A 57671-nucleotide genomic window follows, 5' to 3' on the forward strand; every position below is an offset into this window, starting at 1 on the left:
AACATGCCGACAGCTGCCCATACGAAAGAAATGTTGGATGAAGCCATTGCCACTTACGAAAAAGTCGGCAAAGAATTAGGCGTCATCAACTAAAACACGAAAACACGCCCGGCTTTATGCTCCCGGGCGTGTTTTTATTTCCAAATATAGGATATACAGTCCTGGTTGGGTGAAATACAGTCCAAATTGGCGAAGCACTGTCGAAATCAGCTTACTTACTGTCCAAAACAGGCACAATACTGTCCAACGCCAATTTCTGCTCCTCAAAATAAATCGCAGCGAACATTTCCGCTATCACCAGCATAGCGGTTTCATTAAAATCGAAGTTTTCATGGTGATGCGGGTAAACAGTCTGTTCATCATCCATTTTCGCGCCGACAAAGAAATAGGCGCCGGGCTTGGCCTGTGTAAAATAAGTGAAATCTTCGACCGGCATGACCGGATCGATTTCCACCACATTTTCAACTCCCACTACCCCGCGTCCGGCAATGCGGACACGATCGGTTTCAGCTGAATGGTTCCAAAGAGAATCGTAGCCATTTTCGATGATCACTTCTGCGGTGGCGCCCATGGCGATGGCGACGTTCTCGACAACGGTCCGAAGGCGCTGGCTGGCGAGCGCGCGGAGTTCGGGATCGAATACGCGAATTGTGCCTTCCAGCACTGCTTTGCTCGAAATGACGTTATCGGCATCGCCGGCATGGAATTTGCCGATTGAGACGACCAGTTCTTTCAATGGATCGGCATTGCGGCTGACGATGGACTGCAAAGCAACCATGATATGGCTCGCTGCCAAAATCGGATCGACGCCGTTGTGCGGTTCTGCCCCGTGTGTTCCGGAACCGTGGACGATAATTTTGACGGTATCTTCAGAAGCCTGAAGGAATCCGTCGCGCACATAAATCTGGCCGCTGTCCATCTTGCTTTGCAGGTGAGCACCGTAGACCGCATCGACGCCGTCCAGGCAGCCATCTTCAATCATGGCGCGTGCACCGCCTGGCGATAGTTCCTCGCCGAATTGATGGATCATGACAATTGTGCCCGGCAGTTCTTCCTGAATGGCCACTATCGCTTTGGCGAAGCCCAGCAAAGCGGCAGTATGGCCATCATGGCCGCAGGCGTGCATCACACCCGGAACAGTGGACTTATAAGAAACGTCTTTTTGGTCATCGATCGGCAAAGCATCGAAATCTGCACGGAATGCAATCGTTTTGCCAGGCTTTCCGCCGCGGATCGTCCCGACAACACCGCGTCCGCCAACGTCCCGGCGAACTTCTATACCCAATTTTTCCAAACGATCCGCAATAAAAGCGGGCGTGGCGATTTCTTGATGCGACAATTCGGGGTGCATATGCAAATATCTTCGGGTCTCCACCATTTCGCCGTAGAGCGACCGGATCTGTTCAGTTAACGTCATTTGTCAAAACTCCTTTGTGATGAAAATAAAATACCATTCATTCACGAATTTCACTATAGTAGTAAGTATACAATAAGTTAAATTTAATGGAGGCTGTCAAATGAAAATCACAAAAGCGTCATTGCATGCGGTCAGATTTCCACTCAACGAACCATTCATCATTTCCTATGCGACGTACCCGGATATGCCGGCATTGATTCTAGTACTGGAAACCGACAATGGATTGGTTGGATACGGAGAAGCCGTTCCGGATGAACATGTAACTGGAGAATATTTCACGGCTGCTTTTGAGGTGTTGAAAGAACTGTTCCTGCCGGCCATTATTGGCATGAACCCGTTCGACATCGAATCGATTCATTCAAAAATGAACGCATTGATGGCACGGAACCCTGCAGCCAAAGCCGCTGTGGATATTGCCTGCTACGACTTGATGGGCAAGGCGGCCAGCCAACCAGTATACAACCTGATCGGCGGACAGGCGACGGAACATCTTGATTACCCGAAAGTGCTCAGCATTGAAGCACCTGAAATCATGGCGGAAAAAGCCAAGAAAGCTGTTGAAATGGGCTATGCGTCTCTTAAACTGAAAGTAGGGAAAGGACAGGCACAGGAAGATGTGGACCGGATTTTGGCGGTTCGAGAAGCGGTCGGCCAGGACATGCCGATCCGCGTGGATGTCAATCAAGGATGGATGTCCTCAGGGATAGCAGTGGCAGCCATTAAACAGCTTGAAGGAGCGAACATTGCCTGGATCGAACAGCCGATCCGCATGGGCGACATTCGCGGATTGGCCGAAATCCGTTCGAAGACCGCTGTACCGATCATGGCAGACGAAAGCCTTCAGTCGATGGAAGACCTCTTGGAAATCATCCGCTTGCAGGCGGCGGACGTCATCAATATCAAGCTGATGAAATGTGCGGGCATTTTCCATGCGGCCCAAATGGCGAAAACCGCTGAAGCAGCGGGCATGAAGTGCCAAATCGGCTCCATGGTGGAATCTTCCGTCGGATCTGCCGCTGGCTATCATGTAGCCATGTCGCGCATCAATATTGAAAGCACGGAACTGACGGGACCGCTGCTGTTCAGCGAGGAAATCGGTGATTTGACTTATAAACATCCATACGTTTTCTTATCCGGCAAACCCGGATTAGGCGTAGAAGTGGATCCAGTACAATTGGAAAAACTGACGGTCAAGAAATGGACTATAGAAAAATAAACATAAAAAACTCGCGGGCCCATTGGGTCCGCGAGTTTTTAGATGACATCCGTTTTCTGGATCAAACTCAGGAAACGTTTTGTGCGTTCTTCTGTCGGATGGTTGAAAATGTCTTCGGGCTTGCCGCGTTCGATGATACGTCCTTCGTCCATGAACAGCACTTCGTCCGCGACGCCTTTGGCAAAACGCATTTCGTGAGTCACTACGACCATCGTCATGCCTTCGGCGGCCAAATCTTTCATGACCTGCAGCACTTCGCCGACCAATTCGGGGTCGAGCGCGGAGGTCGGTTCATCAAAAAGCATCACTTTTGGCTCAAGTGCCAGTGCCCGGGCGATGCCGACACGCTGTTGTTGCCCACCGCTCAGCTGGAACGGGTAGTCATTGATCTTTTCGCCGAGCCCGACTTTCGTCAGCAGCTGCTCGGCTTTTTTTCGGGCCAGCTTTTTATCCTGCTTCTGGACAGTAACGGGTCCTTCCATGACATTTTCAAGAGCGGTCATGTGAGGGAATAGGTTGTAGTGCTGGAAGACCATGGCCGACTGCTTGCGAAAAGCCATAATCTGCTTTTTCGACAAAGGTTTGGAGAAGTCGGCGGTCTGTTCGTCGATCGTTACAGAACCGGAAGTGGGTGTTTCTAATGTATTGAGGCAACGGAGAAATGTCGTTTTACCTGAACCGGATGGGCCGATAACTACAATTGCCTGGCCTTTTTGGACATCTGCATCAATGCCTTTCAATACTTCGAGGTCACCGAACTTTTTATGCAAATTTTTGATTGAAATCATATCGGACTCCTTACTGCAATCAGTGAACTGCTTGTATTATCGGGAAACGTAGCGGTCAAAGCGATGTTCAAGCCGTCCTTGGACCAGCGACAAGGCAAAGCAGATGACCCAGTAAAGCAATGCCGCCTGCCCGTACAGCAGCAGGAACTCGTAGTTGGTTGCGGCGATTTGCTGGGCGACCCTGAACATCTCGGTAACCAAAATCAGCGATGCCAGTGACGTATCTTTGATCAAGCTGATAAACGTATTGGACAAGGGCGGCAATGAAACACGTGACGCCTGAGGCAAAATAACGCGGCGCAATGATTGTGTATAGGACATGCCGATCGTGTCGGCTGCCTCCCATTGGCCTTTTGGAATCGACAGGATCGCTGCCCGGATCACTTCGGAAGCATAAGCTCCGACGTTCAGGGAGAAGCCGATCACTGCCGCAGGAAACGGATCGATGGTGATGCCGAGTGTCGGCAATCCGTAAAACAGGATGAACAATTGAACCAATAAAGGCGTACCGCGTATGATCGATACGTAAACACGGGCAATGATCTGGAAAATTTTAACCGTCGAAATCCGCGCCAAAGCAGTCAAAATCGCCAAAACCAATCCAAAAATAAAGGAAATGATCGATAAAGGCAACGTGAATTGCAGCGTGGCTTCGATTAATGGAAGAAATGAGGATTGCGCAATATCCACAAGCCGTTCCATTCTGACCGGATCTGAGAAAATACTATTCAAGTACATTTTCACCAAACCATTTTTCGGAAATTTCATCGTACGTGCCGTCTTCGATCATATCAGCCAACGCTTTATTCGCTTCATCCACAATTGCGCCACTGTCTTTTCTGAACAATAATGCACTTTGTGCAGCATCTCCGGATTCATCAACAACTTTCACTTTTGCATCCGGGCGCTGTTTCAGGAAATCCAAAACGGTTAAGTTATCATTGACGGTCGCATCAACGCGGCCGGAATTCAGTAATTCAATCGCTTGGTTAAACCCTTCGACGCCTTCAAGTTCCGCGCCGTAAGAAGTGGCTGTTTCAGCATAGTTGCTTGTCAATGATTGTGCAGACAATTTGCCATCCAAGTCTTCAAAGCTTTGGATCTCCGTATTGTCTTCAGCAACTACCAAAACCGCAGTGGAAGTGATGTATGGATCTGAAAACTCATAGCTTTCCTGGCGCTCAGGGTTGATTCCGACCTGGTTGGCGACCATATCAAAGCGTCCGGCGTCCAATCCTGCAAACATGGCATCCCATTGGGTTTCAAGAAATTCAGCCTCGACACCCAGGCGCTCGGCGACTTCGCGTGCAATTTCAACATCAAAACCAGTCAATTCTCCGGAAGCGTCGTGGAAAGTGAAAGGAGGGTAGGTCCCTTCCGTACCGATGACCAATGTTCCTTCTTCCTTGACCTTAGCCAGGACATCTTCTCCGGATCCGCCGTTGTCCGCCGCATCATCCGTCGTCGGGTCTTCTTCAGGGGATCCACCTCCACAGGCAGCTAAAACCAACATTGCTAAGACTAATAAAAACGCCAAACTGAATTTCTTCATGTAAATCTCCTCGTTTCGTTTGTATTTTGTTTCCGAGATTCCCTGCTGGCTTTCATTCCCTTTGATTTAATCCAAATAAATGAATGATCAATAAAGCCATTATAACCAACTGGATTAGTTGGTTTAAGGATTAAAAAAAGGAAAATCCGTTTTGAAATCCAACAGAAATCCTAGAGCTGATTTATTATAGCACGCCTTCGCAACAGTCTCAAATGAAGTGAACGGCAGAAAAAAATAGCTTTTCAGGCTGTCTCTAGGATGAAGGAAGGAGATTTTCACCCACACTTTCCGATAAAGTGTTTGTGTTTTTAAAGAGAACAACTTATAATAGCTAGATAATAAAGGTTTGATTAGCAAGGTTTACAAGCTATTTTTTGTTTTTTTACACAGGACAAATGTTTTTCGGAAAAGGAGTGTTGAAAATGGAACGAATTATGATTACAGGTGCTTTAGGACAGATAGGGTCGGAGCTTGTCGGGAAAATGCGTAGCATCTACGGCAATGACAATGTATTGGCGACGGATATCCGCCAGTCTTCCGATCAATCAGGACCTTTTGAAATTTTGGATGTTACCGATGCACAGAGAATGCATGACCTGGCAAAAGATTTTGGTGCCGATACAATGGTCCATATGGCGGCTTTGCTGTCAGCGACTGCTGAAGAAAAGCCTCTTCTTGCCTGGAACTTGAATATGGGCGGACTTGTCAATGCGCTTGAAGCCTCTCGTGAACTCGGCATGCAATTTTTCACACCCAGTTCCATTGGCGCTTTCGGTCCGTCAACGCCTAAGAAAAACACACCGCAAGACACGTTGCAGCGTCCGACAACTATGTACGGCGTTAACAAGGTGGCTGGTGAATTGCTTTGTGACTATTACTTTACAAAATTCGGAGTGGACACGCGCGGCGTCCGTTTCCCAGGACTGATTTCCAACGTAGCTCAGCCGGGCGGCGGAACGACCGATTACGCAGTCGATATCTATTACAAGGCGATCGAACAAGGCAGCTATACGTCTTACATTGCAGAAGGCACCTACATGGATATGATGTATATGCCGGACGCGCTGCAGGCCATTGTTGATTTGATGGAAGCAGACCCAGCCAAATTGATCCACCGAAATGCGTTCAATGTAACAGCGATGAGTTTTGAGCCGGAACAAATTGCCGCTTCCATCCGCAAGCACATTCCAGATTTCAAGATGTCTTATGCGGTCGATCCGATCAGACAGGAAATTGCAGACAGCTGGCCGGATAACATCGATGCTTCTGCTGCCCAGACCGAATGGGGCTTTAAAGCTTCTTACGATTTGGATGCCATGACTTATGACATGCTGGAAAAATTAAAAAAAAAGCTCCAGCCCGCTTGAGTGAATTTCATTAAATGAACAATAAGAAACGCCATCCGCAGTCTAATCTGCGGATGGCGTTTTTTTCGTTTTTTTATTTGATTAGAATAGTAGATGTGCGACGCCCACAACGATCGGCAATGCAATGATTGTGCGAAGCAGGAAGATGATGATCAGGTCCAGGATATTTACAGGAATCTTGGAACCTAACAGCAAGCCGCCGACTTCAGACATGTAGATCAATTGTGTAACGGACATGGTGGCGACAACAAAGCGCGTCATTTCAGATTCGATGCCTGCACCTAAAATAGCCGGCAGGAACATATCAGCAAAACCGACAACCATCAATTGCGCAGCTTCAGCCGCTTCTGGTACGCCCAGCAAACGCAAATACGGTTCGAACGGTGTACCCAGAATCGTGAACACCGAAGTGTATTCAGCCAGGATCAATGCGACAGTACCGAATGCCATAACAACCGGTGCAACACCAATCCACATATCCAATACGTTTTTAAAGCCATCTTTGAAGAATTTGCTGACTGAGCGGTTATCTTCCGCCTTCGTCAAAGCACTTTCGATGCCGTGCGAAGTGACACTATAACCAGCCGGCACGTCTTCTGACTGGGATTCCTGTGGTGAACCGTCCATGAAAGTGGTCGGCTTGTTCGTTAACGGGTAAATCCGCGGCATAATAAGTGCAAGAATGACGCCCGCTAAAATGACTGTTGCGTAATAAGGGAGGAAGTAGGTACCAAGACCAATTTCCTGAATGACGACAATCGCAAACGTGATGGAAACGACGGAGAATGTAGTTCCGATAATCGCGGCTTCACGCTGCGTGTATTTATTCGCTTCGTATTGCTTGCTTGTCAGTAGGACCCCAATGGTGCCATCTCCTACCCACGATGCCAAAGCATCAATGGATGAACGGCCAGGCAGGCGGAACAGCGGGCGCATGATTTTCACCATCATCGTGCCGAAAAATTCCAATAAGCCAAAGTTCATCAATAGAGGGAGAAGCAGGCCGGCAAAAAGGAAAATGGTGAAAAGGAAAGACAGTAAACCGTCGCCGGCAAGAAGGAGCCCTCCTGTATTTTCATTCCAAATAGGTTCTGGCCCAACTTGGAACAACACCATGACTGCAAATACTGCTCCAAGAATCCGGACAATGGTCCAAAAAAGATTGACGTTAAAAAGCTTGTCCATAAACGGAACATAATCTGTTTCGTTGACTTTTTTGGTGATGAAAACCAATGAACCCAAGGCCGCTACAATTAAAATGCCCATCATGATCCACGGTACGATGGATTCGATGGATCCCGCCATAAGGTTGGCGAGGACTGCTATGGTGACCATCCAGCCTTCGTCTGTTGGAATTGGTACCAAAAACAGTATGATTCCGAGTAGAGAAGGAATCAAAAACAGCAGCCAGGTTGAGATAGAAAACTTTTTCACAAATAAATCCCCTTTTCTGAGTGTATGAATACACATAATTATAACTGATTATACAACGCTTTTCCCCTGTGAAAGCGCTCCACAACCAATGTTTATATTATCTGAAAACATCCATAAAAAATACCCCCTCAATAAAGAAAATATTGAGGGGGTAATATTTAGAAGGATTCTTCAAAATCCTCATGCCAGCGATAATTATAAAAGCGTTCTTTCGTCAACCAGTTTTCGGTCTCTGTATCGCCTTGCTGCAGCTTGTGCTCCATCTCGGCAAGCATCCAGGCAGTTTGCGAGATGTGCGCTTTCATGGAATTCATTTTCTGCTCACGAACATCCTGAATATCGTAAACAACATCCGGTTGGCCAAGCATCTCCAATGTATTGTTCGCAAAAGCGACACAATGCAAGGTCGGGCGGTCCTTCATTCGGCGGACTGCACGGACAACCGCGCGGGCAGTTGCTTCATGATCTGGGTGGACAGCATAGTCCGGATAGAAGGTGATGATCTTCGACGGGTTCAATTCTTCGATCAGCTCTGCCATTAGGCCAACCATCTTCTCGTCGTCTTCAAATTCGATGGTTTTGTCGCGCAATCCCATCATCCGAAGGTCAGTCAATCCCATCGCCTCTGCAGAAGCCAGAAGTTCCTGCTTGCGGATGACCGGCAATGATTCTCTTGTAGCGAATGGCGGGTTGCCGAGGTTGCGGCCCATTTCGCCGAGTGTCAGACACGCGTATGTAACGGGTGTGCCCTGGTTGATATGTGTGGTGATCGTTCCGGAAACACCGAACGCTTCATCGTCCGGGTGAGGGAAGACGACCAGCACATGGCGTTCTTGTGGAATTGTCATCGTAAGTTCCTCCCTTAATAACTGAACGGTGTTTCGCTGATCTCCAGCGCCACCGCCAATTTCCCAGTGCCGTCATGCCCTGCTAGCAAAAGGCGGCCCTGTTCATCCAATTCATAATGTGTGATGCCTTGTGCATAGACCCAGCCATGCGGCAGCTTCAGTCCCACGCGGTGTGGGCTGTCGCCGACCACTTTTCCAAGCTCGTAATTGATGACCACGTTGCGGATGAACGCGCCGGCATTGAAAAAGCCTTCGTTGAAATGTGTCGCATAAGAGCCGTTTGTCGTTTCCAAATGAAGGTAGACATCTTTGCCTGCAAATGCGTCCAGCTGTACTTGCAATTTTTTTACTTCGACTAGTTCCATGATGTTCCTCCTAAAGAATCGGTATTCTTTCAGTATAGGGAAATATGCGGGATATTGCGATTAGGATGCTTTGAAGGAAGAATAACAATTTCCATAAATAAAAAAAGCTGTCCGCAGAAAGTCATTTTCATGACGTTTCGGGACAGCTAAATGGGGTGTATTCTACAATTCAGTTACTTCAACTTCAGGTTTTGCGAATTTCGAAGCGGCGCCGTGCATAACCGGGCCGACGTATTCGTTCAACTTCCAACCGTGCTGGATGGCTGTAGCAACGAAGATTTTGGCATTCAAGACTGCGTCTTTAACTGATTGGCCGTTCGCCAAGTTAGCTGTAATTGCTGCAGCGAACGTGCAGCCAGCACCGTGGTTATAAGACGTATCTGTTTTTTCGGAAGTCAGCAAATAATGTTTTTTGCCGTCGAACAGCAAATCCGCTGCTTTATCGTGCTTAAGCTGTTTGCCGCCTTTGATGACGACGAATTCAGCGCCATGCGCATGGATTTTTTCAGCTGCCGCTTGCATGTCTTCCACCGTTTGCAGTGTGCCTTCGCCTGATAATTGCCCAGCTTCGACCAAGTTTGGAGTAACGACCTTCGCGTTCGGCAACAAATACTTGATCATAGCGTCGACATTTTCAGGGAATAAAACTTCGTCTTCCCCTTTGCATGCCATAACCGGATCGATGACAACGTCTCTGATGCCGGAATCCGCAATTGCTTTGCCTGCCATTTCGATGATATCAACAGTCGGCAACATGCCGGTTTTTAATGCGTCAACGCCTGTAGAAAAGGCGGTTTTCAACTGGGCGTCTACAGTATCCAATGCGATTGGATGGATGCCATGGCTCCAGCCATTTTCAGGATCCATGGTTACGATGACAGTCAATGCATTCATGCCATACGTTCCGTGTTCCTGGAAAGTCTTAAGGTCTGCTTGTATGCCTGCTCCGCCGGAAGTGTCTGATCCAGCGATGGTTAGTGTTTTTTTGAGTGTCATGCGTAAATCTCCTTTAAGTGGATTATGTCATTGCTCTCATTTTAACAAAAATTCATACATTTACAACGGATTGCGCTTATTCGGCACGAGCAGGAGTGCTGCCGTGGCGATGCAGACAAGCAGGAATACCGTGGTGAAAACCCCCATTAGGACAAAGCCGCTTTTGAAAAGACCAATGGCAATGAGTAATGTTAGAATGGAAACAGCTGCGATAATAAGTCCAAGACAGCCTAATCCGGCCCGTTTCGCGCCTTCTGGAGCAGTCGTGCCTTTAGTTTTTGAAACACTGGAAATTTTTTCGCGCCAATCGGCCATGCTGATCGCTCCTTTAGCTAATCGTAACATGAAGATAGAGGGAATAGAATACAAGAAAGTAGGGGTTTTATTGGCGAAAGATCCGAAATTGACAGAAATCGAACGTTTATTGGAAGAAGTGAAAGGGCAAGGAGAAACAAAGGAGTCTGGCTTCTGGAAAACCACGAAATTGATGATGGGCGTCTGGCGGAACTCTTTTCTGGTATTGCTCGCCATTTTATTGCTGTTGCTGGTGGCTTTGCCGCTGGGTACGTTTTGGATGATCAAAGGCAGCACGTTTACAGAAGACAAAGGCGCATTTTTGGAACAGATCCAGGAATTGAATGAACTCTCCACCGCCGAAGCCTTTTCGAAAGTCATCATTGAGCGGCAGGACAATGCGGTATTCGGCCAGGAAATCGGCCTGGATCTGCCCGGTACGAAACGCCAATTGCTGGTGGTCATTCCGGGATCGGTTCGTGCCGGCATTGATTTCTCCAAAGTATCAGAGGAAGACATCGTACTTGACGAAGAAGCGAAAACAGCGACATTGACGTTGCCGCCGGCCGAATTTTTAGGAGGACCGGAATTGTTCATGGACCAAGTGGAAGTTTATTCGTATGAAGGGCTATTCCGCAGCGGGGCCGATATTTCAGAAGCCTACGAATTGGCTGAAGAAGCCAAAAAACTGATGTTGGCAGAAACGGAAGGGCAGGGTGTGCTGCAGACGGCAGAAGACAATGCAGCGCGTTCGGTTCAGGAAATGTTCGGCCTGGTGGACTATGACGTTACAGTAGAATTCGAGGAGTGATGGATATGGGAAAACAGATTTTTCAAAACGACTGGCAAAAGGTCGTGGGGGAAGAATTCGACAAGCCGTATTATTTGGAACTGCGCGAGTTTTTAAAAGAAGAATACGCCAATCAAACCGTCTATCCGGCAAAGGAAAATATTTGGTCGGCTTTTGAACATACGGCGTATCGGGATGTCAAAGTCGTCGTATTGGGGCAGGATCCGTATCACGGGCCCAATCAGGCGCATGGGTTGAGTTTCTCTGTCCAGCCGGGAGTGCCGCATCCGCCGAGCCTGCGCAATATGCTCAAAGAGCTGAAGGAAGACATCGGCTGCGATAAACCGAAAGACGGCACTTTGACAAAATGGGCCGACCAAGGCGTGCTGATGATGAACACGGTGCTGACGGTTAGAGGCGGAGAAGCGAATTCCCATCGCAATAAAGGATGGGAAACTTTTACGGACGAAGTGATCCGCAAATTGTCCGAGCGTGAAGAACCCGTCATTTTCGTCTTATGGGGCAAGCCTGCCCAAACGAAGAAACGGCTCATCGACCTGGATAAGCATGATGTACTCGAAGCGCCGCACCCGAGTCCGCTCAGTGCCAGCCGTGGATTTTTCGGCAGCCGCCCTTATTCAAAAGTGAACAGTCTGTTACAAAGCCGCGGGCAGGCGCCCATCGATTTCTGTTTGGACTGACCTGCAGCAGAATTGCGTGGTAAACTGGAAGTAATCAAAATCGGAGAGGGGGCTGGAACATGGCCATCGACAACATGCGCATTTTAAATGAAATCGACAGGCACACGACGCGGGCGCGAAACAGCGACCCGGCGAAAGTGCGTGATTCCGTTGCAGCGATCCGTGCATTATGCGATTTGCTGCTGGAGGACGATCAACCGATGATCAATCATCAAACACCGCGTGCCGTGCCGCTCGCTTCCCCTCAGCCGCAGACGGTATCTGCCGTCAACAAGCTGAAAGAAGAAGACGCGAACGGCGATTCGCTGTTTGAATTTTAAATGGAAAGAGGAAGTTACTTATGAAGTTTTTCTTGATTGCCGGAGCGGTTAACGCTCTTCTGTCTGTAGCATTTGGTGCGTTCGGTGCACATTTGCTGGAAGGGCGCGTTGCGGACAAGTATTTGGATACATGGCAAACGGCCGTGCAGTATCAGATGTTCCACGCAGTCGGGTTGATGGTCATCGCCATCTTGATGAGTTCATCTCTGCTTGGGCCGCTTAGTTCATTGAACTGGGCAGGTTATTTGATGCTTGCTGGAATCGTTATTTTTTCAGGGAGCTTATATGTCCTGAGTTTAACAGGCATCAGCATTCTCGGTGCCATCACGCCAATCGGCGGCGTTGCATTTATCGCTGCCTGGGTAATGGTCATCGTTGCTGCAGTAAAAGCGTTGTAATGATAGAAAGAGGGCCATCCGTTTTACGCGGATGGCCCTCTTTTATGGATGCGGAAAGTAAATAGGACGATATGGAAAGTAATTCCTCTGATTTGGAAAGTATTCATGCCGAAATAGAAAGTATTTTACTTGAAACGGAAAGTATATCCATTTAACTGGGAAAACGGCGTGTGAAACCGTTGCTTATTCCATGGCGTGGTGCGGTCGCAGCCGTTAGAGGTGCGGAAATGGGTCGGCGAGGTGCGGTTACACCCGTTTGAGGTGCGGAAATCACTCCTCGAGGTGCGGTCCCATACAAATCAAACAAAAAAAGCCGCCCAAAGAGGCGGCTTTCAGTATATATTGATTAAACTTCCAGAAACTTAACGGTTCTTTCGGCATCTAGTCTTGTACCGACATAGAATGAACCGAATTCTGCGTAACGCGCGCTGACTTCGTCAAAACGCATTTCGTAGATCAATTTCTTGAATTGAAGAACGTCGTCTGCGAACAAAGTGACGCCCCATTCGTAGTCGTCAAAGCCGACAGATCCAGAAATGATCTGTTTCACTTTGCCGGCATAGCTGCGGCCGATTTTGCCGTGTGACAGCATCAATTCTTTGCGGGTATCCATCGGAAGCATATACCAGTTGTCGTCGCCGTCGCGGCGTTTGTCCATCGGATAGAAGCAGATGTACTGTGAACGCTGAAGTTCAGGGTACAAACGCGCACGGACATGCGGGTTCTGGTATGGATCTTCGTCTGATTTGCCGGCCAGGTAATTGGAAAGCTCAACGACAGAAACATAAGAGTACGTAGGAACCGTGTAAGCGATCAACGTCAGCTTGTTGTATTCTGTTTCAAGTTCATTCAATTCGTCCATTGTTTCACGCAGCATCATCAGCATCAAGTCAGCTTTTTGGCCAACAATTGAATACAACGCATGTGCGCCGGTTTTATTTTCATCGGCTTGGTTGATTTTGTCCATAAATGCCTGGAATTCATCGATCGCGAATTGGCGTTCTTCTTCCGTCAGCATTTTCCACGTTACCCAGTCCATCGAACGGAAATCGTGCAGGACGTACCAGCCGTCTAATGTAATCGCTGCTTCATTCATTAATCAAACACTCCTTTAATGTAAATCTCTCATCATTCAGTTTATCACAACGCTTCACCAACTTCCTGCAAAACTACCGGCTGTCACCAATTTGACATGACGCGCACGGGTTTTCAGCGGGTCCGTAAAAGGGTAAACTGAAGTCAAGGAATTGCAGAAAGAGGAGAAGCAGCATGCCGTTATTTTTTGAAGAAACATCCTGGCGTTTTTGGGATCAGTCCTTGAGCGCCAAAAACCGCTCAGCGCTGGAATCATTTGCAGCAGATGACACACTTTGTGAATTGGTGGGAAGTGGGAAAAGTGAACCGGCCGTCCGCACATGGGTACATGATGACACAGTGGTTTTGGGCATCCAGGATCATCGCTTGCCCCATATCGAGGAAGGCATGGAAGTCTTGAAAACGCACGGTTTTACGCCGATTGTCCGCAACTCGGGTGGACTGGCGGTGGTATTGGACGCCGGTGTCCTGAATATTTCGCTGGTGCTGTCGGAAAAGGACAACGCCATCGACATTCCAGCAGGATACGAATTGATGCTGGAACTGGTGCAGGAATTATTTCCGGAAGCTGACATCGAAGCGTATGAAATCGTCGGCTCGTATTGCCCGGGCTCTTATGACCTGAGCATTGGCGGCCGGAAATTCGCCGGCATCTCGCAGCGCCGGATTCGCCGCGGTATTGCAGTTCAGGTTTATCTATGCGTTGAAGGCAGCGGTTCGGAACGTGCAGAAGTTATCCGCGAATTTTACGAAGCGGGGCTGCAAGGCGAAGAGACAAAATTCACCTACCCGGAAATAAAACCTGAAACGATGGCGTCGCTCAGCGAACTGCTTGGCAGACCTATCACCGTCCAGGAAGTGGTGCTCGATCTTCACGCCTTAATGGGCGCGCCGGCACCCATGCCGCTGCAGCCGGATGAGACGGAGTTGTACGGATTTTATTTGGAACGGGTGGTTGAACGCAACCGCAAAATGCTGGAACGTCCTCTTGAATAGAGAAGAGGCGCTGGTGTAGAATAGCTGTTACATGAAAAAAACGGAGGTGCGCAAGTGAGCTACGCAACGCAAAAATTAGCTGAGGAAAAAGTCTTTAAAGATCCGGTCCACCGATATGTCCACGTGCGCGACCAAGTGATTTGGGATCTGATCAATTCGCGTGAAGTTCAGCGTTTGCGCAGAATCAAGCAATTGGGCACCTCGTACTTAGTATTCCACGGCGCAGAACACAGCCGTTTCAACCACTCATTGGGCGTATACGAAATCGTCCGGCGGATTTCGGATGATATTTTCCATGGACGCCCGGAATGGGACGAAAGCGAACGCCTGGTGGTTTTGTGCGCAGCACTTCTTCATGATCTGGGCCACGGGCCGTTCTCGCATTCATTCGAAAAGGTTTTTGCGCTTGATCATGAAGCCTTCACACGAAAAATTTTGCTTGGAGACACGGAAGTCAATGAAATCCTGACCAAGGTATCCGCCGAATTTCCGGAAAAAGTGGCTGAAGTGATTGCCAAAACCTATTCGAATAAACAAGTGGTTTCGCTGATTTCCAGCCAGATTGACGCGGACCGCATGGATTACCTTCAGCGCGATGCGTACTATACAGGGGTTTCCTATGGCCATTTCGATATGGAGCGGATTCTTCGTGTCATGCGCCCGCTCGATGACCAGGTGGTCATCAAGTCGAGCGGCATGCACGCCGTCGAGGATTACATCATGAGCCGCTACCAGATGTATTGGCAAGTGTATTTCCATCCAGTTGCCCGCAGTGCAGAAGTGATTTTGCGGAAGATACTTCAGCGGGCCAAGGAATTGCATGGTCTCGGCTATAAATTCGCACAGCCGCCGACCCATTTCCTGTCGTTTTTCGACCGCAGTTTTACGCTGAAAGAGTATTTGGCTTTGGACGAAGGCGTCTTGATGACTTATTTCCAATTGTGGATGACGGAGCGCGACCCGATCTTAGCGGATCTGTGCGACCGTTTCGTCAACCGCCGCCTGTTCCAGTACGTGGATTTTGATCCAGGCAAAGATTACAAAAAACTTGGCGAACTTGCGCAGCTGTTTCATTCCGCCGGCATCGACCCGGAATATTATTTGATCGACGACTCGACGTCCGACTTGCCTTACGATTTTTATCGTCCGGGAGAGGAAGAAGAGCGGCTGCCGATCCATTTGCTGATGCCGAACGGCGACATCAAGGAATTATCGCGTTTGTCCCAAATCGTCGACGCGATTTCCGGCAAACGCAGAACCGATTACAAATTGTATTTTCCAGCTGAGCTATTGATCGACGGCAAGAAAAAAGCCATCAAGCAGCAGATTTTGGAGATGCTTCGAGAAGGAGGGGTATAGTTGCTCCAGGAACACGCAAAAATCGTGGACTTTATTGCCACAGCGGAAGGTGTAACCGGCCGCAAGAAATTGCAGAAAATGATTTACATAATGAAAAAGATGGACATTCCATTCCAGGAAAAATATGAGTTCCATATTTATGGGCCGTATTCTGAAGAATTGACTGCCCGCGTACATGAATTATGCGATATGGGGTTCTTGTCAGAGGCATTGGAGGACAAAGGCTCTTACGTTCAGTATAAATACAGCGTGACGGAAGAAGGCCAGGAGTTTCGCAAAGTATTGGGGAAATCCGTTTTGGATACCCCGCTGACGGCGGGAAAACTGAATGCCAAAAGCGGCCGCTTCTTGGAATTGACCGCGACGCTCCTGTATTTTGATAATTTGAAGCGCGAGGAACAAATCGACAAACTGCATGTCGTCAAAGGAAAGCTGAACTTTACGGCTGAAGAAATCGATGAAGCTTTTGCTTTTATAGAGGAACTTCGTCCGTAAATGGATGAGGAATGAAAAACACTCCCGTTGCGGGAGCGTTGTGCGGCCGTTTTTCACGAGATCCAGTGGCAATGGCCAACTCCTCGAGTCATAAGTCAACCCAATGTCCAGTTTCAGTGCCTAGCTCTTCGGGATGTAAGCCACTCTGGCTGTGCGGCAAAGTCCGCCGCTTCGCCAGATCGTCATACCCCTGTCAGAGCTGAACAGGCACTTCCACTTTTCACGGGATCCAGTTGCAGTGCCTAGCTCTTCGGGTCATAAGTCAACCCGGCTGTGTGGCAAAAAGCGCCACTTCGCCGGTCTGCCTTATGCCTTTCAGAGCTGAACAGGCACTTACACTTTTCACGGGATCCAGTGGCAATGGCCAACTCCTCGAGTCATAAGCCGCTCTGGCTGTGTGGCTGAAAACACGCCACTTCGCCAGCGCGTCTTATGCTTGTCGGAGCTGAACGGCCATTTCCACTTTTCCTACTGATCTGAAAAAAGTTTGCCTTTTGTGCCGTAATCGGTTTTTTTCATATCTTCGATAAAAACGGTGACGTTTTCAATCGGCGCCCCTGTTGTTTCAGAAACGGCTTCAGATACCTTTTCGACAAGTGCGCGTTTTTGGTCTTCTGTGCGCCCTTCGAGCATTTTGACAGTTACGTATGGCATAATGGATACAGCTCCTTTTCTTGAGAATACTATCATCATAGCAGAACGGAGGATTCAGACAATGGCGAACGAAGAAAAACCAAAACAAAAAGTAGGCTTTACCATTATAAAAAACGATCCGACAGACGGCCATAAAGGCTACGGCATCGGTTCCTTGTCTCTGGAGAACGTTTCTCCGCTGTTCATCGACGTGGAAGAGCAGGAAGCTTTTATTGATATCGGTGCCATGCATGCCCGCAGTGAAGTGGAGCGCGGCATCAAATTCACCACCAACCCGGAAGATTCTGCCGGCGGCAAAGATTATTGGCTGGTATGGATCACCATCGATTTCAATCCGGAAGGGCCCTATTACGCGGGAGTCGCAGCATGTGAAATGGTGGTTAACCGTGAGAAACGCAGAGGCTATAAAATTTTGGCAGACCACGTCAACCGGATGGATAAATCGATGAAACGCAAAATTCTCGTCGATCAAATGGATGAACCATCGAAAAAAGTGCTGGCGAACTACCTGGAAACCCATAACCCGGAAATGTGGCAGCGCAGCTCAGAACAGCTCCATCAGGATCTTGGCCGGAAGTAAGGAAATTTGCTTGGCCAATAAATGAAGATTTTGTCAAAGTGAGATTTACAGCAAATAACCAGCTTTTTGAACAGAATGTGACATTTCAATTTGCTTCCAAACGGTGGTTGAAGTTGTCTATAAAAGGCAGTACACTAGAACTACAGCTTTTCAATAGAAAGCTAGGACACCTGATAGCGAGCAAGTGCTGTGAGCCATTGCGATCCAAACCCAAGCCAATGCCTCATGTCTCTTTCTCCGCACCATCAGGCTTTTAAAAAGGTTTTCTGTGAAGGGAAAAATTCCCTGTGCAGAAAACCTTTTTATTTTATGTGTAACGAAGTTGAGCCCGGGTAAAGAGGAATAGGAAAAAAATATTGCACTTTTACCGAAAACACTTATACTTTTTTAGGTGGATTTTATTTAGAGTGAAAAGGAGTTTGATTATAGATGGCAGGATTTTGGTATACAGAAAAACAGACAGAGAATTTCGGAATCACAATGAAAATCAACAAGACGCTTCACACGGAGCAAACGGAATTTCAATACCTTGAAATGGCGGAAACCGCAGAATGGGGCAATATGCTGTTCTTGGACGGCATGGTCATGACTTCTGAAAAAGACGAATTCGTCTATCATGAAATGGTTGCACACGTTCCATTGTTCACGCATCCGAATCCGGAAAACGTGCTGGTTGTCGGTGGCGGCGATGGCGGCGTCATCCGTGAAATCCTGAAACACCCGTCTGTCAAAAAAGCGACGCTTGTCGATATTGACGGCAAAGTGATCGAGTACTCGAAAAAATTCCTGCCAAGCATTGCATCAGGCCTGGAAGATTCACGCGTGGAAGTGATCGTCGGGGACGGCTTCATGCACATCGCAGAATCGGAAAACGAGTTTGATGTTATTATGGTGGATTCAACTGAACCGGTCGGACCGGCAGTCAACTTATTCTCAAAAGGCTTCTATGCAGGCATTTCCAAAGCTTTGAAAGAAGACGGCATTTTTGTGGCGCAATCTGATAACCCGTGGTTCAAAGCAGATTTGATCAAGCAGGTGCAGAGCGACGTCAAGGAAATTTTCCCGATCACCAACTTGTACTTGGCGAATATCCCGACTTATCCAAGCGGTCTGTGGGCATTCACCATCGGTTCGAAAAAATACAACCCATTGGAAGTGCCGGCTGAACGTTTCCATGAAATCGATACGAAATACTATACGCCTGAGCTGCATAACGCCGCTTTCGTATTGCCGAAATTCGTGAAAGATTTGACAGGAGAGTAAACGATGAGATTTGACGAGACTTATTCAGGAAAAGTATTCATCAAAAGCCATCCGAATTACGAAGAATCTAAAGCCGTACTCTACGGCATGCCGATGGACTGGACAGTCAGCTACCGTCCGGGATCCCGTTTCGGCCCGAACAAAATCCGTGAAGTATCGATTGGGCTGGAAGAATACAGCCCCTATCTTGACCGCGAGCTTGGAGACGTGAAGTTTTTTGATGCAGGCGACATTCCTTTGCCGTTCGGCAATCCGGAAAAAAGCCTGATCGAAATCGAAACTTACGTCCATACCCTATTGGCTGATCATAAAATCCCAATGGGCATGGGCGGCGAGCATTTGGTGTCATTGCCGGTTATGAAAGCAGTTGCCAGCAAATATGACGACTTGGCGATCATCCATTTTGATGCGCACACCGATCTTCGTGAAAACTACGAAGGCGAAGAGTACTCCCATTCAACGCCGATCCGCAAAATCGCGGACCATATCGGACCGAAAAACGTCTATTCATTCGGCATCCGTTCAGGCATGAAAGAAGAATTCGAGTGGGCCAAAGAACAAGGCATGCACATCTCGAAATTCGAAGTGCTGGAGCCGTTGAAAGAAGTATTGCCGACCCTTGAAGGGCGCAATGTCTACGTGACGATCGATATGGATGTGTTGGATCCTGCACATGCACCGGGCACTGGAACCGTCGACGCAGGCGGCATCACATCCCGCGAACTGCTGGCTTCCATCCACGCAATCGCAGCATCAGGCGTCAACGTCGTTGGTTTTGATCTTGTGGAGCTTGCTCCCGTCTACGACCATTCCGACCAAACCGCGAACACAGCCAGCAAGCTGATGCGCGAAATGATTTTGGGTTGGGTAAAGTAGAGAAAAGCGTAAGCGTCCGTGTAGCTCTGACGGGCATAAGGCAGATCGGCGAAGCGGCGCTCTTTGCCGCACAGCCGGAATGACTTATGACCCCGAAGAGCTGGGCGCTGGAGTCTGGACAATAAGAAAAGCGAAGGCAGCCGTCTAGCCGCGACAAGAGCTGGAAGCCTTGCCGGTAATGGCGTTCTGTGCCATTGCTGGAAAGGCTGAAGCGACTCGAGGGGCTGGCTGCTGGAGTCTAGACAATAAGAAAAGCGGAAACGGCTAAGGAAGGTAACCTAAAACCGCGGCTTCCTGTCGCAACGGTTACCTGACCCACATCCTGTGGGCCTCCGACAGGCAAGAGCTGGCCGTTGGAGCTGGACAACAATAAAAATATAAGCACTATTTATACCAATCAATATTACTGGAGTAAGAGCCAGCTTGGAATTTTCCAAGTTGGCTTTTTCTATTGTATTTTACGTACCGGTTTCACCGACCATTTGGGACCTTCAAAGCTACCTGACTCTCCAAAATAGAATCTTTAATTTAAAACCGGTAAGATAGATGGAGACTACTTATCTGGAAGAGGTGCTGACAATGGAATTGTATAAATGGACAGGCCATCGCGATCAGGCGGTGATGCTGATGGCGAACTTGGCAAATGCACGGCTGATTTATCTGGTCAATGATGACGAAGCCGTGTTGCTCTATGAATCAGAAGGCGGTCCTGGTTTGCAGGGCGCAGAAGCATATCAGGTGTTGAATGCTGTGGGAGACATCAATGATGGCTATTACGCCGTATTCAATAACATTCCGGTGTCGGAGGAAGGCCGTGAGCTGTTCGAGTCGCGCTTCCAGAATCGAGCTGGGATGGTGGAGAAAGAACCAGGATTCGCGGCAATTCGCGTATTGCGGCCGGTGAATTCGGATACGTACGCCATTCTGACCTTATGGAAAGACGAACAATCGTTTAAAGACTGGCAGGAATCGCAAGCATATGGCCATGCTCATGCCAAGCGCGGCACAGCGGAAGGCATCGACAAACGCCCGAATATTTTCCCGCGCCCTTCTTTTGTCACAACCTATACAAGATGAGCAACGACACATTAAAATGAACAATTGATGAAAGACCACGCGCATTCAGCTGAGGCTGAAACATGTGGTCTTTTGCTTAATCTGCAGTTACCGCCAATCCTTCATTGAAAAAGACAGTCGAGTCAAGCTATAATATAAAGGTTATCAAAGGACGGGGAGGCGGAGAGCCATGCAAAAGACAGTGACGATCAAACTGACGACGACGATCCGTCAGCCGGATATGGAAGAGCAAGTGATGGTATTGGAATCTCATGGAACCTTGACGGAGAAAAACGAGCTGCGCTACCTGCAATATGCCGAACAGCAGGATGAACTCGAAATCCGGACAACGGTCAAACTTCAAAAAGACGAAGCGGTGATTATGAGAAGCGGCGGCCTGCAGATGCGGCTCCCGTTTTTATTACATAAAGAACAGACCGGCAATCTGACGAATGAACAGGGGTCATTTATGCTGACGACAAAGGCGCATGAATTGTCGGTCAGCGATACGCGGTTTAAAGTCCGATACGACCTTGCACTGGGCTCGGATCCTGTCGGTGAATACGAAATGGAAATACAGTTTATGGAGGCTAAATGATGAACGCAGTAGAAAAAGTCCAACAGGCAATTAAAACGGCATTTACGGAAGCAATTGAAAAAGCGGAATTGACAGCCGAACCGGTTGAAGTTCGCCTGGAATCACCAAAAGACAAAGCGAACGGCGATTACGCCACAAATATTGCGATGCAATTGACGCGTTTGGCGAAAAAGCCGCCCCGCGCGATTGCAGAAGCGATTGTAGCAAACCTTGATAAAGACGCAGCGAACATCCAGACAGTGGAAATCGCCGGTCCTGGATTTATCAACATCACCATCAAAAAGGATTACTTACAGGACGTCGTCAAAACCGTGCTCGACCAGAAAGCGGATTACGGCCGTTCAACTGCAGGGGCAGGCGAACGCATCCAAGTGGAATTTGTATCAGCCAACCCGACAGGCGACCTGCATTTGGGCCATGCCCGCGGATCTTCAGTCGGCGATTCGCTGTGCAATGTATTGGACTTTGCAGGATATGACGTATCACGCGAATACTACATCAACGATGCCGGCAATCAAATCAATAATTTGGCATTGTCGATTGAAGCCCGTTATTTTGAAGCACTTGGCCAAGGCGACAGCATGCCGGAAGATGGCTACCGCGGACAGGATATCAAAGACATTGCAGACGCGTTGGTACAGGAACATGGCGACAAATTTGTCAGCATGACTCATGAAGAGCGCTTTGAAGAATTCCGTCAGCACGGATTGAAAGTGGAATTGGCGAAATTGCAACAGGATCTGGCGGATTTTCGTGTGAAATTCGATGTATGGTATTCTGAATCGTCTCTTTACAAAAACGGCAAGATTGATGAAGCTTTAGCCAAATTGCGTGTTAACGGCCATGTTTTTGAAGAAGACGGTGCAACGTGGTTCCGTTCGACAACGTTCGGTGACGACAAAGACCGTGTTCTGATCAAAAACGACGGCACATACACGTATTTGATGCCCGATATCGCTTACCATGAAGATAAATTGCAGCGTGGTTTTGAAAAGCTCATCAATGTTTGGGGAGCCGATCACCACGGCTATATCCCGCGCATGAAAGCGGCGATTGAAGCACTTGGCTATGACCGCGACACGCTTGAAGTCAGCATCATCCAAATGGTGCAATTGTACAAAGACGGCGAAAAAATGAAGATGAGCAAACGTACGGGTAAAGCAGTAACGATGCGCGAGCTTGTCGAATTGGTCGGCTTGGATGCTGTGCGTTATTTCTTCGCCATGCGTTCCGGCGATACGCATATGGACTTCGATTTGGATTTAGCTGTTTCGCAATCCAATGAAAACCCGGTGTTTTATTCGCAATATGCGCATGCCCGCATCTCTTCGATTTTGCGTCAGGCAGAAGAACAGGGATTGACGGTTTCAGAAGACCAGTTGAACTTATTGACTTCTGAAAAAGAAATCGATGTTCTGAAGAAAATCGGTGATTTCCCGCAAGTCATTGCGGATGCAGCCAAGCAGCGTGCACCTCACCGAATCACAACATACATTCATGAATTGGCATCTAATTTCCACAGTTTCTACAATGCCAACAAAGTCTTGGATGCCTCTAACCCGGAATTGACCGGTGCCCGTCTGGCATTGATCATGGCTGTGAAAACAACCTTGGCCAACGCGTTGAAGACAGTCGGCGTCGCAGCTCCGGAAAAAATGTAAGAGACAGACAAACGTTTACGTGTATAATAAAGAGAAACTTCAATCAATGAATCTATCGCTTTTAGAAGCGGGATGAAATGAAGAAACAGAATATGAGAACCATTCATAAAGGTGCTTATGTCTAAGAACATGAGTTAAAAGGGAAGCCGGTTTAATTCCGGCGCGGTCCCGCCACTGTATGTGAGAGGAATCTGCAAAATGCCACTGAAGCAATGCTTTGGGAAGGTGCAGAAACCGAAGACCACAAGCCAGGAGACCTGCCTTTATGACGACACACCCAAACGCCTGCGAGGAAAGGCTGGATGCGCATGCTTTTTTATGGCGTCCTTTCCATCCCCCGCAGTTTGCTGCGGGGGATTTTGCGTTCTCAAGGAGATTTTTCAAACTTTCTGCATCTGAATCATTTGAGAAATTATTTATATCGTATATAAAAATTGCTAGATAAGTTGAACTAAAGAAACTGGCTTTTACCCAATGCTTCGGACGCTCTGGGTAGAGCGAAGACGATTGCTCCTGCGCAAGCTCGTCGCCAATGAGGTCCCAGGAATGCCGGTTCCCTCATTGGCTCCCGCAAGAAGCCAGGCAAAGGACACCTGTCTTCTTGCTTCGCCTAGCCCTTGGACGCGCCGGCGCTAAGAAATTGAATGAATTCAAAGCAAGCCTCTGTTTTTCTACTGTACTCATATAGATATGGAGTAAATCAGTGGAGACTCCAGCGGGATAGCGAAGTGCCGAACTAACTCGGGCCAAAAGCCCGAGTTAGTTCGGCGCAAGCCCTTGGCAGCTGGCACCGCGACGTCCTGTCGCGCCAGCTGCATGACCCACATCCTGCGGGCCCGAAAGCGGAGCTGGTTTACGGAATATCAGCAGGCGAAAATCATTAGTTCAACTTATAAAAATAAAGCACTACACACAACAAGGGGGATTTATTCATGAAGAAGATTTGGAAGTTTGGTGCCACTGCAGGATTTGCCGCGTTATTGATGGCGGGTTGCGGAGATGCGGCGACGCCCGTAGAAGAACAGGATACTGAAACGCCGGCGGAACCGCCGACGGAAGTTGCGGATGTAGAATTTCCGGTGACGTTGACGGATGCAGTAGGCGAAGAAGTGGTGATTGAGGAAGAACCGGGAGCCATCGTTTCGATGGTGCCATCAAATACAGAAATCGCTTATGAATTGGGGGTCGGCGACAATTTAGTCGGCGTTTCGGATTTTGATAATTATCCGGAAGAAGCGGGGCAAATTGAAAAAATCGGCGGCCAGGAATTCAATGTGGAAAAAATCATTGGCCTGCAACCGGATTTGGTGCTTGCGCATGAATCGGGCTTAGGTGTTGGCGATGCAGGGTTACAGCAGTTGCGTGACGCTGGACTCAATGTATTTGTAGTCAACAATGCCGTCAGCTTTGATGAAGTCTACGATTCCATTACAGTGATCGCGCAAGCGACAGGCACCATGGAAGAGGCGGAAAGCATCGTTTCTGAAATGGAAGTCCAAGTGGCGGAAATCGAAGAATTGGCAAGCACAATCGAAGAGCCGAAGACTGTCTTTTTGGAAGTCGGAAGTGAACCCGACATCTACACGACCGGAAAAGGCACGTTCATGGATGAAATGTTGACGCTCATCAACGCTGAAAATATAGCGGGCGATTTGGAAGGCTGGGCAAAAATGGACGCAGAAGCCGTCGTTGCAGCTGATCCAGACGTCATCATCACAACAGAAGGCGGCTATATCGAAGATGCGGTCGACCAAATCAAATCGCGCAATGGATTTGCGGAAGTGACAGCTGTCAAAGAAGATGCTGTCTATAACCTGGATTCGGACATGCTCACCCGTTCAGGCCCACGTTTATCAGAAGGGCTGATGGAAATGGCGAAAGCTGTTTACCCTGAAGTGTTCAATGAGTAAGAATGTACTGGCATACAGCGTCTCGCTGCTGATTTTAGCAGGCGCCATTTTGCTGGGGGTGACGGTCGGAACGGTTTCCATTTCGCCTACCGTGTTATGGAATCCGTCTTCGGATGAGGCAGCTGCCAATATTTTATGGAATATCCGCATGCCCCGTGTTATTTTAGCCGGGCTTGTCGGAGCGGCACTGGCGATTGCCGGGGCTGCGTTCCAAGGGCTTCTGAAGAACCCATTGGCCGATCCTTACACCCTGGGAGTGTCTTCCGGTGCCTCAGTCGGCGCTGTGATGACGCTCTTTTTTGGCATATCCATCCCATTTTTAGGACCATTCACTTTGCCGGTCATGAGCATGATCGGGGCGTTGCTGACAATGCTCGCCGTGATGAGTTTCGCAAAATTGGTGGATCGCTCCATGAAAATGGAAACCGTCATTTTAACAGGCATCATCTTCAGTTCTTTTCTGGGCTCAATTATCTCCCTGATGATTGCATTGACGGGAGAAGAGCTTCGCCAAATCATCGGCTGGCTGCTGGGCAGTGTGTCGATGCGCGGATGGCCATATGTGCGGATGGCGCTGCCGTTTGTTTTGATCGGTTCATTCGTCTTGTGGCTGAAGCGCAGAGAATTGAACGCCATGCTGTTTGGTGAAGAACGCGCACAACATTTGGGCGTCGATGTCAGAAAGAGCAAAATGATCATCTTAATCGGCGGTTCGGTACTGACAGGAGCAGCCGTTTCAGTTTCCGGAACCATCGGCTTTGTCGGTCTGGTGGTGCCGCATATGACCCGCTTATTATGGGGATCGGATCATCGCCACGTCTTGCCATTATCGTTCATCAATGGAGCCGCGTTATTGATCATTTGTGACTTGGTGTCGAGAACAATCATCTCACCGACGGAATTGCCGATCGGTGTCATTACCGCATTTATCGGAGCACCGGTATTTGCATTCATCTTTTTCCGGCAACGCAAAGGAGGGGCATGACCATGCTTGAAATAAAAGGAATAACAGGCGGCTATGGCGAGAAGAATATCGTCAACGACGTGTCTTTTACTGTCAATAAAGGCTCTATCCTCGGGATTTTGGGGCCCAATGGAAGCGGCAAATCTACCTTGATGAAATTGATCAGTGGAGTGCTTCCTGCTGCAGGTGGAGAAGTCCGGATCGACGGCAAACCCATGACTGATTTTACGGCGAAAGAACTGGCCAGGAAAATGGCGGTCTTGCCTCAATTGCATGCCCACGCTTTTGCCCATACGGTTCGTGAAACGGTGTCACTTGGCAGGTATCCGCATCAAAGCGGCTGGTTTTCTTCCTGGTCGGATGAAGACGAAGAAGCTGTTGTGGAAGCGATGGTGTTGATGGACATCAGCCAATATGAACAGACACAAATCGATCGGATGTCGGGCGGCGAACAACAGCGCGTCTTCGTGGCACAGGCTCTGGCACAAGATGCAGGGATCCTGCTTTTGGATGAGCCGACCAACCATCTGGATATCAACCACCAGAAGGAATTGCTCGATACCATCAAAAAGCAGGCCATTGAAAAAGACTTGACGATTGTCTCTATTTTTCACGATATCAACCTGGCTTCCATGTATTGCGATCAATTGCTGCTGATGGATGGAGGAGGGGTCGTCCGGATCGGCGAACCGCATGAAGTGGTTCGGGAACAAGATATTGAAACCGTCTATCATACACGCGTCAGCAATCACCCGCATCCGGAACTGCCTAAACCGCAGATCACTTTATTGCCGGGTGTCGAGCGTGAATCCACTGATGCAAGCATACGGGCAGAGGACTTCCGGATTTCCAAAGACATGGTGCTCTACCAGAGTCCGATTCCGTTAAAAACGGTATCATCCGCAGTCGTCAATGCGGGCTCCGGTTGGTTCCGCAATTTCATGAACCGCCATGTGGATGCATTTTACAACATCAACAACAGTGTCCAGGAAATGTCCGAGTATATCGAAGAAAGCGGACTGAAAACGACGGACACAGTAGGGATGATGACAGCTGTCCAAACGGAAGATGCCATCATTAAAGAGTATGAGGGCCCATTCGGCTCAGTGGTGATTGCTGTCACTGCTGGTGTTGGAAACGGCGTTGACGTCTCAAAAGCGGTAGAGCGCACCTTGCGTGTCGGGACCATCAATACCTGGATCCTGGTCAATGGCATCTTATCCGATGAAGCGTTTATCCAAGCGATGATCACTGCAACAGAAGCGAAGACCAAAGCCCTTCAGCAGGAGCAAGTCAAAGATCCACTGACCGGAACGATCGCGACCGGGACGTCCACTGACAGCTGCCTGGTAGCGGCCACGCAGCAAGGCGAGGAATTGCCTTATGCCGGTCCCATCACTGAACTTGGAAAACTGATCGGCGTCGGTGTTTTCGAATGCACCATTGAAGCGCTCAAATTGTATCAGTTGGCGAAAGCGAAAAGTCTATGATTTCACATCTGATTGCTATTGCGCTGGGCTTGGCCATTGACCGTATAATTGGTGATCCGCCCAATTGGCCACATCCTGTCCGCTGGATCGGGACTGCAATCCGCAAGTTGACCAAACACTGGAATCACGGACCGAACGCTTTCCGAAACGGTTTTTGGCTCCTGGGAACGATTGCTGTTACCGTTTTTCTGCTCGTTTATGCAGCTGTTTTTTGGGCTTATTCTTTAAATGCGTTTTTGGGAATTGCTGTAGAAGCCGTATTGATCGCTTCCGGGCTTGCACAGAGGAGCCTGAAAGACGCAGCGATGGAGGTCTACAATCCATTGACGAATAAAAACATTGTCCTGGCACGTGAAAAGTTGTCCTGGATTGTCGGCAGGGATACAGAAGGTTTAAACGAAAGTGAAATTACAAGAGGCGTCGTGGAGACGGTGTCGGAGAATACCAGCGATGGCGTCACTGCACCGCTGTTCTGGGCATTTCTGCTCGGCGCTCCGGGCTTGTGGCTGTATAAATCCGTCAATACACTTGATTCGATGGTGGGCTACCGAAATGAAGAGTTTGAGCAGTTCGGTTTTGCCTCTGCAAAAGCGGATGATGTACTGAACTTCATTCCGAGCCGCCTGACCGGATGTTTGATTTTAATCCTCACTTCTAACAAACGATCACTGACCATGCGTCAGCGTTTTACGGAATGGCTGCGGGATGCACCAAAGCATCCGAGTCCGAACAGCGGCTGGCTGGAAGCGGCGACAGCCGTGCAATTAGGTGTAGAACTGGGCGGATTGAACCGCTACCGTGGAATCGAGTCGCAGCGTGCACGCATGGGTACGCCGGTTTATCCACTGGAAGCAAGCCACATAAAAGAAGCCGTCAGCCAGATGCAGACGGCCACCACTGGTTTTTTCATCTTGTTTGCTTTAGGAGGAATTTTTCTTGGAATTGCCTAATCATGGAGCCAATCCACTTCGTTTATACAAACAGGCAGGCATCAGCCCGCCGCCACAGATTTTAGATTTCAGCGAAAATGTCCATCCTTTTGGCCCACCGGCTTTTTTGGAGGAGATTTGGCCCGATATGCTGGGTTTGACCGGTTCTTATCCAGATCCGGATGGAGAACCGTTCCGTACGTCAGCTGCCAAATTCCATGATGTGGCGGCCGGTGAAGTCGCTGCAGGCAACGGGGCAGCTGAAATTTTCACTTGGCTGGCCAGAAGATATCGGAGCCGGCAGGTTGTCTTGATCGAACCGGCATTTTCCGAATACCGCCAAACGCTGGAAGCGGAAAATGTCCAGATCAAAGCGCTGCAATTGGTGCCGGAAAACGGCTGGCAATTGACCGTTCAAGATGTCCGGAACATAATCCCGGGATGCGCAGCGCTGTACATCTGCAATCCGCATAATCCGACAGGTACGTTACTGGACACCGAGACCCTTCAGGAAATTGCGCAGATTTGCCTGGAACACGACTGTGAACTTGTGATTGATGAAGCTTTTATTGATTTTATTGGAGAAGAGGCTTCCTTTATGCCGTTCTTGCCGGCTTTTCCGAATGTTTTCATTGTCCGTTCGATGACCAAAATGTACGCCATTCCGGGGTTGCGCCTCGGCTATGTGGTCAGTGCGGCAGAAAAGATCGGCCAATTGAAGCAAGGGGCAGCGCATTGGAACGTCAATGCCTTATCGGCTGTTATCGGAGCCAAGTGTTTAGGAGAAGCAGATTACCGCCGCAACGTCATCCAAGCCGCTTCCGGGGAACGCCGAAAAATGCAGCAGTTTTTAGCAGCAAACAATTGCCGGAGCACTGCTTCCGCAGTTAATTTCCTGTCATTCCAATTGCCGGATTCAAGTTGTTCTGCAGCATTTTTTACAGATTTCTTAAAAGCTGGAATCGTCCTTCGCCATACCGAATCATTTCAAGGAATGGACGGCAACTGGTTTCGAATCGGCATGAAATCAACGGAAAACATGACGAAATTGCGGGAGGCGATTAAGGAATGGCTCAAGGCCAATTGATATTTATCAGCGGCGGAGTCCGAAGCGGCAAAAGTGCCTATGCGGAATCTGTCGTCCGCGCTGCGGGAAGCGCGCGGAAAGTATACATAGCCAGCGGGCAAGCTTATGATGAAGAAATGAAGAAACGCATTGAACGCCACCGTCTAGATCGTTTTCAAGACGGTTGGCATACCGTTGAGCAAGCTTACCGCATGGAGAGTGTTTTAGAAAAACTGCAGCCGGAAGACCTGGTGTTATGGGATTGTGTGACGACGTGGCTGGCTAATGAGCTTTACGAGGGTTGGGAAACGGGCAATATGTGCGCCGATCAACCGGGGTGCATGGAAGAGAAATGGAATCGCCTGCAGCAGACGATTCTTGCTTTGCTGGATACCGTTAATTTGCTGACAGTCGTCTCGAACGAAGTGCTGGACGATTTCGTGCGCGACGAACTTTACCAAAGCTGGCTCGGGCGCATCCACATCTGGCTCGTGCAGCAAGCCGATCAGGCCATTGAAATGGAAAACGGCCTGGCATTCAGAAGGAAGTGACAAGATGCGCGGAATTATGATTCAAGGAACCGCTTCAGATGTCGGGAAAAGCATGATCTGTACAGCTTTTTGCCGGATTTTTTCCGATCAGGGAATGAAAGTGGCTCCCTTCAAATCACAGAACATGTCGAATAATTCCTATGTGACAGTAAAAGGAGAAGAAATCGGCCGTGCCCAGGGTGTCCAAGCCGAAGCGGCACGGACACTGGCGACAGTGGACATGAATCCGATTCTGCTGAAGCCGGAAAGCGGCATGAAGTCTCAGGTCGTGCTGTTCGGCAAAAAACTGGCGACGATGGATGGCATGGATTACCGGACCCGGTTTTATGAAAAAGGGCAGGAAGCCATCGATCAGGCACTTGCCAACCTTGCCAAAGACTTTTCCCATGTGGTCATCGAAGGAGCCGGAAGCCCGGCTGAAGTCAATTTGAACGACCGGGAGCTGGTCAACATGGCGGTGGCAAAACGGGCGGATGTGCCGGTGATTTTGGTCGCCGACATCGAACGTGGCGGTGTGTTTGCCTCGATTGTCGGAACGCTCGCTTTGATGCCTGAACCGGAACGGGTCAAAGGCTTGATCATCAATAAATTCCATGGCGATGCGCAGCTCTTTAAAGACGGCGTCCAGTTTCTGGAATCGTATACAGGCATTCCGGTGCTCGGGGTCATCCCGTACATGGCCAGCCATGAAATCGAACAGGAAGATTCACTTGGTGTGCAGGCCGTACAGCGGATAGCCAGAGTGGAAAATCCTATTGAACTGGTCATCTGCAGGCATCCTTACATCTCGAATTTCACAGATGTAGAACCGTTTCTGAATGAACCGGATGTGACCATCCGCTGGGCGGAAACGGTCGAAGACATTGGACAGCCGGATATCTTGTTGCTGCCAGGCACAAAAAGCACGATTGCAGATTTGCGCTATTGGAGAAAGCAGGGGCTTGGCATAAAACTCCAGGAATTGAAGGGGAATACATGGATTGTCGGCTTATGCGGCGGATTTCAGATGTTGGCTGAAACCCTGGCGGATCCCGAAGGCCATGATGGCATCGCAATAGAAAGAGAACGGGGATTTGGCTTGGTGCCGAATATGCATGTCCAGTTCGAAAAACAGAAAGTGGTCCAACGAAAGAACGGCCTCGCTGCATTTTCAGATGCGAAAGTTTCTGTCACCGGCTATGAAATCCACCACGGCAACGTGAAGCAAACAGACTATCCGCTTATAAGCAGTGGAAATTCATCAGAAGGCTATTTCCATGAACAGGTGCTGGGCACGCATCTGCATGGATTTTTCCGGAATCGCGAGTGCCGGACTGCCTTTTTGGCACCTATCCGCAAGCGGAAAAATTTGCCAGTGCCATTACCCGAAGCTGTGGCAGACCCATTTGACCGCTGGGCACAACATGTCAAGAGCCACTTGGACTGGCAGAAAGTCGAAGAAATCATGGAGGCGAGTTTATGAGCCGGCAGTTAGGGACAGGATTACTATTGGCGCTTCAATTTTTCTCGGTGATTTCGGTAAAGAAACAGCTGCCGATGGAAAAAGCCCATATCACTGCGATGTATGCGATGTTGCCTGTACTGGGTGTGCTTTTTGGCAGTGCCTTGGCCGGAGCAGTATGGCTTTTGAGAGAAACAACGGATGTCAGTTCGCTGTTGATCGGATTTACCGTCGTAGTCATTGGCATGGTACTGACCGGGGGACTCCATATGGACGGCCTGGCGGATACCGGGGATGCTTATTTTTCCTATCAGGACCGGGATAAACGGCTAGACATCATGGGAGATCCGCGGATTGGCGCTTTTGGCACCATGATTTTGCTGTTGGCGATTGTCGGGAAAATCATTGTGGTGGCGGAATCGGTACAGGCCGTTTCGCTGGTGCTGATTTTATTCATCCCGGTGTTAGCCAGAATCGGCTTGCTGGCATTGTTCAGCACGACCTGTTCAGCAAAACCAAAAGGGCTGGCAGCATTTTTCCAACAACGGGCAGACCACAGAAAGCTGTTCATAGCCGCGCTGATTTTTATTGCCATCGGTTTCGTGTTATTGGTTTGGAGCACAACTAGTTGGATTGCACTGACGCTGCTGGTGCTAGTGGCCGGATCGCTTTGGCTGTTCCGCGCCTGGTGCCTTCGGAATTTCGGCGGCGTGACGGGTGATTTGTTCGGTGCGTATGTGGAAGGAGTGGAGATTTTATTATGGATCAGCCTTTTATTCTTCGTTTAATTCGCCATGCCCCTACAAAAGGCAATCAACAAAAGTGTTATATCGGTTGGACCGATGAAGCGATCCTTCCGTTTCAGACACAACCTGACCTGAAACTTCAAACCGTTATGGGCAGTGACCTGAAGAGGTGCCGCCAGACGGCAGCGATACTGTTTCCGAATGCAGTCTACAGAGCAAACCGGGATTTACGGGAATGCCATTTTGGCCAATGGGAAATGAAAACCTATGAAGAGCTGAAAGACATTGAACTGTACCGCAACTGGATAGATAATCCTTGGAACAGCAAGCCTCCTGGCGGTGAAAGCCTTACGGACATGGCTCAGCGGATTGAACAAGGCATCCGAAAACTGCCGGAAGGCAATACAGTTACATTGGTTCTCCACGGCGGTCCGATTCGTTACCTGATGGCTCAGGCATTGAATGAAAAATTTCAAGATCAAATTGCGCTGCACGGGGGCTGCCACATTTTAACGTGGCCAAACCGCCAAGCGTTCGAGGAGCGGGCATTATGCACATCGTTTTCGGTGGAGCCTTTAACGGCAAGCGGCAATATGTGAAAGACCGGCTGGAAGGCCAGGTAGCCCAATGGAATGAAGGGCGGTTGCCAGAACCTTCAGCTACAGAAATAAATATAGTCATTGCCGGTTTGGAGCTGTGGGTCAAACAGCAGCTTGAACAGGGTTTTACAGAAGAATATTTAATGGAGCAAGTGAAAAAAACGGTCGGTCGGGAACAAACGCAGCAAACCTGGATTTTAACGGATCTCAATCGCGGCATTGTGCCGACTGAGCGGATTGAACGGGAAATGCGCGACGTTCTGGGCAGGATCTATCAGTTCTTATTTGCTGAAGCACACAGCATTACACGCATTTGGTATGGGATTCCAGAAAAACTGAAGTAAAAATTCATTCCGTGAAAGCGGAAAAAGGGGCAGATGAACATGAAAATTTACACAAAAACCGGAGACAAAGGGCAAACTAGTTTAATCGGAGCACGCACAGACAAAGATGCACCACGCGTTGAGGCTTACGGCACCATTGATGAAGTGAATTCATTTATCGGCAAAGCGATGACCGAATTGGCACCTGACTTATACGCCGACTTGTTGGCGGACTTGGAAGCCATCCAAAACGAATTGTTCGATTGCGGCGGCGACTTGGCCGATGTCCGTAAAGAACCCAATTACAAAATGACGGAAGAACCGGTGGAAGTTTTGGAAAAACGCATCGATGAATTGATGGAAGAGCCTCCATTGCTGGAGCGCTTTATCCTGCCTGGAGGTTCGCCGGCGGCGGCAACTATGCATATTGCACGCACGATTACGCGCCGTGCTGAGCGCCAGACAGTAACGTTGATGAGAGCAGGAGAAGATTTTCCGCCTGTAGTCCAGCGCTATTTGAACCGCTTATCCGATTACCTGTTTGCTGCAGCACGTGTCGTCAATTCACGTGCCGGCGTTCCGGATAATGAATACGTACGCAGCGCTAAAGTTTTCAAGAACGGCGGGCGCAGCAAAAAGTCGGTGGAATAGGATGACGGCTCAGAAACTGGCGCTGGCGGCTTTATTCATCAGCTTATCCGCAATTGGCGGCATGATCAAAATTCCGCTCGGCATTGCATCCATTGCACTTGATTCAATGCCGGCCTTGGTAGCCGTGTTGTTTTTTTCAGCACCGCTCGCAGGGACCATCGCGGCATTCGGCCATTTGATTTCGGCTTTGTTTGGCGGCATGCCGCTCGGACCGTTTCATCTGATCATTGCGTTTGAAATGTGGGCAGTCGTCTGGCTGTTCGCGATATTGCATAGTGCGAGAAAACGGTGGTTGAAATGGCCAGCATTCATCGTTGGCAACGGTATGGTCGCAGCCGTTCCGTTCTACTTTCTTTTGTCGCCGGCATTTTTCTATGCTTCAGCACCGGGTCTGGTAATTGCGGCTTCCCTTAATGCCGGAGTGGCTGCTTTGCTGATGCCTTACGTGCTGAGAGTACGTGGAGGTTCACTGCATGCGTCATGAGATTTCGATAGATGGTTTTGTCATCACTTCAGATAATTCTGCAGCCATCGGTGAAAAACAGCAGGATGTGGTCCAGGCTCCAGATTCCATCACGGCTAAATTTGCCGCACGGGTCGCGTTGCTTGAACAATGGGCATCCGGTAGCGAACCGCAGGCAGTGTTGCTTCACAATTTTAGTGGTGCTGCTCATTGGGATGCCTATGCGGCGGGCATCGCTGACCTTTTTGCTGAAGCCGAAACCCGGCTGCCGCCGATTTCGGGCAGCACGGAAACCAATATGGCCACTTTACAATCCGGAATCGCCGTGACGATAATCGGAAAACAGTCTCGCAAACAAGCAGCGGCTGGATCTTTGAACTGGTTTGTCTACGGGATTCCATTGGTCGGAGAAGACGTCCTCACGAAGGCCGATCAAATCGCTGATTTGGCTGCCATTAAAAAAGCTTTGGAATCGGAGCTGATCGAACGTGTTTGGCCAGTCGGATCGAAAGGCATTGCGCATGAAGCAGAATTGCTGATGGGCAATGCCGTGGAATTTTCTGCGGATCTTGACGTCGGCAGCTCCGCCGGACCGGCAACTTGCGTTCTGGTCGGTGCAATGCCAGAAAAGAGAAAACATGTTCAAGATTATTTCGGAGAATATCTTTTTTCGATTGATTTTCAATAAAGCAGAGCCATCATCCATTTATGGATGATGGTTTTTTGTCGTTTGATAGTCTATTCTCCATACAAAAGAACTGTAGATTTTAAAATCGTTAACTGGTATCTTATGTGTAGCAAACATTCAATGCTTGAAATTTGAAAACTCTTTTAAATTTAGGTTGACTGAATGCTCATTCATATTTTAAACTAGAACATAGTATCGACAATCTATTAGTGTTCACGTAAACTTTGGGTAGGGAATTTTTAGAATATACACACAAGGGGGATATCACGATGGAGCCATTGCTCATTGCAAACTGGGTTTTATTCATAGCTGTAACCGCTTACGCCATCTATCTCTTCATTTATTTATTGAAGTCGAGATATGATTTCATCAAGCTTGGCCAAAAGGTCGAGTTTGAGGAAAACTTCAACGAGCGCTTACGGAAAGTTATGGTCAATGTTTTTGGACAAAAGAAATTAATGAAAGATAAGAAGAGCGGAACGATTCACGTGATGTTCTTCTATGGCTTCCTGTTGGTTCAGGCGAGTGCCATTGATTTTATCATCAAAGGTTTGTCGCCGGATTCACATTTGCCGTTAGGACCGCTTTACCCGGCTTTCACTTTCTTCCAGGAAATCGTCACATTGACGATTCTGGTAGCGGTGGTCTGGGCGTTCTACAGACGTTACATTGAAAAGCTTGTTCGTTTGAAGCGCGGATGGAAATCAGGGCTGGTGCTTATTTTCATCGGTGGTTTGATGGTAACTGTATTAATCGGCAACGGAATGGCCATGCTTTGGCACGGACACGAAGGTGCTTGGACTGAACCAGTCGCTTCACTTGTTGCTGCTGCATTCTCTTGGTTGCCTGAAGCTGCAACTGTAACGATTTTCTACGTTATGTGGTGGGCACACTTATTGTTCCTGCTGACATTCCTGGTTTATGTTCCACAATCGAAACACGCTCACTTGATCTTCGGACCGGTCAACACATGGTTCCACCGAGTGGACCATGTCGGCCGTTTGAAGCCGATCAACTTTGAAGAGATGGAAGATGAAGAAGATCCGGATGCTGTGCCTTCGTTCGGTGTCGGAAAAATCACCGACTTTACACAAGGGCAGATGATCGATTTCTACGCCTGCGTAGAGTGCGGACGCTGTACAAATATGTGTCCGGCAACCGGAACAGGGAAAATGCTGTCTCCGATGGATCTTATTACAAAACTTCGTGACAACCTGACTAATACAGGTGCCGTCATGACACAGAAAAAACCATGGGTGCCGGCAATGGCATTCAACAATACGCAAGGAAACCAATTGGCGATGGCTGCCGGCGCTGAAGGAATCAGCATCGATGAGCTATACAGCCCGAGCTTGATCGGAGACGTCATCACAGAAGAAGAAATCTGGGCATGTACGACTTGCCGTAACTGTGAAGACCAATGTCCGGTTATGAACGAGCACGTCGACAAAATCATCGACCTTCGCCGTTACCTGGTAATGACGGAAGGGAAAATGGACAAAGATGCTCAGCGTGCGATGACAAACATCGAAAAGCAAGGGAATCCTTGGGGACTTAACCGTAAAGAAAAAGAAAACTGGAGAGATGCACGTCCAGATATTTCAATTCCAACTGTTAAAGAAATGAACAAAGCCGGCGAAGAATTCGAATTCCTGTTCTGGGTTGGATCAATGGGTTCATTCGACAGCCGTTCACAAAAAATCGCCTTGTCATTTGCCCGTTTGATGAACGAAGCAGGAGTGAAATTCGCGATTCTTGGCAACAAAGAAAAGAACTCAGGTGACACTCCGCGCCGTCTCGGAAACGAATTCCTGTTCCAGGAACTGGCGACAGGCAACATCAAAGAATTCGAAAAAGCGGAAATCAAGAAAATCGTCACGATTGACCCGCATGCTTATAACATCTTTAAAAACGAATACCCGGATTTCGGCTTTAAAGCAGAAGTCTACCACCATACCGAAATGCTGTTCGAACTGGTCCAAGATGGCCGTTTGAAGCCGCAATTCCCGGTAAACGAGCGAATCACGTTCCACGATTCCTGTTACCTCGGCCGCTACAACGATGTCTACGACGCACCGCGCGAGATATTGAAAGCGATTGAAGGCGTGGAATTGGTCGAAATGGTCCGCAACCGCCAAGACGGCATGTGCTGTGGAGCTGGCGGGGGAATGATGTGGATGGAAGAAGATGCAGGCCATCGCGTCAACGTTGCCCGTACGGAACAAGCACTTGAAGTCAATCCGACCATGATTTCTTCAGGCTGTCCATACTGCCTGACAATGCTGTCAGATGGTACGAAAGCCAAAGAAGTCGAAGATGAAGTTGGAACATACGATGTAGCCGAACTATTGGAAATGGCCGTTCTTGGCAATGAAACACCAATGCCTGAGCCTGAGCCAGTGGTCCAATAAGCTGAAGCTTCACTAAGAAACACCAATGAGTAAATAATAATTGCCTAATGACAGAAAATTAAGTAGAATAATAGCATAAGCAAGAAAAAAGAAAGGGAGTGAAGTACTCCCTTTTCTTTTGCACTCAAACCGAGCGAGCGTTCAGTCAACTTTATGGGCTGAATAGAATTCAGCTTGTGAAACTTGCGACTAAGCTAACGCAGCGATGTAGGAGCAATGTTTTTAACCAGAGTAGGTCTGAAGAAATCGTTCCAGGCGGACGCTTTCCGCGGGCGAAGCGCTGAGCCTCCTCGTCGCAAGCTCCTGCGGGGTCTCAACACTCCGCTTTCCCGCAGGAGTCGCCGCCTTCCACTCTTTCTTCTAAGGAGAGCATACAATTACTGGCGAATTAAACAACTAAATTGTGAACTAATCAATAGGATATGGAGCAAACCAGTGGAGACTCCCACGGGAGCAGTGCAACGACATACAAGAAATCCACTCGGGCGTATAGCCCGAGTTAGTTCGGCGCAAGCCCCTTGGCAGCTGACATCGCGACGTCCTGTCGCGTCAGCTGCATGACCCGTATCCTGCGGGCCTGAAAGCGGAGCTGGTTTGTGGAATATCCATGGCGGAATAGAGTCGTTATAAAGAGTTAGTTCAATCTTCATCACCAATTATATTTTTTACCATAGTTGAAACCGTTTACAAGGAAACGCAAAGGGGAGGAAATCATCATGGCAAAAACAGTTATTATCGATGGGGCACGTACAGCATTCGGGAAATTTGGAGGAAACTTGAGCACGTTATCGGCAAGTGAATTAGGGGCAGAAGCAATCAAAGCGGCAATGAGCCGGGCGGATATCCAGCCGGAAGATGTCCAGGAAGTCATCATGGGCAACGTATTGCAGGCAGGGCAAGGGCAGATCCCTTCACGCCAAGCCGCGAAAAAAGCTGGCATTCCTTACAGCGTCAAATCTGAAACAATCAACAAAGTCTGCGCATCCGGCATGCGCAGCGTCACGTTGGCAGACCAGATCATTCGCTTGGGCGATGAGGAAGTAATTGTTGCAGGCGGCATGGAATCCATGTCCAACGCACCCTATTATCTTCCGAAAGCACGTTGGGGACTTCGCATGGGAGATGCCCAAGTTATTGATGGCATGGTCCATGACGGATTGTCGTGTTCGTTCCACCCGGACAAAGTCCACATGGGGACTTACGGAAACTCAACTGCTGAAGATTTCAATCTGACGCGTGAAGCTCAGGATGAGTGGTCGGCACGTTCGCATGAACGCGCCATCAAAGCCAAAGATCTGTTCTCTGAAGAAATCGTCGCGATCGACATCCCACAACGCAAAGGGGAGCCGATTACAGTTGACGTGGACGAAGCGCCACGCGCCAATTCTACTGTTGAAGCATTGGCGAAACTGAAACCGGCATTCGGCAAAGACGGAACAATTACTGCTGGAAACGCACCTGGCATCAATGACGGAGCAGTTGCACTTGTATTGATGAGTGAAGAACGTGCACAGAACGAAGGGAAAAACGTCTTGGCGCACATATTGTCTCATACGGAAGTGGCGATCGAGCCGCATCGATTCCCGGAAACGCCTGGCATCGTCATCAACGAGTTATTGAAGAAAACCGGCAAATCACTGGATGACATCGATTTGTTTGAAATCAATGAAGCATTTGCGGCAGTAGCACTGGCAAGTTCGAAAATCGCTGATTTGGATGCTGAAAAAGTGAACGTCAACGGTGGATCAGTAGCGCTTGGACACCCGATCGGTGCAAGCGGCGCACGCATTATTCTGACATTGGCGTACGAATTAAAACGCCGCGGAGGCGGCATCGGCATCGCAGCCATCTGTTCAGGCGGCGGACAAGGCGACGCAATCATGATTGAAGTTCCTAAGGAGGAAAAATAAGCATGTCGATTCAAAACGTAATGGTCATTGGCGCCGGACAAATGGGTTCCGGCATCGCGCAAGTTTGCGCACAGGCAGGATTGAACGTGAAACTGAATGATATGAAGCAGGAAGCATACGACCGTGGGATCGGGACCATCACCAAGAACCTGTCCCGCAATGTTGAAAAAGGTCGCATGACGGAAGAAGAAAAGAATGAGGTCCTTGGACGTATTACACCATCGCTTGATCTTAAGGATGCTCATGATGTGGATATCGTCATCGAAGCAGCTGTTGAAAACATGGCCATCAAACACAGCATCTTTAAAACGCTGGATGAAGTGGCGCCACAGCATGCTATTTTGGCAACGAACACGTCATCTCTTCCGATTACAGAGATTGCGGCAGTCACCAACCGCCCGGAGCAAGTAATCGGCATGCATTTCATGAATCCGGTACCGGTGATGAAACTTGTGGAAATTATCCGCGGCTTGGCAACTTCTGATGAAGTTTATAAAAAAGTGGAAGAAATGACGGTTCAGCTGTCAAAAACACCAGTGGAAGTGAACGATTTTCCAGGATTCGTTGCGAACCGCATCTTGATGCCGATGATCAACGAAGCGATTTTCACACTTCAAGAAGGGGTCGCCACCAAAGAAGCGATCGACGACATCATGAAACTCGGCATGAACCATCCGATGGGGCCGTTGCAATTGGCTGATTTTATTGGATTGGATACTTGCCTGTACATTATGGAAGTGCTGCATGAAGGGTTCGGCGACAGCAAGTACCGCCCAAGCCCGTTATTGCGCCAATACGTCAAAGCAGGATGGCTAGGCAAGAAAACCGGACGCGGTTTCTATGACTACACTTAATATTAGGGGGAAAACCGCAATGGATTTGCACTTTACAGATGAACAGCTTATGATGCGCAACATGGTGCGAGATTTCGCGAAAGAAGAGATTACACCGTTTATCGAAAACATGGAAAACGATGAATTTCCAACGGCGATTTTAAAGAAAATGGGCGAGCTCGGATTGATGGGAATCACAGCTCCTGAAAAATACGGCGGTGCGGAAATGGACTTCACTTCCTATATCACGGCTATCCACGAATTATCGAAAGCGAGCGGCGTGGTAGGAGTTATCCTGTCAGTCCATACGTCGGTCGGCACCAACCCGATCCTCAATTTCGGATCACAGCAGCAAATCGAGAAATACGTACCAAAACTGGCGAGCGGCGAATATCTTGGCGCCTTCTGTCTGACAGAACCGGCGGCAGGTTCGGATGCAGGAAGCCTGAAGACAAAAGCGGTCCTAGACGGAGACCATTACGTTTTGAATGGCTCGAAAGTCTTTATTACCAATGGCGGCGCAGCAGATACGTATATCGTCTTCGCTTCGACCAAGCCTTCTGCAGGCTCCCGTGGAATCTCGGCTTTCATTGTTGAAAAGGATACACCGGGCTTGGTCATCGGCAAAAACGAAAAGAAAATGGGTCTCCATGGTTCGAAAACGGTCCAATTGACCTTTGAAAATATGCGGGTACCGGCTGAAAACTTGTTGGGCGAAGAAAATAAAGGATTCAGCATCGCCATGGCGAATTTGAACGTCGGACGCATCGGCATCGCGGCACAAGCGCTCGGCATTGCTGAAGCGGCTTATGAATATGCTGTGGCTTACGCCAAAGAACGCGAACAGTTCGGCAAACCAATTGCCCAGCAGCAAGGCATCGGCTTTAAGCTGGCGGATATGGCTACTCAGGTGGAAGCGGCGAAACTGCTGGTCTACAACGCGGCGGACTTGTATTCACAAGGCAAGGATTGCAATAAAGAAGCTTCCATGGCCAAGCTTTTCGCCTCGAAAGCAGCGATGGATGTCACGATTGAAGCCATTCAAGTGTTCGGAGGCTATGGCTATACAAAAGATTACCCGGTCGAGCGCCTGTTCCGCGACGCTAAAGTAACGGAAATTTATGAAGGCACCAGCGAAATTCAACGCATCGTCATCAGCAAACAACTACTTAAATAATTTATTGGAGGAATGGAAAATGAATTTTCAACTGTCTGAAGAACACGAAATGATCCGCAAAATGGTAAGAGATTTCGCTAATAAAGAAGTGGCGCCAACAGCGGAAGAGCGCGACGAAGAAGAACGCTTTGACCGTGAGATTTTCGATAAAATGGCTGAACTTGGCCTTACGGGTATTCCATGGCCGGAAGAATACGGCGGAATCGGCTCGGATTATTTGGCGTACTGCATCGCAGTTGAAGAATTATCACGTGTCTGCGCATCGACAGGCGTTACATTATCTGCCCACACGTCTCTGGCAGGATGGCCGGTTTATACATTCGGAACGGAAGAACAAAAACAAAAATATCTTCGCCCAATGGCGGAAGGCACGAAAATCGGTGCTTACGGCTTAACGGAACCCGCTTCAGGATCGGATGCAGGCGCTATGCGCACTTCAGCGAAAGAAGATGGAGACCATTATGTATTGAACGGTTCGAAAATCTTCATCACCAACGGCGGAATTGCGGACATCTACATCGTATTTGCGGTAACAGATCCGGAATCGAAGCATAAAGGCACGACAGCATTCATCGTTGAAAAAGACTTTGAAGGTTTCTCGGTCGGCAAAAAAGAGCGCAAGCTGGGCATTCGCTCAAGCCCGACAACTGAAATCATCTTCGACAACTGCCGTGTACCGAAAGAAAACGTTTTGGGCGAACTTGGCCAAGGCTTCAAAATCGCTATGCAGACGCTTGACGGTGGACGCAACGGCATCGCGGCACAGGCTGTCGGAATCGCACAAGGAGCACTTGATGCATCAATCGACTACGCGAAAGAACGCGAGCAATTCGGCAAGCCGATTGTTGCCAACCAAGGCGTTTCATTCAAATTGGCGGATATGGCGACTTCAATCGAAGCTTCCCGTCTATTGACTTACCAGGCAGCTTGGTTGGAATCAAATAAATTATCTTACAGCAAAGAGTCGGCGATGGCGAAATTGATGGCCGGCGATACAGCGATGAAAGTAACGGTTGAAGCGGTTCAAGTCTTCGGGGGCTACGGCTATACGAAAGATTATCCGGTTGAACGCTTTATGCGCGACGCGAAAATCACTCAAATTTACGAAGGCACACAGGAAGTTCAGCGTCTGGTTATTTCCCGGATGGTTACGAAATAAGCGGAGGGTTGCCTTATGAACAAAAAGCGTGAAATAGCGTCCTCCGTGAAAGACGAAAGCTTGATTGAAAAGCGCCGCGAACAGATGATTCGCGGTGCTGTCACGCTTTTTAAAGAAAAAGGCTTTCACCGGACGACGACACGGGAAATCGCCAAAGCCGCGGGTTTCAGTATCGGTACGTTGTATGAATACATCCGGACCAAGGAAGATGTGCTGTACCTCGTCTGTGACTCCATTTATGACGAAGTGCACACACGTCTGGACCGGCTTGATATCGAACAAGGTTCCATTAATGTCCTTGTGACGGCGATCGAGCATTACTACACCTTGATCGATGATATGCAGGATGAATTCGTGGTCATGTACCAGGAATCCAAATCGTTGCCGAAGGACGCATTAAGTTATGTACTGAATAAAGAAATTGAAATGGTGGCGCTTTTTGAACGTTTGCTGACACAATGCGTCGACAACGGGGAAATCAAAATGACGCCGAAAGAAGTGGTCATGGCTTCCCATCATTTATTCGTACAAGGCCAAATGTGGGCTTTCAGACGCTGGGCGTTGCGCGACTTCACCATTCAGGAATTTATCGACATGCAAACCAAATTTCTTTTGCAGGGGATGGCAGGGGAAAACATTTCAATACAGGGGGCTTGATCATAATGGCTACAATCGAAGAAACGAAAACCTATCAGCCGAAAAACCATATTCGCTTTGTCACGGCTTCCAGTCTTTTTGACGGCCATGACGCGTCCATCAACATCATGCGCCGGATTCTGCAATCAAGCGGTGCCGAAGTGATTCACTTGGGCCATAACCGCTCGGTTGAAGAAGTGGTCAATGCGGCTATCCAAGAAGATGTTCAGGGGATCTGCATTTCGTCCTACCAAGGCGGCCATATGGAATACTTCAAGTATATGTATGATTTGCTGCAGGAAAAAGGCGCATCGCATATCCGCATTTATGGCGGAGGCGGAGGCGTTATTTTGCCGCGTGAAATCAAAGAACTTGAAGAATACGGCATTGCCGGCATTTTCTCACCGGAAGACGGCCGCAAAAAAGGCCTGCAGGGCATGATTACGGAAATCGTTGAGGAATGTGATTTCTCGACGGTGAAACCGGATCAGAAAATCGAAAACCTTTCTGCCGACGAACCGGTAGTACTGGCAAACCTGATTACGGCTGCGGAAGAAGCGCATACGCGCGACACCGATACCGACGAATTGTTGAGAGCGGTACGGGAACAGACGAAAAACACGCCGGTCCTCGGTATCACCGGAACAGGCGGAGCCGGGAAAAGCTCGCTGACCGATGAATTGATTCGCCGATTCCTGTCTGAACTTCCGGACAAGAAAATCGCAATTCTGTCGATCGACCCGACCAAACAGAAAACAGGCGGCGCGCTTTTGGGTGACCGCATCCGCATGAACGCCATCTTCAATAAACGTGTCTTTATGAGAAGCTTGGCAACACGTGGTTCACGCTCAGAGCTGTCCGGTGCAATCGGAGATGTTTTGGACGTCGTGAAAGCGGCGGATTTCGATTTGATTGTTGTGGAAACAAGTGGGATCGGCCAGGGAGATGCGGAAATCGCCAACTTCTCGGACATTTCCATGTACGTCATGACCAGTGAATTCGGTGCACCGTCACAGCTTGAAAAAATCGATATGATCGATTACGCGGATTTGATTGTCATCAATAAATTCGAACGCAGCGGTTCGCAGGATGCGCTTCGCCAAGTGCAGAAGCAGTATCAGCGCAGCCATCTGCTATGGGATAAAGACCTGGATGAAATGCCGGTCTACGGCACAATCGCCAGCCAGTTCAACGATAAAGGGACCAACTCCCTGTTCGCGGCATTGGTAGCGACAGTCAATGAAAAAATGGGCACTGACTGGGAAACGGATTACGATAAATTCGTCAAAACCCAGAAAGAGAATCTCATCATTCCAAACGACCGCCGTTATTACTTGCGTGAGCTGACGGATACGGTCCGTGGCTACCACGCAAAATCCAAAGAACAAGCCGCCTTTGCGCGCCGTCTGTTCCAATTGGAAGGCGCCATTGAAGCGGTAAAAGAAAAAGCGCCGGATGATGCATTGGTCGCTTCACTTGAGTCGCTGGCTGACGGCGTCCGTGAGGAATTGACTGCTGAATCCAAGCGCATTCTCGCTAATTGGGTTGCGCTGAAAGAAATGTATGCCGGAGACGAATTCGTCACAACGGTACGGGACAAGGAAATTCGCACGATCCTGCGCACAGAAAGCCTATCCGGCATCAAAGTGCCGCGTGTAGTATTGCCGAAATTCGTTGATTACGGCGAGATTCTGTCTTGGGTTTATGCAGAGAACGTACCGGGTTCATTCCCGTACACAGCTGGGGTTTTCCCGTTCAAACGCGAAGGGGAAGATCCGAAGCGCCAATTTGCGGGCGAAGGAACGCCTGAACGCACGAACCGCCGTTTCCATTATCTATCGAAAGATGACGATGCGAAACGCTTGTCTACAGCTTTTGACTCGGTGACGCTTTACGGCGAAGACCCGGATCACCGTCCGGACATTTACGGGAAAGTCGGCGAATCAGGTGTATCAATCTGTACGCTTGATGATATGAAGAAACTTTACGCAGGATTTGATCTGTGTGCGCCTTCGACTTCAGTTTCCATGACCATCAACGGACCGGCACCGATCATTTTGGCGATGTTCATGAACACGGCAATTGATCAGCAGGTCAAGTTGAATGAAGAAAAACTGGGCCGCACGTTGACTGTCGAAGAATTTACAGAAGTCCGTGAAGGCACGCTGCAAGTCGTGCGCGGAACCGTTCAAGCCGATATTTTAAAAGAAGACCAAGGGCAGAACACCTGCATCTTCTCGACTGAATTCGCGTTGCGCATGATGGGCGATATCCAGCAATACTTCATCGATCACAAAGTGCGCAATTACTACTCTGTATCGATTTCGGGCTACCATATCGCCGAAGCGGGAGCGAATCCGATTTCCCAATTGGCCTTCACACTGTCTAACGGCTTCACGTACGTGGAATACTACTTGAGCCGCGGCATGAACATCGATGACTTTGCGCCGAACCTGTCGTTCTTCTTCTCGAACGGACTGGATCCGGAATATACCGTCATCGGCCGTGTGGCACGCCGCATCTGGGCAGTTGTCATGCGCGATAAATATGGCGCAAACGAACGCAGCCAGAAGCTGAAATACCATGTACAGACATCCGGGCGCAGTCTGCATGCACAGGAAATTGATTTCAACGACATCCGCACAACGTTGCAGGCATTGATGGCGCTGCAGGATAACTGCAACTCGCTGCATACCAATGCTTACGATGAAGCGATCACGACGCCGACCGAAGAATCGGTCCGCCGCGCGATGGCGATCCAGATGATCATCACCAAAGAGCATGGATTGTCGAAAAACGAGAATCCGCTGCAAGGCGCGTTCATCATCGAAGAAATGACGCAATTGGTGGAAGAAGCGGTATTGACCGAGTTTGACCGAATCAACGATCGCGGAGGCGTTCTGGGCGCAATGGAAACACAGTACCAGCGCGGCAAAATCCAGGAAGAATCCATGCATTACGAAATGAAGAAACACACAGGCGAATTGCCAATCATCGGAGTCAATACCTACTTGAACCCGAATCCGCAATCAGACGACGACATCAACGCGATGGAAATCGCCCGCGCCACAACCGAAGAAAAGGAAACACAAATCAACAACTTGCGCGCCTTCCAGGAGCGCAACGATTCGACCGAAGCATTGGAGCGCCTGAAGCAAGTTGCGAAGACGGGCGGCAACATCTTCGAAGAATTGATGGACACCGTAAAAGTCGCAAGCTTAGGACAAATCACTACAGCTTTATATGAAGTCGGCGGGCAGTATCGACGGAATATGTAGGTAGAAAAGCGGAAGCAGCCATTTTGCTCCGACAGGCGTAAGCGGGTTTGGCGAAGCGGCGTGTTTCCAGTCGCACAGCCAAAGCAGCTTACGACCCGAGGGGCAGGCTGCTGGAGCTGGACAAAGAAAAGCGGAAGCAGCCGTTTTGCTCCGACAGGCGTAAGAGGGTTTTGCGAAGCGGCGTGTTTCCAGTCGCACAGCCAAAGCAGCTTACGACCCGAGGGGGCAGGCTGCTGTAGCTGGACAAACAGGGAAGCCGAATGAAATACAATAAAGTAAGCGGAATCCGATTTCAAGTGGATTTTGCTTACTTTTTTTGTGGGGATGCGAGCTGGATCAGATTTGCAGGCGTTCTGCCGAGTTAAGGCCTAAAAGCTGAATGGATCAAAACACGAAAAAAGACGAAAACCCGCCAAAGCCGGGATTTTTGCTTTTTTGAGAAGAACTAAAGAGCTGATTTTGAAATCGACGAAGGTTTTTATTAATTTAAAAAGCGATACGCACGCTTGGAGAAAAATGCGCACGCTTATAAGAAAATGCGCACGTTTAGCAGATAAAACGCTAATTTATTTAAAAAACATCCAATAATATATTTTATTAAGAAAAAATTTCCAAGCAGATGCAAAAACAATCTTCATAAAGCCCATTCAACACGCTATCCAGTCGATATCTCCACCCTTTTTCTGTATAATGAATGAAAACACATCCCAGAAAACAAGAAGGATGATCCTATGCGTAAAGCTGTGCACTACATAATTATCCTAATCTGTGTCATACTGATTTTTTTCCTGTACAATAAAGCTTTGGGATCCATTCCTTTTATGATCTTGGCGCTCTATTTGTTTTATTTCGGGTGGATGCAATTAGATCCGAGAAAAAAGAAAACACGGTAGCGGAGACTAGGTTGTTTGTATATAATGGATTAAGTTAAGAAAGAAGAAGGGACGTGCACGGAATGAAAATTCGTGAATTATCTAAAGAAGAACTAATAGAAGAGTCATTTGTTGACTTGACATATGCAATGCTAGAAGAAACACATGAAACGAAAACGTATGCAGAATTGGTTGAAGAAATCGAGAAATTGCTCAACTTATCAAAAGAGGAAATGAAAGATCGTCTGGTTCAATTCTATACAGACTTGAATATCGACGGCCGCTTTTTGATTTTGGGCGAAAACCGTTGGGGCCTTCGCGAATGGTACCCGGTAGAGCAGATCGAAGAAGAATCCGCTCCGACTGTTAAAGCACGTAAGAAGAAAGCGAAAGTCGCTGACGATGAAGGCTTTGACGATTTGGATGAATTGGCATTGGAAGACGAGTTGGAATTCGAAGACTTCGGTGAAGACGACGATGACGACGAGGATGATGATGACGAAGTGATCAAATCACCTGTCGAAGTGGAAGTCCTGGATTTCGACGCAGACGATGAGGACGAAGAAGACGTCGATGTTTTGGTAGAAGATCTGGATGGCAACATCATCGACGACGAAGACGAAGACGAAGACGATGAAGATGAAGAAGACGATTTGAAGTAATTTGAACATTTTATTACCTTGACTTATTAGGCTAGACTGGATAAGATTTTACTGGGCTCCTTAAAATAGGAGAGATGATTCGTACAGTTTACGCGCTCCCCCTGCATATGCAGCAGGTGGAGCGCTTTTTATTTTTACCATTCGAGGAGGAAACAGGCATGACGAAGTATATATTTGTGACGGGTGGGGTTGTATCATCACTCGGTAAAGGGATTGTAGCAGCGTCTTTAGGGCGTTTATTGAAAAACAGAGGGTTGAATGTAACGATTCAAAAGTTTGATCCGTACATCAACATTGACCCAGGAACAATGAGCCCATACCAGCACGGAGAAGTTTTTGTGACGGATGACGGCGCGGAAACGGATTTGGACCTTGGCCATTACGAGCGTTTCATCGACATCAACTTGAACAAATACTCTAACGTAACAACAGGGAAAGTTTACTCGACTGTTATCCAAAAAGAACGCCGCGGCGATTATTTGGGTGGAACCGTTCAAGTAATTCCGCATATCACCAATGAAATCAAAGACCGTCTATTGCGTGCTGCGAAAACAGCCAACGCGGATGTCGTCATCACGGAAATCGGCGGAACCGTCGGAGACATCGAATCATTGCCATTCCTCGAAGCAATCCGCCAGATGCGTTCAGATCTTGGGCGCGACGAAGTCATGTACGTACACTGTACGTTGATTCCGTATCTTGGAGCAGCAAAAGAAATGAAAACCAAACCTACGCAGCATAGCGTAAAAGAACTTCGCAGCCTGGGCATTCAGCCAAACCTGATCGTTGTTCGCACAGAACACCCAGTGCCACAGGACATGAAAGATAAGATTGCCTTGTTCTGCGACATCAAGCCGGAAGAAGTAATCGAATCACGCGATGTTGACGTGATCTATGAAATGCCGCTCCGCCTTCAGGAACAGCATATGGACCAAATTGTCCTTGATCACTTCGGAATTGAAGCGCCAGAGGCCGATATGACGGATTGGGGCACGCTTGTTGATAAAGTGAAGTCGCTTAAAAACACTGTGCGCATCGGTCTTGTCGGAAAATATGTGGAACTGCAGGATGCTTATATTTCTGTAGTAGAAGCTTTGAAACATGCCGGTTTCGCATTCGATTCTGAAATCGAAGTCGAATGGATCAACGCCGAACACATCAATGCTGACAATGTGGCAGAATCATTGAAAAACTGCGACGGCATTCTCGTTCCGGGTGGCTTCGGCGACCGCGGAGTTGAAGGGAAAATCCTTGCTACTCAATTTGCACGCGAAAACAAAGTGCCATTCTTCGGTATTTGCCTGGGCATGCAATTGGCATCTGTTGAATTTGCACGCAGCATCATGAACCTTGAAGGCGCACATTCTTCTGAATTGAACGCTAAAACGGCTTACCCGGTCATCGACCTGTTGCCCGAGCAAAAAGACATCGAAGATTTGGGCGGCACGCTTCGCCTTGGATTGTATCCTGCGAAACTTGAAAAAGGATCGAGAGCCCATGAAGCTTACGGCGAAGAGTTGGTTTACGAAAGACATCGCCACCGTTACGAGTTCAACAACGAATACCGGGAAGCTTTTGAAAAAGCCGGATTCAAATTTACAGGCACAAGCCCGGATGGCCGCCTAGTGGAAATCGTTGAAGTCGCTGACCACCCATGGTTCTTGGCTTGCCAATTCCACCCGGAGTTCATTTCACGTCCGAACCGTCCGCAGCCATTGTTCCGTGAATTTGTAAAAGCATCTATTGCCAATAAATAAACGGAAAAGCCTTCCCACATAAAAAAGGGGAAGGCTTTTATGCATGGAAAACTTAATCGGCCAGCAGTTGGTCGATGCTTGATTTGACAGCGTGGTAGACATAGAGTGCGGCCATGGCATGTGGAACTATCATGGACAGAGCATCGTCCTGTAACCGTGCGCCTTTCTGCTTGTCCAATGGAAGAAAGGCATCGGCTAACTCGCTGTTGCCGGAATCCGGTGCGATAAAAGCGAAGGGGATGCCCGCATCCGAAAGCCGTCCAGCAAGTTCATCGCCTTCTTCATCCGCTGCCAGTATCCAAACGCGGTCGCTGCTGGTGACAATGCTTGCAGGCGACCATTCGGCCGCAGAAGCCAACGGATCTTTGCTATGAAAGGCAACGGAGTCGACGGCTTTCATTTCACCGAACGCCGCGATGAAAATAGTGCCGCCTGCAACAGCAGCTTGTGCCAAAACACCAGCTACAGCGTCAATGGCTTCCTGCTGTTTTGCCAGGTGCTCAAACAGCGGAGTTAATTGTGCAGTTAACAGTTCCATAAAACTCACCTCGTAAAAAAGTATAGCAGACAAAGGAGTGGTTCTTCTTGAAAACCATTTTAATTGTAGACGACCAACCGGGAATCCGGCTGTTGTTAAAAGAAGTGTTCAGCAAAGAAGGATACCAGACGTTCACTGCCGGAAGCGGCAAAGAAGCACTCGAATTGGTGCAGGAAGTGTGCCCGGACCTGGTGTTGTTGGATATGAAGATTCCAGGTATGGACGGCATTGAAATATTGAAGCGATTGAAGAAGAACAAGCCCTCAGTCCACGTCATCATGATGACCGCATACGGCGAATTGGATTTAATTAAGGAATCGATGAACTGGGGAGCTGAGCGCTATTTTACCAAGCCTTTCGACGTCTTTGAGGTGCGCGATGCCGTGAATGGTCTATTGCAGCAGTAAACAGCGAAGAAGTAGCGTAAGTACAGGGTTTTTGATATAGTATAAAGGATATTTGCTTTAAACATTGCTGAGGAGGAATTCTAAATGCCATTGGTTTCAATGAAAGAAATGATGATAAAAGGAAAACAAGAAGGATATGCAATCGGTCAATTCAATTTAAACAACCTGGAGTTCACACAAGCCATTCTTCAAGCTGCACAGGAAGAGAATTCTCCGGTAATCTGCGGAGTTTCAGAAGGAGCAGCACGTTACATGGGTGGATTCACGACAGTTGTTAATATTGTCAAAGGATTGATGCATGATTACAAAATCACCGTTCCCGTGGCAATCCACTTGGATCACGGTTCGAGCTTTGAAAAATGCAAGGAAGCGATTGATGCAGGATTCACTTCCGTAATGATTGATGCGTCTCATCACCCGTTTGAAGAAAACATTGAAATCACTAAACAAGTTGTAGAATATGCGCGACAACATAATGTATCCGTGGAAGCGGAATTGGGAACTGTCGGCGGACAGGAAGACGACATTATTGCTGATGGCGTTATTTATGCCGATCCAAAAGAATGCAAGCAGCTGGTTGAACAGACTGGAATTGATTGCTTGGCGCCGGCTCTTGGTTCAGTCCATGGCCCTTATAAAGGCGAACCGAATCTTGGGTTTACTGAAATGGAAGAAATTTCACAGCAATGCGACGTTCCGCTTGTATTGCACGGTGGTACAGGAATTCCAACTAAAGATATTCAACGTGCCGTTTCTCTTGGTACATCGAAAATCAACGTCAACACAGAAAGCCAGATCACTTCAGCACAAGCCGTACGCGAGGTTTTGAACAACGACGCGGATGTCTATGATCCCCGCAAATACATGGGACCAGCCCGCGAAGCAATCAAAAAGACTGTAATCGGCAAAATGCGTGAGTTTGGAAGTTCAGGGAAAGCATAATAACGACACAAAAAAAGATGGGAGAGAAGCGTCCGAAAGGCGCCTTCTCTTTTTCCCGTCATACTGGAGGAGAAAAATAATGAAATTTTTCATCGATACAGCAAACTTTGACGAAATTAAAGAAGCACACGCCTGGGGAATCCTTTCCGGCGTTACAACAAACCCATCTTTGGTAGCAAAAGAGAAAAACGTTTCATTCCATGACCGCCTGAAAGAAATTGCGGCGCTTGTTGATGGTTCAATCAGCGGAGAAGTGATTGCCCTTGATGCAGAAGGCATGATCAAAGAAGGCCGTGAATTGGCTGATCTTGCGCCGAACATCACAGTGAAATTGCCAATGACACCAGACGGATTGAAAGCTTGTTCAGTACTTGCTTCAGAAGGCAAAAAAGTTAACGTCACATTGATTTTCAGTGCAAACCAGGCATTGCTTGCAGCGCGTGCCGGAGCAGCATACGTTTCGCCATTCCTTGGACGCCTGGACGACATCGGACATAACGGCATGGACTTGATTTCAACAATTGCTGAAATCTTTGCTATCCATGATATTTCTTCAGAGATCATTGCTGCTTCAATCCGCCATCCACAGCACGTAACGGAAGCTGCATTGAATGGTGCACATATCGCTACGATGCCGATTAAAGTAATGCACCAAATGTTCAAGCACCCGTTGACAGATCAAGGAATCGATGCATTTTTGGCTGACTGGGAAAAACGTTCAGTAGAAGACGGCGTAAAATAAGAACATCAAGAGATTTCCCGCTTTTAGGGCGGGAAATTGACTTGCCTTTAATGGCAGGAAAAACCCAAGTTGTGATCGGCAGCCGACTGGCATGCTGAAGCAATGGAACTTTTGCGGCCAACTATACTGCCGGGAAAAGTGGATAAAGGAGAAAATTTATGGATGTATATAAAGTAAGGGGCGGTAAGCGCCTTTCCGGAACAATCAAAGTCAACGGTGCTAAAAATAGTGCGGTGGCATTGATTCCTGCATCGATTTTGGCGAATTCGCCAGTAACGATCGAAGGATTACCGGGTATTTCCGACGCATGGACACTGAAAAGTATTCTGGAAGAAATCGGCGGGGAAGTAACATTTGAAGACGGAACAATGAGCATCGATCCGACGAAAATGATTGATATGCCTTTGCCGAACGGCAATGTGAAAAAACTGCGTGCTTCCTATTATATGATGGGCGCGATGCTGGGCCGTTTCAAACATGCAGCAATTGGCCTTCCGGGCGGTTGTTTCTTAGGGCCTCGCCCAATCGATCAGCACATCAAAGGTTTTGAAGCATTAGGTGCGAAAGTCACGAATGAACACGGCGCCATCTACTTGCGTGCCGATGAGCTTCGTGGAGCCAAGATTTATTTGGATGTCGTCAGTGTTGGTGCAACAATCAACATCATGTTGGCAGCGGTTATGGCGAAAGGCCAAACAACGATTGAAAATGCGGCAAAAGAGCCGGAAATCATTGATGTAGCGACGTTATTGACCAATATGGGCGCGAAAATCAAAGGAGCCGGAACAAATGTCATCCGTATTGACGGCGTGGAAGAATTGCATGGCACCAACCATACAATCATCCCTGACCGCATTGAAGCCGGAACATTCATGATTATGGCTGCGGCTGCAGGAGATGGGGTAACCATCGACAACGTAATTCCTTTCCATATGGAAGCTTTGACTGCCAAATTACGCGAAATGGGCGTAGATGTGCAGGAAGGCGAAGAATCGATCTATATTCCAAAATCCAACAACTTGACGGCCATCGACGTAAAAACATTGGTGTACCCTGGATTCCCGACAGATCTTCAGCAGCCGTTTTCTGTGCTGATGACTCAGGCTCAAGGAGCTTCAATGATTACCGATACCATCTATTCCGCACGTTTCAAGCATATTGATGAACTTCGCCGCATGAATGCAAGCGGCCGTGTGGAAGGAAGAGCGGCGATCGTTACAGGGCCGACTCCTTTGACTGCGGCAACCGTTGTAGCTTCTGACTTGCGTGCAGGAGCCGCATTGGTCATTGCCGGATTACTGGCGGAAGGCGAAACAGAAATCCGTGAAATCTACCACATCGAACGCGGCTACGCGTCCATCATTGAAAAACTGCAGGGCCTTGGTGCAGATATCCGGAGAGAGACGATTGACCCGGTGGCAAGCATGAAGTCCGACCTTAGCCAGGATGCAAATTAACGGTCTTTTAGCATAAAAATATATGCTACAATATTGAAGGCATAGTTAAAGCTGAACGGGAGGAACTGATAGTATGGAACGAAGTCTTTCGATGGAATTAGTGCGTATCACTGAAGCGGCAGCAATTGCTTCTTCAAAATGGATGGGCCGCGGCATGAAGAACGAAGCGGATGATGCAGCCACCACTGCAATGAGAGTCGTATTTGATACTATTCCGATGCGCGGCGTGGTTGTCATCGGTGAAGGCGAGATGGACGAAGCGCCCATGCTTTATATCGGTGAAGAATTAGGGACAGGCAATGGTCCGGAAGTGGACGTTGCAGTGGATCCTTTAGAAGGAACAAATATCGTAGCAGCCGGCGGTTGGAATGCATTAGCGGTTCTGGCCATAGCTGATCGCGGCAACCTTCTCAACGCACCGGATATGTACATGGACAAAATTGCGGTTGGGCCTGAATCTGTAGGCAAAATTGACATTAACGCACCAGTCATCGATAATCTTCGTGCAGTGGCGAAAGCCAAAAACAAAGACATCGAAGAAGTGGTTGCCACCATTATGGACCGTCCGCGCCATAAAGACATCATTGATCAAATCCGAGCAGCTGGAGCACGCATTAAACTGATCGGTGACGGCGATGTAGCCGGCGCGATCAATACAGCGTTCGACCAGACAGGCGTTGATATTCTATTCGGAATTGGAGGAGCACCTGAAGGCGTTATCGCTGCAGTCGGCTTAAAATGCCTGGGTGGCGAAATCCAAGGGAAGCTTGTTCCGCAAAACGAAGAAGAAGCACAGCGCTGCATCGATATGGGTATTGACGTCAGCAAAGTCCTGATGATGGATGACCTTGTTAAAGGCGATGATGCCATCTTTGCAGCAACAGGCGTAACAGACGGGGAACTTTTAAAAGGAGTTCAGCTGAAAGGCGGTTTCGCAGAAAGCCATACATTGGTGATGCGCGCGAAATCCGGAACGATCCGCTTTATCGAAGGGCGTCACAGCCTTCAGAAAAAACCAAATCTCGTAATGAACGATTAACGATCCTACTTCATAAAATGAGTCCGGCAAATTGCCGGACTTCTTCTTTAAGATCTTCTCAATCATTCACTACCGATCCTCAAACCCTATAAGTTGAATCAATTGTTTAATCAAGGGAAATTAACAAGATGATATGGTGTGAACCGGCTCAGGTTTACCCCTTATTTTATTTCTTATGAAGAGTGCAGCCAATACAACGATGAAAGGCCATAATTGGTTTTAGAAGAAGCTCTGCCTTACGTGAGTTCTTCTGGTCGATGGAAAAAGGCTCATCCATTCATTCAACTTATCTACAAAAAAATAATACGAATAAGAGTGGTGTCCGATACATGGCAACGATAACAATCTCCGCATTGGAGAATATGACATTAAAAGAACTATATAATTTAGCAAAAGAATATAAATTGACCAATTACAGCAAGCTGACAAAAAAAGAACTGATTTTTGCGATTTTGAAGACACGCGCGGAACAGGAAGGCTTCTTCTTTATGGAAGGTGTTTTGGAAATTATCCAATCAGAAGGCTTTGGCTTCCTGCGCCCGATCAACTATTCCCCAAGTTCACAGGACATCTACATCTCGGCATCCCAAATCCGCCGTTTCGATTTGCGGAATGGGGACAAAGTTTCCGGGAAAGTGCGTCCTCCAAAGGAAAACGAACGTTATTTCGGTTTGCTTCAAGTCGAAGCCGTTAACGGCGAAGATCCGGAAGTAGCCAAAGAACGTGTGCATTTCCCTGGGTTGACGCCACTTTATCCAGATCGCCATATCCGTCTGGAAACGACACCGGCTCATTTGTCTACACGCATCATGGATTTGGTTGCGCCAGTCGGTTTTGGTCAGCGCGGATTGATCGTAGCACCGCCAAAAGCCGGGAAAACCATGCTTCTAAAAGAAATTGCGAACTCCATTACAACCAATCATCCCGAAGCTGAATTGATTGTCCTGCTGATTGACGAGCGTCCGGAAGAAGTAACGGATATCGAACGTTCCGTAAATGCGGATGTTGTCTCTTCGACATTTGATGAAGTACCTGAAAATCATGTGAAAGTCGCAGAGCTTGTCCTTGAACGGGCGATGCGCCTCGTTGAGCACAAACGTGATGTTGTCATTTTGATGGATTCCATCACGCGCCTTGCCCGAGCATATAATTTGGTGATTCCGCCAAGCGGGCGTACACTATCAGGAGGAATAGACCCAGCAGCTTTCCACCGTCCAAAACGCTTTTTCGGTGCCGCCCGAAATATCGAAGAAGGCGGCAGTTTGACGATTTTAGCGACCGCTTTAGTGGAAACAGGGTCACGAATGGATGAAGTCATTTACGAGGAATTTAAAGGGACCGGCAACATGGAATTGCATCTTGACCGATCTTTGGCTGAACGCCGCATTTTCCCTGCACTTGATATACGCCGTTCCGGAACGCGTAAGGAAGAGTTGCTGATCGAGCCGAAACAGCTTGAAAAGCTTTGGTCCATCCGAAAAACTTTCTCGGATTCTCATGATTTCGGTGAACGTTTCCTGAAGAAGCTGGGCCAAACAGATACAAATGAAGAATTCTTCGAGCAATTGGCTACGGAAATGAAGACCCACCGAAGCAACAAGAAGATGATTTAAATGCTTGCAAACGATACAAGAATTTGATATGATTATGAGAGTGAATCAAACCAAAGCTATTGCATATACGGTCTAAAGAACCGTGTAAGGCAATAGTAAAAATAGATTAAACTCTGTTCCAGATGGTTCAGGGCGAGAGGAGAAAACAAAATGAAATCAGGTATTCATCCAGATTACAAACAAGCTACAGTAACTTGCTCATGTGGGAACTCTTTCACAACTGGTTCTGTAAAAGAAAACATCAGCGTTGAGCTTTGCTCTGAATGTCATCCATTCTACACTGGACGTCAGAAATTCGCTTCAGCAGATGGCCGCGTAGACCGTTTCAACAAAAAATACGGCCTTAAAGAAGAAATCAACGAGTAATATTGGAAGAGCATGGACAGGAAGCGGAAATTCCGCAACGAATTTCTGTCCTCCTGTTTACCGCTTTCCTGCATCAATTAAAAATATACCTGCCTAGCGCGAAAACGCCTGGCGGGTATTTTTTTTTCGTTTATTCCTGCTTTTTCAGCAAGTGGATGCCTTATCCACCTTAGATAAAGGAGAAGCTGCCTGATTATGGCTTTCTCCATATTAGAAAAAAACACCTTACATATTCCAAAAAACAGCAAGATGCTGAATGATTTTTGGTATGATTAAACTAACAACAAAGTGTCCGAAAGGGGTCTCACCTATGTACGTCATGAAACAAACAGGATGGGTCGAATTAATCTGTGGCAGCATGTTTTCCGGAAAATCCGAAGAACTGATCCGCCGAGTGCGCCGTTCGCAATTCGCCAAACAAAAAATTATCGTTTTTAAACCAAAAATCGACGACCGTTACAGCAAAGAAGCGGTTGTTTCCCATAATGGAGCAACAGTAATCGCTCTGCCGATCTCCCGCTCAACTGATATGTGGGATCACATTACAGATGAATTTGACGTCATTGCCATCGATGAAGCCCAATTTTTTGATGAAGACATCATCGAAAACATCCAAAAGCTTGCTGATCATGGTTTCCGTGTAATTGTTGCCGGACTGGATCAGGATTTCAGAGGACGTCCATTCGGCCCCATGCCAGCTTTGCTCGCCATTGCCGAACAAGTGACGAAACTTCAAGCTGTCTGTACCGTTTGCGGTTCTCCGGCGAGCCGGACGCAGCGCCTGATCGACGGCAAGCCAGCTGGGTCAGATGATCCGACAATTCTGGTCGGTGCATCTGAGGCCTACGAACCACGCTGCCGCCATCATCACGAAGTGCCTGCGGGTGTTACTGTTAAGTGAATAGTTAAGTTGGAATACAGATATTCCACAA

General features: G+C 48.3%; 58 protein-coding genes and 1 riboswitch (1 of these 59 cut by a window edge). Of the genes, 46 read left to right on the forward strand and 12 right to left on the reverse strand.

All coding sequences use genetic code 11. From position 1 onward, the window contains the following. On the forward strand, positions 1-93 hold the end of the coding sequence (locus IRE19_RS01140; RefSeq protein ID WP_203339022.1) for a glycine C-acetyltransferase. The gene continues 1098 nt to the left of window position 1, outside the view; 93 of the gene's 1191 nt are visible here — the last part of the coding sequence; its start codon lies beyond the left edge, outside the window; the stop codon is at positions 91-93. A 118-nt stretch (positions 94-211) separates the two neighbouring features. Here the strand turns inward: IRE19_RS01140 and IRE19_RS01145 are convergent, their stop codons facing one another. Beyond that, positions 212-1417 carry a M20 metallopeptidase family protein gene (locus IRE19_RS01145; protein WP_203339023.1) on the reverse strand — a complete coding sequence of 402 codons (1206 nt, stop codon included), beginning with the start codon at positions 1415-1417 and terminating at the stop codon, positions 212-214. 100 nt (positions 1418-1517) lie between these two features. Between IRE19_RS01145 and IRE19_RS01150 the strand changes: the two genes are divergently transcribed. Next, a complete protein-coding gene (locus IRE19_RS01150) occupies positions 1518-2633 on the forward strand; it encodes a mandelate racemase/muconate lactonizing enzyme family protein (protein WP_203339024.1) in 1116 nt (371 codons plus the stop codon). Between the two features lie 38 nt (positions 2634-2671). Here IRE19_RS01150 and IRE19_RS01155 read toward each other — a convergent pair whose 3' ends face one another. From IRE19_RS01155 to IRE19_RS01165, 3 genes are read right to left on the reverse strand one after another with little or no spacing between them, the layout of a single operon-like run. Continuing rightward, positions 2672-3421: an amino acid ABC transporter ATP-binding protein gene (locus tag IRE19_RS01155; protein WP_203339025.1), complete on the reverse strand. Its 750-nt coding sequence runs from the start codon at positions 3419-3421 to the stop codon at positions 2672-2674. A 36-nt stretch (positions 3422-3457) separates the two neighbouring features. Next, a complete protein-coding gene (locus IRE19_RS01160) occupies positions 3458-4159 on the reverse strand; it encodes an amino acid ABC transporter permease (RefSeq protein WP_203339677.1) in 702 nt (233 codons plus the stop codon). After that, a complete protein-coding gene (locus tag IRE19_RS01165; protein WP_203339026.1) occupies positions 4146-4973 on the reverse strand; it encodes an amino acid ABC transporter substrate-binding protein in 828 nt (275 codons plus the stop codon). The genes IRE19_RS01160 and IRE19_RS01165 overlap by 14 nt, the downstream gene beginning before the upstream one ends. Positions 4974-5395: 422 nt before the next feature. Between IRE19_RS01165 and IRE19_RS01170 the strand changes: the two genes are divergently transcribed. Next, on the forward strand, positions 5396-6340 hold the full coding sequence (locus IRE19_RS01170) for an L-threonine 3-dehydrogenase (protein ID WP_203339027.1): 945 nt from the start codon (positions 5396-5398) through the stop codon (positions 6338-6340). An 81-nt stretch (positions 6341-6421) separates the two neighbouring features. Here IRE19_RS01170 and IRE19_RS01175 read toward each other — a convergent pair whose 3' ends face one another. From IRE19_RS01175 to IRE19_RS01195, 5 genes are all read right to left on the reverse strand, one after another. Beyond that, positions 6422-7774, reverse strand: coding sequence for a YjiH family protein (locus IRE19_RS01175; RefSeq protein ID WP_191713499.1), 1353 nt, complete (start codon positions 7772-7774; stop codon positions 6422-6424). Positions 7775-7932: 158 nt separating this feature from the next. Further along, complete coding sequence (bshB2, locus tag IRE19_RS01180; RefSeq protein WP_191713500.1) at positions 7933-8622, reverse strand: bacillithiol biosynthesis deacetylase BshB2; 690 nt, start codon at positions 8620-8622, stop codon at positions 7933-7935. Between the two features lie 14 nt (positions 8623-8636). Continuing rightward, positions 8637-8987, reverse strand: coding sequence for a YojF family protein (locus tag IRE19_RS01185; RefSeq protein ID WP_191713501.1), 351 nt, complete (start codon positions 8985-8987; stop codon positions 8637-8639). A 162-nt stretch (positions 8988-9149) separates the two neighbouring features. Next, entirely contained in the window at positions 9150-9983 is an 834-nt protein-coding gene (thiD, locus tag IRE19_RS01190) for a bifunctional hydroxymethylpyrimidine kinase/phosphomethylpyrimidine kinase (protein WP_203339028.1), read from the reverse strand. Between the two features lie 60 nt (positions 9984-10043). After that, positions 10044-10298: a hypothetical protein gene (locus IRE19_RS01195; protein ID WP_203339029.1), complete on the reverse strand. Its 255-nt coding sequence runs from the start codon at positions 10296-10298 to the stop codon at positions 10044-10046. A gap of 70 nt (positions 10299-10368) precedes the next feature. Between IRE19_RS01195 and IRE19_RS01200 the strand changes: the two genes are divergently transcribed. Genes IRE19_RS01200 through IRE19_RS01215 form a run of 4 tightly spaced genes read left to right on the forward strand, consistent with a single transcriptional unit; the run spans position 10369 to position 12486 of the window. Next, positions 10369-11088 (forward strand): DUF4230 domain-containing protein, encoded by a 720-nt coding sequence (locus tag IRE19_RS01200; protein WP_203339030.1) that lies wholly within the window; start codon positions 10369-10371, stop codon positions 11086-11088. A gap of 5 nt (positions 11089-11093) precedes the next feature. Beyond that, positions 11094-11768: a uracil-DNA glycosylase gene (locus tag IRE19_RS01205; RefSeq protein ID WP_203339031.1), complete on the forward strand. Its 675-nt coding sequence runs from the start codon at positions 11094-11096 to the stop codon at positions 11766-11768. A 59-nt stretch (positions 11769-11827) separates the two neighbouring features. Next, complete coding sequence (locus tag IRE19_RS01210) at positions 11828-12088, forward strand: YwdI family protein (protein ID WP_203339032.1); 261 nt, start codon at positions 11828-11830, stop codon at positions 12086-12088. Between the two features lie 20 nt (positions 12089-12108). Then, positions 12109-12486, forward strand: coding sequence for a DUF423 domain-containing protein (locus IRE19_RS01215; protein WP_203339033.1), 378 nt, complete (start codon positions 12109-12111; stop codon positions 12484-12486). Between the two features lie 346 nt (positions 12487-12832). Here IRE19_RS01215 and hemQ read toward each other — a convergent pair whose 3' ends face one another. After that, positions 12833-13582: a hydrogen peroxide-dependent heme synthase gene (gene hemQ / locus IRE19_RS01220; protein WP_191713509.1), complete on the reverse strand. Its 750-nt coding sequence runs from the start codon at positions 13580-13582 to the stop codon at positions 12833-12835. Between the two features lie 173 nt (positions 13583-13755). On the opposite strand from hemQ, the gene lipL reads away from it, so the two are divergent. Genes lipL through IRE19_RS01235 form a run of 3 tightly spaced genes read left to right on the forward strand, consistent with a single transcriptional unit; the run spans position 13756 to position 16431 of the window. Next, positions 13756-14577, forward strand: coding sequence for an octanoyl-[GcvH]:protein N-octanoyltransferase (gene lipL / locus IRE19_RS01225; RefSeq protein ID WP_203339034.1), 822 nt, complete (start codon positions 13756-13758; stop codon positions 14575-14577). 54 nt (positions 14578-14631) lie between these two features. Next, positions 14632-15936 carry an HD domain-containing protein gene (locus IRE19_RS01230; protein ID WP_203339035.1) on the forward strand — a complete coding sequence of 435 codons (1305 nt, stop codon included), beginning with the start codon at positions 14632-14634 and terminating at the stop codon, positions 15934-15936. Further along, positions 15937-16431 (forward strand): YwgA family protein, encoded by a 495-nt coding sequence (locus IRE19_RS01235; protein WP_203339036.1) that lies wholly within the window; start codon positions 15937-15939, stop codon positions 16429-16431. Positions 16432-16899: 468 nt separating this feature from the next. On the opposite strand, the gene thmT is transcribed toward IRE19_RS01235, so the two are convergent. Beyond that, positions 16900-17085 (reverse strand): 2-hydroxymuconate tautomerase, encoded by a 186-nt coding sequence (gene thmT, locus IRE19_RS01240; protein WP_038704761.1) that lies wholly within the window; start codon positions 17083-17085, stop codon positions 16900-16902. A 61-nt stretch (positions 17086-17146) separates the two neighbouring features. Here thmT and IRE19_RS01245 point away from each other — a divergent pair, with 61 nt between their 5' ends. The 28 genes from IRE19_RS01245 (at position 17147) to pyrG (ending at position 49635) form a co-directional block, all read left to right on the forward strand. Further along, positions 17147-17665 (forward strand): YwhD family protein, encoded by a 519-nt coding sequence (locus IRE19_RS01245; protein WP_203339037.1) that lies wholly within the window; start codon positions 17147-17149, stop codon positions 17663-17665. Between the two features lie 429 nt (positions 17666-18094). After that, positions 18095-18928 (forward strand): spermidine synthase, encoded by an 834-nt coding sequence (gene speE, locus IRE19_RS01250; RefSeq protein WP_191713514.1) that lies wholly within the window; start codon positions 18095-18097, stop codon positions 18926-18928. A 3-nt stretch (positions 18929-18931) separates the two neighbouring features. Then, positions 18932-19804, forward strand: a complete 873-nt coding sequence (speB, locus tag IRE19_RS01255) for an agmatinase (protein ID WP_191713515.1) — start codon at positions 18932-18934, stop codon at positions 19802-19804. 579 nt (positions 19805-20383) lie between these two features. Next, complete coding sequence (locus tag IRE19_RS01260; RefSeq protein WP_203339038.1) at positions 20384-20881, forward strand: antibiotic biosynthesis monooxygenase family protein; 498 nt, start codon at positions 20384-20386, stop codon at positions 20879-20881. Between the two features lie 169 nt (positions 20882-21050). After that, the gene (locus IRE19_RS01265) at positions 21051-21458 is read left to right on the forward strand and encodes a YwiB family protein (protein WP_191713517.1); all 408 of its coding nucleotides are present in this window, start codon (positions 21051-21053) and stop codon (positions 21456-21458) included. Next, positions 21458-23119, forward strand: a complete 1662-nt coding sequence (argS, locus tag IRE19_RS01270) for an arginine--tRNA ligase (RefSeq protein ID WP_203339678.1) — start codon at positions 21458-21460, stop codon at positions 23117-23119. The genes IRE19_RS01265 and argS overlap by 1 nt, the downstream gene beginning before the upstream one ends. A gap of 92 nt (positions 23120-23211) precedes the next feature. Next, positions 23212-23398: riboswitch (cobalamin riboswitch) on the forward strand. Between the two features lie 653 nt (positions 23399-24051). Beyond that, positions 24052-25029, forward strand: coding sequence for an ABC transporter substrate-binding protein (locus tag IRE19_RS01275; RefSeq protein WP_203339039.1), 978 nt, complete (start codon positions 24052-24054; stop codon positions 25027-25029). Further along, the gene (locus IRE19_RS01280; protein ID WP_203339040.1) at positions 25022-26014 is read left to right on the forward strand and encodes a FecCD family ABC transporter permease; all 993 of its coding nucleotides are present in this window, start codon (positions 25022-25024) and stop codon (positions 26012-26014) included. Before IRE19_RS01275 ends, IRE19_RS01280 begins: the two co-directional genes overlap by 8 nt. 2 nt (positions 26015-26016) lie before the next feature. Continuing rightward, positions 26017-27483: an adenosylcobinamide amidohydrolase gene (locus IRE19_RS01285; RefSeq protein WP_203339041.1), complete on the forward strand. Its 1467-nt coding sequence runs from the start codon at positions 26017-26019 to the stop codon at positions 27481-27483. After that, positions 27480-28433: an adenosylcobinamide-phosphate synthase CbiB gene (gene cbiB / locus IRE19_RS01290; protein WP_203339042.1), complete on the forward strand. Its 954-nt coding sequence runs from the start codon at positions 27480-27482 to the stop codon at positions 28431-28433. Before IRE19_RS01285 ends, cbiB begins: the two co-directional genes overlap by 4 nt. Further along, complete coding sequence (locus IRE19_RS01295; protein WP_203339043.1) at positions 28420-29499, forward strand: pyridoxal phosphate-dependent aminotransferase; 1080 nt, start codon at positions 28420-28422, stop codon at positions 29497-29499. Before cbiB ends, IRE19_RS01295 begins: the two co-directional genes overlap by 14 nt. Continuing rightward, positions 29481-30029 (forward strand): bifunctional adenosylcobinamide kinase/adenosylcobinamide-phosphate guanylyltransferase, encoded by a 549-nt coding sequence (locus IRE19_RS01300; protein WP_203339044.1) that lies wholly within the window; start codon positions 29481-29483, stop codon positions 30027-30029. The genes IRE19_RS01295 and IRE19_RS01300 overlap by 19 nt, the downstream gene beginning before the upstream one ends. A 4-nt stretch (positions 30030-30033) precedes the next feature. Beyond that, complete coding sequence (locus tag IRE19_RS01305) at positions 30034-31491, forward strand: cobyric acid synthase (protein WP_203339045.1); 1458 nt, start codon at positions 30034-30036, stop codon at positions 31489-31491. Next, entirely contained in the window at positions 31488-32258 is a 771-nt protein-coding gene (cobS, locus tag IRE19_RS01310; RefSeq protein WP_203339046.1) for an adenosylcobinamide-GDP ribazoletransferase, read from the forward strand. Before IRE19_RS01305 ends, cobS begins: the two co-directional genes overlap by 4 nt. After that, positions 32231-32815, forward strand: coding sequence for a histidine phosphatase family protein (locus IRE19_RS01315; protein WP_191713526.1), 585 nt, complete (start codon positions 32231-32233; stop codon positions 32813-32815). Before cobS ends, IRE19_RS01315 begins: the two co-directional genes overlap by 28 nt. Further along, on the forward strand, positions 32767-33159 hold the full coding sequence (locus IRE19_RS01320) for a bifunctional adenosylcobinamide kinase/adenosylcobinamide-phosphate guanylyltransferase (protein WP_238943028.1): 393 nt from the start codon (positions 32767-32769) through the stop codon (positions 33157-33159). Before IRE19_RS01315 ends, IRE19_RS01320 begins: the two co-directional genes overlap by 49 nt. Before the next feature lie 39 nt (positions 33160-33198). Then, a complete protein-coding gene (locus IRE19_RS01325) occupies positions 33199-33789 on the forward strand; it encodes a cob(I)yrinic acid a,c-diamide adenosyltransferase (protein ID WP_191713527.1) in 591 nt (196 codons plus the stop codon). 1 nt (position 33790) lies between these two features. Then, positions 33791-34273 (forward strand): ECF transporter S component, encoded by a 483-nt coding sequence (locus IRE19_RS01330; RefSeq protein WP_203339047.1) that lies wholly within the window; start codon positions 33791-33793, stop codon positions 34271-34273. Beyond that, a complete protein-coding gene (locus IRE19_RS01335) occupies positions 34263-34940 on the forward strand; it encodes an alpha-ribazole-5-phosphate synthase (protein WP_203339048.1) in 678 nt (225 codons plus the stop codon). Before IRE19_RS01330 ends, IRE19_RS01335 begins: the two co-directional genes overlap by 11 nt. Positions 34941-35209: 269 nt before the next feature. Then, a complete protein-coding gene (locus tag IRE19_RS01340; protein ID WP_203339049.1) occupies positions 35210-37351 on the forward strand; it encodes a (Fe-S)-binding protein in 2142 nt (713 codons plus the stop codon). A 716-nt stretch (positions 37352-38067) separates the two neighbouring features. Then, on the forward strand, positions 38068-39261 hold the full coding sequence (locus IRE19_RS01345) for an acetyl-CoA C-acetyltransferase (protein WP_203339050.1): 1194 nt from the start codon (positions 38068-38070) through the stop codon (positions 39259-39261). Positions 39262-39263: 2 nt separating this feature from the next. Beyond that, a complete protein-coding gene (locus IRE19_RS01350; RefSeq protein ID WP_191713532.1) occupies positions 39264-40115 on the forward strand; it encodes a 3-hydroxybutyryl-CoA dehydrogenase in 852 nt (283 codons plus the stop codon). Between the two features lie 19 nt (positions 40116-40134). Then, a complete protein-coding gene (locus IRE19_RS01355; protein WP_203339051.1) occupies positions 40135-41271 on the forward strand; it encodes an acyl-CoA dehydrogenase in 1137 nt (378 codons plus the stop codon). 19 nt (positions 41272-41290) lie between these two features. Then, positions 41291-42430, forward strand: coding sequence for an acyl-CoA dehydrogenase (locus IRE19_RS01360; RefSeq protein WP_191713534.1), 1140 nt, complete (start codon positions 41291-41293; stop codon positions 42428-42430). A 15-nt stretch (positions 42431-42445) separates the two neighbouring features. Then, a complete protein-coding gene (locus IRE19_RS01365) occupies positions 42446-43087 on the forward strand; it encodes a TetR/AcrR family transcriptional regulator (protein WP_203339052.1) in 642 nt (213 codons plus the stop codon). A 5-nt stretch (positions 43088-43092) separates the two neighbouring features. Next, positions 43093-46344 carry a fused isobutyryl-CoA mutase/GTPase IcmF gene (icmF, locus tag IRE19_RS01370; protein WP_203339053.1) on the forward strand — a complete coding sequence of 1084 codons (3252 nt, stop codon included), beginning with the start codon at positions 43093-43095 and terminating at the stop codon, positions 46342-46344. Positions 46345-47299: 955 nt separating this feature from the next. Then, on the forward strand, positions 47300-47878 hold the full coding sequence (rpoE, locus tag IRE19_RS01375; protein WP_203339054.1) for a DNA-directed RNA polymerase subunit delta: 579 nt from the start codon (positions 47300-47302) through the stop codon (positions 47876-47878). Between the two features lie 158 nt (positions 47879-48036). After that, complete coding sequence (pyrG, locus tag IRE19_RS01380; protein WP_203339055.1) at positions 48037-49635, forward strand: CTP synthase; 1599 nt, start codon at positions 48037-48039, stop codon at positions 49633-49635. 52 nt (positions 49636-49687) lie between these two features. On the opposite strand, the gene IRE19_RS01385 is transcribed toward pyrG, so the two are convergent. Continuing rightward, the gene (locus IRE19_RS01385; protein WP_203339056.1) at positions 49688-50173 is read right to left on the reverse strand and encodes a DUF2529 family protein; all 486 of its coding nucleotides are present in this window, start codon (positions 50171-50173) and stop codon (positions 49688-49690) included. 47 nt (positions 50174-50220) lie between these two features. Here IRE19_RS01385 and IRE19_RS01390 point away from each other — a divergent pair, with 47 nt between their 5' ends. From IRE19_RS01390 to IRE19_RS01425, 8 genes are all read left to right on the forward strand, one after another. After that, positions 50221-50580, forward strand: a complete 360-nt coding sequence (locus IRE19_RS01390; RefSeq protein ID WP_203339057.1) for a response regulator — start codon at positions 50221-50223, stop codon at positions 50578-50580. An 84-nt stretch (positions 50581-50664) separates the two neighbouring features. Beyond that, entirely contained in the window at positions 50665-51522 is an 858-nt protein-coding gene (locus tag IRE19_RS01395; protein WP_191713541.1) for a class II fructose-bisphosphate aldolase, read from the forward strand. 79 nt (positions 51523-51601) lie between these two features. Continuing rightward, positions 51602-52264, forward strand: coding sequence for a fructose-6-phosphate aldolase (fsa, locus tag IRE19_RS01400; RefSeq protein ID WP_191713542.1), 663 nt, complete (start codon positions 51602-51604; stop codon positions 52262-52264). Positions 52265-52422: 158 nt separating this feature from the next. After that, positions 52423-53721 carry a UDP-N-acetylglucosamine 1-carboxyvinyltransferase gene (gene murA, locus IRE19_RS01405; protein WP_191713543.1) on the forward strand — a complete coding sequence of 433 codons (1299 nt, stop codon included), beginning with the start codon at positions 52423-52425 and terminating at the stop codon, positions 53719-53721. Between the two features lie 73 nt (positions 53722-53794). After that, positions 53795-54760 (forward strand): class II fructose-bisphosphatase, encoded by a 966-nt coding sequence (gene glpX, locus IRE19_RS01410; protein WP_191713544.1) that lies wholly within the window; start codon positions 53795-53797, stop codon positions 54758-54760. A gap of 329 nt (positions 54761-55089) precedes the next feature. Continuing rightward, positions 55090-56373 (forward strand): transcription termination factor Rho, encoded by a 1284-nt coding sequence (gene rho / locus IRE19_RS01415; RefSeq protein ID WP_191713545.1) that lies wholly within the window; start codon positions 55090-55092, stop codon positions 56371-56373. A gap of 150 nt (positions 56374-56523) precedes the next feature. Next, on the forward strand, positions 56524-56739 hold the full coding sequence (rpmE, locus tag IRE19_RS01420; RefSeq protein WP_191713546.1) for a 50S ribosomal protein L31: 216 nt from the start codon (positions 56524-56526) through the stop codon (positions 56737-56739). A gap of 310 nt (positions 56740-57049) precedes the next feature. Continuing rightward, on the forward strand, positions 57050-57640 hold the full coding sequence (locus tag IRE19_RS01425; RefSeq protein WP_191713547.1) for a thymidine kinase: 591 nt from the start codon (positions 57050-57052) through the stop codon (positions 57638-57640). Positions 57641-57671 lie beyond the last annotated feature (31 nt).

Source organism: Planococcus beijingensis (genome assembly GCF_016820615.1).
Classification (GTDB): domain Bacteria; phylum Bacillota; class Bacilli; order Bacillales_A; family Planococcaceae; genus Planococcus; species Planococcus notacanthi.

Bases quoted from the DNA above. Each gene is read 5' to 3' on its own strand.
- IRE19_RS01145 (WP_203339023.1), bottom strand. From the start codon at position 1,417: ATGACGTTAACTGAACAGATCCGGTCGCTCTACGGCGAAATGGTGGAG.
- IRE19_RS01150 (WP_203339024.1), top strand. From the start codon at position 1,518: ATGAAAATCACAAAAGCGTCATTGCATGCGGTCAGATTTCCACTCAAC.
- IRE19_RS01155 (WP_203339025.1), bottom strand. From the start codon at position 3,421: ATGATTTCAATCAAAAATTTGCATAAAAAGTTCGGTGACCTCGAAGTA.
- IRE19_RS01160 (WP_203339677.1), bottom strand. From the start codon at position 4,159: ATGTACTTGAATAGTATTTTCTCAGATCCGGTCAGAATGGAACGGCTT.
- IRE19_RS01165 (WP_203339026.1), bottom strand. From the start codon at position 4,973: ATGAAGAAATTCAGTTTGGCGTTTTTATTAGTCTTAGCAATGTTGGTT.
- IRE19_RS01170 (WP_203339027.1), top strand. From the start codon at position 5,396: ATGGAACGAATTATGATTACAGGTGCTTTAGGACAGATAGGGTCGGAG.
- bshB2 (WP_191713500.1), bottom strand. From the start codon at position 8,622: ATGACAATTCCACAAGAACGCCATGTGCTGGTCGTCTTCCCTCACCCG.
- IRE19_RS01185 (WP_191713501.1), bottom strand. From the start codon at position 8,987: ATGGAACTAGTCGAAGTAAAAAAATTGCAAGTACAGCTGGACGCATTT.
- thiD (WP_203339028.1), bottom strand. From the start codon at position 9,983: ATGACACTCAAAAAAACACTAACCATCGCTGGATCAGACACTTCCGGC.
- IRE19_RS01195 (WP_203339029.1), bottom strand. From the start codon at position 10,298: ATGGCCGATTGGCGCGAAAAAATTTCCAGTGTTTCAAAAACTAAAGGC.
- IRE19_RS01205 (WP_203339031.1), top strand. From the start codon at position 11,094: ATGGGAAAACAGATTTTTCAAAACGACTGGCAAAAGGTCGTGGGGGAA.
- IRE19_RS01210 (WP_203339032.1), top strand. From the start codon at position 11,828: ATGGCCATCGACAACATGCGCATTTTAAATGAAATCGACAGGCACACG.
- IRE19_RS01215 (WP_203339033.1), top strand. From the start codon at position 12,109: ATGAAGTTTTTCTTGATTGCCGGAGCGGTTAACGCTCTTCTGTCTGTA.
- hemQ (WP_191713509.1), bottom strand. From the start codon at position 13,582: ATGAATGAAGCAGCGATTACATTAGACGGCTGGTACGTCCTGCACGAT.
- lipL (WP_203339034.1), top strand. From the start codon at position 13,756: ATGCCGTTATTTTTTGAAGAAACATCCTGGCGTTTTTGGGATCAGTCC.
- thmT (WP_038704761.1), bottom strand. From the start codon at position 17,085: ATGCCATACGTAACTGTCAAAATGCTCGAAGGGCGCACAGAAGACCAA.
- IRE19_RS01245 (WP_203339037.1), top strand. From the start codon at position 17,147: ATGGCGAACGAAGAAAAACCAAAACAAAAAGTAGGCTTTACCATTATA.
- speE (WP_191713514.1), top strand. From the start codon at position 18,095: ATGGCAGGATTTTGGTATACAGAAAAACAGACAGAGAATTTCGGAATC.
- speB (WP_191713515.1), top strand. From the start codon at position 18,932: ATGAGATTTGACGAGACTTATTCAGGAAAAGTATTCATCAAAAGCCAT.
- IRE19_RS01260 (WP_203339038.1), top strand. From the start codon at position 20,384: ATGGAATTGTATAAATGGACAGGCCATCGCGATCAGGCGGTGATGCTG.
- IRE19_RS01265 (WP_191713517.1), top strand. From the start codon at position 21,051: ATGCAAAAGACAGTGACGATCAAACTGACGACGACGATCCGTCAGCCG.
- argS (WP_203339678.1), top strand. From the start codon at position 21,458: ATGAACGCAGTAGAAAAAGTCCAACAGGCAATTAAAACGGCATTTACG.
- IRE19_RS01275 (WP_203339039.1), top strand. From the start codon at position 24,052: ATGAAGAAGATTTGGAAGTTTGGTGCCACTGCAGGATTTGCCGCGTTA.
- IRE19_RS01280 (WP_203339040.1), top strand. From the start codon at position 25,022: ATGAGTAAGAATGTACTGGCATACAGCGTCTCGCTGCTGATTTTAGCA.
- IRE19_RS01285 (WP_203339041.1), top strand. From the start codon at position 26,017: ATGCTTGAAATAAAAGGAATAACAGGCGGCTATGGCGAGAAGAATATC.
- cbiB (WP_203339042.1), top strand. From the start codon at position 27,480: ATGATTTCACATCTGATTGCTATTGCGCTGGGCTTGGCCATTGACCGT.
- IRE19_RS01300 (WP_203339044.1), top strand. From the start codon at position 29,481: ATGGCTCAAGGCCAATTGATATTTATCAGCGGCGGAGTCCGAAGCGGC.
- IRE19_RS01305 (WP_203339045.1), top strand. From the start codon at position 30,034: ATGCGCGGAATTATGATTCAAGGAACCGCTTCAGATGTCGGGAAAAGC.
- cobS (WP_203339046.1), top strand. From the start codon at position 31,488: ATGAGCCGGCAGTTAGGGACAGGATTACTATTGGCGCTTCAATTTTTC.
- IRE19_RS01315 (WP_191713526.1), top strand. From the start codon at position 32,231: ATGGATCAGCCTTTTATTCTTCGTTTAATTCGCCATGCCCCTACAAAA.
- IRE19_RS01320 (WP_238943028.1), top strand. From the start codon at position 32,767: ATGCACATCGTTTTCGGTGGAGCCTTTAACGGCAAGCGGCAATATGTG.
- IRE19_RS01325 (WP_191713527.1), top strand. From the start codon at position 33,199: ATGAAAATTTACACAAAAACCGGAGACAAAGGGCAAACTAGTTTAATC.
- IRE19_RS01330 (WP_203339047.1), top strand. From the start codon at position 33,791: ATGACGGCTCAGAAACTGGCGCTGGCGGCTTTATTCATCAGCTTATCC.
- IRE19_RS01335 (WP_203339048.1), top strand. From the start codon at position 34,263: ATGCGTCATGAGATTTCGATAGATGGTTTTGTCATCACTTCAGATAAT.
- IRE19_RS01340 (WP_203339049.1), top strand. From the start codon at position 35,210: ATGGAGCCATTGCTCATTGCAAACTGGGTTTTATTCATAGCTGTAACC.
- IRE19_RS01345 (WP_203339050.1), top strand. From the start codon at position 38,068: ATGGCAAAAACAGTTATTATCGATGGGGCACGTACAGCATTCGGGAAA.
- IRE19_RS01350 (WP_191713532.1), top strand. From the start codon at position 39,264: ATGTCGATTCAAAACGTAATGGTCATTGGCGCCGGACAAATGGGTTCC.
- IRE19_RS01355 (WP_203339051.1), top strand. From the start codon at position 40,135: ATGGATTTGCACTTTACAGATGAACAGCTTATGATGCGCAACATGGTG.
- IRE19_RS01360 (WP_191713534.1), top strand. From the start codon at position 41,291: ATGAATTTTCAACTGTCTGAAGAACACGAAATGATCCGCAAAATGGTA.
- IRE19_RS01365 (WP_203339052.1), top strand. From the start codon at position 42,446: ATGAACAAAAAGCGTGAAATAGCGTCCTCCGTGAAAGACGAAAGCTTG.
- icmF (WP_203339053.1), top strand. From the start codon at position 43,093: ATGGCTACAATCGAAGAAACGAAAACCTATCAGCCGAAAAACCATATT.
- rpoE (WP_203339054.1), top strand. From the start codon at position 47,300: ATGAAAATTCGTGAATTATCTAAAGAAGAACTAATAGAAGAGTCATTT.
- pyrG (WP_203339055.1), top strand. From the start codon at position 48,037: ATGACGAAGTATATATTTGTGACGGGTGGGGTTGTATCATCACTCGGT.
- IRE19_RS01385 (WP_203339056.1), bottom strand. From the start codon at position 50,173: ATGGAACTGTTAACTGCACAATTAACTCCGCTGTTTGAGCACCTGGCA.
- IRE19_RS01395 (WP_191713541.1), top strand. From the start codon at position 50,665: ATGCCATTGGTTTCAATGAAAGAAATGATGATAAAAGGAAAACAAGAA.
- fsa (WP_191713542.1), top strand. From the start codon at position 51,602: ATGAAATTTTTCATCGATACAGCAAACTTTGACGAAATTAAAGAAGCA.
- murA (WP_191713543.1), top strand. From the start codon at position 52,423: ATGGATGTATATAAAGTAAGGGGCGGTAAGCGCCTTTCCGGAACAATC.
- glpX (WP_191713544.1), top strand. From the start codon at position 53,795: ATGGAACGAAGTCTTTCGATGGAATTAGTGCGTATCACTGAAGCGGCA.
- rho (WP_191713545.1), top strand. From the start codon at position 55,090: ATGGCAACGATAACAATCTCCGCATTGGAGAATATGACATTAAAAGAA.
- rpmE (WP_191713546.1), top strand. From the start codon at position 56,524: ATGAAATCAGGTATTCATCCAGATTACAAACAAGCTACAGTAACTTGC.
- IRE19_RS01425 (WP_191713547.1), top strand. From the start codon at position 57,050: ATGTACGTCATGAAACAAACAGGATGGGTCGAATTAATCTGTGGCAGC.